Origin of the sequence: Litchfieldia sinesaloumensis (assembly GCF_900156865.1) — a bacterium.
Taxonomy (GTDB): Bacteria; Bacillota; Bacilli; order Bacillales; family Bacillaceae_L; genus Ferdinandcohnia; species Ferdinandcohnia sinesaloumensis.
Map to the genome: position 1 here is coordinate 3,590,143 of NZ_LT732529.1, position 57,486 is coordinate 3,647,628.

Here is a 57,486-nt window from a genome sequence, read left to right on the forward strand (position 1 = left end):
GAAGACCACATGGTCTTCAATTAAAAGGTGGCTTTTAGCTACCACTTACAGATGGACCCGCGGCGCATTAGCTAGTTGGTGAGGTAACGGCTCACCAAGGCGACGATGCGTAGCCGACCTGAGAGGGTGATCGGCCACACTGGGACTGAGACACGGCCCAGACTCCTACGGGAGGCAGCAGTAGGGAATCTTCCGCAATGGACGAAAGTCTGACGGAGCAACGCCGCGTGAGCGAAGAAGGCCTTCGGGTCGTAAAGCTCTGTTGTTAGGGAAGAACAAGTATCGTTCGAATAGGGCGGTACCTTGACGGTACCTAACCAGAAAGCCACGGCTAACTACGTGCCAGCAGCCGCGGTAATACGTAGGTGGCAAGCGTTATCCGGAATTATTGGGCGTAAAGCGCGCGCAGGCGGTCCTTTAAGTCTGATGTGAAAGCCCACGGCTCAACCGTGGAGGGTCATTGGAAACTGGGGGACTTGAGTGCAGAAGAGGAGAGCGGAATTCCACGTGTAGCGGTGAAATGCGTAGAGATGTGGAGGAACACCAGTGGCGAAGGCGGCTCTCTGGTCTGTAACTGACGCTGAGGCGCGAAAGCGTGGGGAGCGAACAGGATTAGATACCCTGGTAGTCCACGCCGTAAACGATGAGTGCTAAGTGTTAGAGGGTTTCCGCCCTTTAGTGCTGCAGCAAACGCATTAAGCACTCCGCCTGGGGAGTACGGTCGCAAGACTGAAACTCAAAGGAATTGACGGGGGCCCGCACAAGCGGTGGAGCATGTGGTTTAATTCGAAGCAACGCGAAGAACCTTACCAGGTCTTGACATCCTTATGCCATCCCTAGAGATAGGGCTTTCCTTTCGGGGACATAAGTGACAGGTGGTGCATGGTTGTCGTCAGCTCGTGTCGTGAGATGTTGGGTTAAGTCCCGCAACGAGCGCAACCCTTGATCTTAGTTGCCAGCATTTAGTTGGGCACTCTAAGGTGACTGCCGGTGACAAACCGGAGGAAGGTGGGGATGACGTCAAATCATCATGCCCCTTATGACCTGGGCTACACACGTGCTACAATGGATGGTACAAAGGGCAGCGAAACCGCGAGGTTAAGCGAATCCCATAAAACCATTCTCAGTTCGGATTGCAGGCTGCAACTCGCCTGCATGAAGCCGGAATCGCTAGTAATCGCGGATCAGCATGCCGCGGTGAATACGTTCCCGGGCCTTGTACACACCGCCCGTCACACCACGAGAGTTTGTAACACCCGAAGTCGGTGGGGTAACCGCAAGGAGCCAGCCGCCTAAGGTGGGACAGATGATTGGGGTGAAGTCGTAACAAGGTAGCCGTATCGGAAGGTGCGGCTGGATCACCTCCTTTCTAAGGAAACTGAAGTTCTACGAACTTCATAAAAAGACGCTTTGTATTATGTTTAGTTTTGAGAGAACTACTTGTTCTCAGTTTTATATGAATGGGCCTATAGCTCAGCTGGTTAGAGCGCACGCCTGATAAGCGTGAGGTCGATGGTTCGAGTCCATTTAGGCCCACCATTCATCTTATATACTGTTTTGGGGCCTTAGCTCAGCTGGGAGAGCGCCTGCCTTGCACGCAGGAGGTCAGCGGTTCGATCCCGCTAGGCTCCACCATAAACCTTACTGATGAAATCTTAATTGATTGAAATCAGTTTTTTGTTCCTTGAAAACTAGATAACGTAACAAAACATTCATTGAAGTAGTAAAAGTTCTTTTAACAACTTTAGGCGCACGAGAAGCAAGGAGTTCAAGAAATCCGCAGCTTATCGAAGCCGAACAGGTTAAGTTAATAAGGGCGCACGGTGGATGCCTTGGCACTAGGAGCCGATGAAGGACGGTACTAACACCGATATGCTTCGGGGAGCTGTAAGTAAGCATTGATCCGAAGATTTCCGAATGGGGAAACCCACTGCCCGTAATGGGGCAGTATCCTTACCTGAATACATAGGGTAAGAGAAGGTAGACCCGGGGAACTGAAACATCTTAGTACCCGGAGGAAGAGAAAGCAAACGCGATTTCCTGAGTAGCGGCGAGCGAAACGGAAGATAGCCCAAACCAAGAGGCTTGCCTCTTGGGGTTGTAGGACACTCTATACGGAGTTACAAAAGAACGGAGTAGACGAAGCGACCTGGAAAGGTCCGTCAGAGAAGGTAACAACCCTGTAGTCGAAACTTCGTTCTCTCTTGAGTGGATCCTGAGTACGGCGGGACACGTGAAATCCCGTCGGAAGCTGGGAGGACCATCTCCCAAGGCTAAATACTCCCTAGTGACCGATAGTGAACCAGTACCGTGAGGGAAAGGTGAAAAGCACCCCGGAAGGGGAGTGAAAGAGAACCTGAAACCGTGTGCCTACAAGTAGTCAAAGCACATTTATGTGTGATGGCGTGCCTTTTGTAGAATGAACCGGCGAGTTACGATCCCGTGCAAGGTTAAGTTGAAGAGACGGAGCCGCAGCGAAAGCGAGTCTGAATAGGGCGAAATAGTACGTGGTCGTAGACCCGAAACCAGGTGATCTACCCATGTCCAGGGTGAAGTTCAGGTAACACTGAATGGAGGCCCGAACCCACGCACGTTGAAAAGTGCGGGGATGAGGTGTGGGTAGCGGAGAAATTCCAATCGAACCTGGAGATAGCTGGTTCTCTCCGAAATAGCTTTAGGGCTAGCCTCGAGTTAGAGTCTTGGAGGTAGAGCACTGATTGGACTAGGGGCCCTCATCGGGTTACCGAATTCAGTCAAACTCCGAATGCCAAAGACTTGATTCTCGGGAGTCAGACTGCGAGTGATAAGATCCGTAGTCAAGAGGGAAACAGCCCAGACCACCAGCTAAGGTCCCAAAGTATACGTTAAGTGGAAAAGGATGTGGAGTTGCTTAGACAACCAGGATGTTGGCTTAGAAGCAGCCACCATTTAAAGAGTGCGTAATAGCTCACTGGTCGAGTGACTCTGCGCCGAAAATGTACCGGGGCTAAACGTATCACCGAAGCTGTGGATTGTTCTTACGAACAATGGTAGGAGAGCGTTCTAAGTGCAGCGAAGTCAGACCGTAAGGACTGGTGGAGCGCTTAGAAGTGAGAATGCCGGTATGAGTAGCGAAAGAGGGGTGAGAATCCCCTCCACCGAATGCCTAAGGTTTCCTGAGGAAGGCTCGTCCGCTCAGGGTTAGTCGGGACCTAAGCCGAGGCTGAAAAGCGTAGGCGATGGACAACAGGTTGATATTCCTGTACCACCTCTTTACCGTTTGAGCAATGGAGGGACGCAGGAGGATAGGGTAAGCGCGCTGTTGGATATGCGCGTCCAAGCAGTTAGACTGGTAAGTAGGCAAATCCGCTTACCATAAGGTTGAGCTGTGATGGCGAGGGAAATATAGTACCGAAGTTCCTGATTCCACACTGCCAAGAAAAGCTTCTAGCGAGGTAAATGGTGCCCGTACCGCAAACCGACACAGGTAGGCGAGGAGAGAATCCTAAGGTGATCGAGAGAACTCTCGTTAAGGAACTCGGCAAAATGACCCCGTAACTTCGGGAGAAGGGGTGCTTTTTAGGGTGAATAGCCCTGAAAAGCCGCAGTGAATAGGCCCAGGCGACTGTTTAGCAAAAACACAGGTCTCTGCGAAGCCGCAAGGCGAAGTATAGGGGCTGACACCTGCCCGGTGCTGGAAGGTTAAGAGGAGGGGTTAGCGCAAGCGAAGCTCTGAATCGAAGCCCCAGTAAACGGCGGCCGTAACTATAACGGTCCTAAGGTAGCGAAATTCCTTGTCAGGTAAGTTCTGACCCGCACGAAAGGTGTAACGATCTGGGCACTGTCTCAACGAGAGACTCGGTGAAATTATAGTACCTGTGAAGATGCAGGTTACCCGCGACAGGACGGAAAGACCCCGTGGAGCTTTACTGCAGCCTGATATTGAATTTTGGTACAGCTTGTACAGGATAGGTAGGAGCCTTGGAAGCCGGAGCGCCAGCTTCGGTGGAGGCATTGGTGGGATACTACCCTGGCTGTATTGAAATTCTAACCCGAAGGCCTTATCGGCCTTGGAGACAGTGTCAGGTGGGCAGTTTGACTGGGGCGGTCGCCTCCTAAAAAGTAACGGAGGCGCCCAAAGGTTCCCTCAGAATGGTTGGAAATCATTCGTAGAGTGTAAAGGCACAAGGGAGCTTGACTGCGAGACCTACAAGTCGAGCAGGGACGAAAGTCGGGCTTAGTGATCCGGTGGTTCCGCATGGAAGGGCCATCGCTCAACGGATAAAAGCTACCCCGGGGATAACAGGCTTATCTCCCCCAAGAGTCCACATCGACGGGGAGGTTTGGCACCTCGATGTCGGCTCATCGCATCCTGGGGCTGTAGTCGGTCCCAAGGGTTGGGCTGTTCGCCCATTAAAGCGGTACGCGAGCTGGGTTCAGAACGTCGTGAGACAGTTCGGTCCCTATCCGTCGTGGGCGTAGGAAATTTGAGAGGAGCTGTCCTTAGTACGAGAGGACCGGGATGGACACACCGCTGGTGTACCAGTTGTCCTGCCAAGGGCATAGCTGGGTAGCTATGTGTGGAAGGGATAAGTGCTGAAAGCATCTAAGCATGAAGCCCCCCTCAAGATGAGATTTCCCATAGTGTTAAACTAGTAAGATCCCTCGAAGATGACGAGGTTGATAGGTCAGAGGTGGAAGCATGGTGACATGTGCAGCTGACTGATACTAATCGATCGAGGACTTAACCAAAAAAGAAAAGCGTAGGCGACTGTACTGCCTCGACAAGCGCTGGAACTTCTGACCGAAAAGTCGATAGACTTTGACAGAAGAAGTGAAGCGACCTCGAGAGGCTAGGAGCCGGAGCTAGACAAATGACTTCATGAATGTGCGTACGTTATCTAGTTTTGAAGGAATGAATCCTTCATAATAGTCTAGTGACGATGGCGAGAAGGTCACACCCGTTCCCATACCGAACACGGAAGTTAAGCTTCTCAGCGCCGATGGTAGTTGGGGCATTGCCCCTGTGAGAGTAGGACGTCGCTAGGCACTGAAAAGATCAACCTTAGGGTTGGTCTTTTTTTTGTTTCGAAAAACCGAAGGTTTTAGAAATCATTAAAATAGGTTTAGAAAGAATTGAAAATACGGTGGGTTTCGAGGAGCAAAGAGTTCAAGGAAGCAAGTGAGCGACAACCGGAATGTACAACGTACATGAGGATTGGAGGGAGTGCAGCTGACGCAGAAATCTGCCGCTCATCGGAAGCCGCCGACCGAACACGGAAGTTAAGCTTCGGCGCCGATGGTAGTTGGGGCATTGCCCCTGTGAGAGTAGGACGTCGCTAGGCAGCGGAAAAGATCAACCGATATGGTTGATCTTTTTTATTTCGGAAAAACTCCTGATTATATAGTAGCAAAGATATTTAATCACACTGCAAAAAGGTGATCTATAAAAAATTTATTCTAAATACCATCAATCTTTTCCTTTAAAAACAAGTATAGTAGAAAGGGTACCTTATCCGCAGATATCGATAAAAACTGTCTAATAAATGGATAATCATTACTGGAGTAAGAGTGAAGTAACTCACTCCACCATTCAGTTTCATATCTTGAGATCATACTTAAATTATATAAAAGTAAATAATGTGTCATGATTTCTGGGAAAAAAGACAGTAATTCCCTCTCCTTTGGGAGATAATATGTATCTTCATATAAATGATACAAAAGCGGGGAACATGTGAGTGGCAACCGTTTGTTTGAAGTATCAATTATTAATGTAATTTTATCAATGTCTTCCCCAGTCATCTCCTCATTAGTAAGAGAAAGTGGAAATGGTAGTATCTTCTCAATAAAATCAAGAAATCGTCGAGATGTCATATGAAAACTGTCTAACGATTCACTTGGAATAGAAAGTATATTTTTATTTGATATGGGTGTTCGAATATATAAGCTTTGTTGGAAATGCAAGGCAAACAAATTTTGTAGTTCTGGAACCCTTTTGAATAGCTGTTCCATGGTGTATTTTTCTCCCTCAATTTGTTTCACATGAAACATACGTTCAGAGAAATGGGAAAATAATCCGTTTTTTTGAACTCTCACCTCATCTAGAAAAAACTCATAGCTCTGCTTTTTTCTTTTCCGTGTAGAAACCCCGTGCGCTAATACTGAGGTTGACTCTGGGTATTGAGGGTCAACGGTTAATAAGCACGCTTTAAGTAATTGAACCATTCCATAAAAGAGCAGGACTGGTTTGATGGATAACGGAGCTTTATCAGATAGTTGATAATAATTCTGTCCATGTTCCAGATAGTAAATAAAGGGATAGCTGTTCTCATAGCTCTTTTTCTCTGCATCAGCTACAGATGCCTTTTCATAACATTTCTGAAGTAAATGTTGTGTCGTATTCGCTGCATGTAGTGCATTAAAAGATTGCCAAATAAATCGATAATCGAACAAAGTAGAAACCTCCAATAGAAAACATAGAAGTGCAAAAGGTGGTTATAAATAAAACATAAAACTCTGAATTATTAAATATATCAATCCTTCCTTGACAGTAGTTTACCCAGTTGATAATCTACTAATAATATTTTGCAATCGAAGGGGGATTTATTACATGTGGGAAACTAAGTTTGCCAAAGAAGGATTAACATTTGATGATGTATTGCTTTTACCTGCTAAATCAGAAGTATTACCTAAGGATGTAAATCTTGGAGTAGCGTTGACAGAAACATTAAAGCTAAATATCCCAATTATTAGCGCCGGTATGGATACTGTTACAGAACATGCAATGGCAATAGCTATGGCTCGCCAAGGTGGATTAGGTATCATTCATAAAAATATGTCGATTGAACAACAAGCTGAACAAGTTGATAAGGTTAAGCGTTCAGAGAGTGGCGTTATTACAAATCCATTTTTCCTAACTCCTAGCCATCAAGTGTTTGATGCTGAACATTTAATGGGAAAATATCGTATTTCAGGTGTCCCAATTGTAAACAATCCGCAAGAGCAAATCTTGGTTGGTATCATCACCAATCGTGACCTTCGTTTTATTCAAGACTATTCCATATTAATTTCAGATGTTATGACTAAGGAAAATTTAGTGACTGCTCCAGTTGGCACGAACCTAGAGCAAGCTGAAAAAATCTTACAAAAGCATAAGATTGAAAAGCTTCCTCTTGTAGATGAAAGTGGAGTATTAAAAGGACTTATAACCATTAAAGATATTGAAAAAGTAATAGAATTTCCAAATTCTGCAAAGGATGCGCAGGGACGTTTATTAGTAGGTGCTGCTGTTGGGGTAACTACAGATACAATGCTCCGTGTTGCTAAGCTTGTTGAAGCTGGTGTTGATGCTATTGTTGTTGATACAGCACATGGTCACTCAGCAGGTGTTCTTGATACTGTAAAAAATATACGTGACACATATCCAAGTTTAAATATTATTGCTGGTAATGTGGCAACAGCTGAGGCAACTCGTGATTTAATAAAAGCAGGTGCTAGTGTTGTAAAAGTAGGTATTGGGCCAGGATCTATATGTACAACACGTGTAGTAGCAGGTGTTGGTGTTCCACAAATAACTGCTGTTTACGATTGTGCTACAGAAGCAAGAAAACATGGTGTTTCAATAATTGCTGACGGTGGTATTAAATATTCAGGTGATATCGTGAAGGCCTTAGCATCTGGGGGGCATGCAGTAATGCTAGGAAGCTTACTTGCAGGTGTCTCTGAAAGCCCAGGAGAAACAGAAATATTCCAAGGTCGTCGCTTTAAGGTGTACCGTGGGATGGGATCAGTTGCAGCGATGGAAAAAGGGAGTAAGGATCGTTACTTCCAAGAGGATGCAAAGAAATTTGTTCCGGAAGGTATTGAAGGACGACTTCCATATAAAGGACCACTTACAGATACAATTTATCAATTATTAGGTGGTATTCGCTCTGGGATGGGCTATTGTGGTACAAAGAATTTAGAAGAATTAAGAGAAAATGCCCAATTTATAAAAATGACGGGTGCAGGGTTACGTGAGAGTCATCCACATGATGTCCAAATTACTAAAGAAGCGCCAAACTACTCAACACTCTAAAATAAAATAAATAACAAACTAATCCATTGGTAGGATTTTTATATTGTGGTAGATAGAGACACGCACTCTATCTATTTTTTTTGAGGCTAATATGTTAAACTATTTTTTGTGTGTATTACGAAAGTGGAGGTTCAAAACGTGAAAAAACAAACACAAAAAAAATTAATAATAAGCTTTTTAGCAGTCTTTTTGCTTTCGCTTTTTGTGGGTCAAGCAACGCCTGCCAAAGCAGCTCCTGCTATAGATATAAATGCAAAAAACGCGATACTAATTGATGCAGATACCGGTAAAATTCTCTATGAGAAAAATGCAGATCAGGCTGCGCCAATTGCAAGTATGTCAAAAATGATGACAGAATATCTTGTGTTGGAGGCGATTGATGAAGGGTCGATTACCTGGGAAACAGAAACACAAATTGATGAGTTTTTACACTCTTTCTCAGCAAATGCGAACTCTTCTGGTGTTGGTCTTCGTTTAAATCATAACTATACGGTAAAAGAACTATATTATGCGATGGCTATTTATTCTGATAATGCAACGACGATGGCATTAGCACGTCTAATCAGTGGTTCTGAAGGCGAATTTGTAAAGAGGATGAATGAAAAGGCCGCTGAACTTGGTCTTCCAGACTATCACTTTGTAAATAGTTCTGGTCTACCTAATAGCATGTTAGGTGAAAACCGTCCTGCGGGTACGGATCTAGACGCAGAAAATATGCTATCTGCAGAATCAGTTGCATTATTAGCCTATTCATTGATTCGAGATTATCCAGAAGTATTAGACGTTTCTAGTATTCCGCAATTTGAGTTTTATGGAGAGAAATTAAACAACTGGAACTGGATGTTGAAACACGATCCTAGTGAATCTCCTTTATATGCAAGTTTTTACTACGAAGGTTTAGATGGTCTAAAAACAGGTACAACAACAGCTGCTGGTTATTGTTTTACAGGAACAGCGGAAAAAAACGGCACGAGGTTGATTTCAGTTGTGATGGGTGCATCCAGTGAGCCAGAACGTTTTAATGAGACTCGGAAGCTCTTAGACCATGGCTTTAATCATTTCGAGCAAATTGAAGTATACCCAGAAGGCTATCAGTTAAAGGGTAATAAAGAATTAAAGGTTGTTAAAGGAAAAGAAAAAGAAGTACAAATTTCCACAAAAGCACCGGTTAAACTTATAGTTGAAAAAGGTGTAGACAAGTCCGCCTTCAAAGCGGAATATGTTTTAGATGAGAAAGTCGTTTCTAAGGACCAGGAAATTACCGCGCCGTTTAAAAAAGGAACAAATGTTGGACATATGGTAATATCCTATGATGGTGAAGACCTAGGGTATGTAACTGGAAATGATGATCAATTACAGGTACCACTTGTAACTGATACAGCTGTAGAAAAGACAAACTGGTTCGTGCTTATGATGAGAGGAATTGGCGGTTTCTTTAGTGACATTTGGTCAAGTGTTGCAAATACAGTAAAAGGCTGGTTTTAATAATAGTTGACCGTGACACGCTTGGGGTATCATAATCCAAGCGTGTTTTTTCATTAGTATTATTTCTTACTCTAGATAAAACACCATTAATGAAGAACAGGAGACCTAATAGGAGTGATAGGGTTAATACTACTCCATTATTGTTAGCTTTAAATATAAGGGCGACACAATCAGTAGCTAATATAATGAGTACAAAAGATAAAATTGATTTTACAATATGCACCTGTTTTGGTTCCGTAGTACCTGTCATTACTTTTATACCTTTTTCATTATCTCAGTTAAGAAATCGATAACAAATTATACCATATCGTACTATTTTAATATAATTACTAGGAAATTGTGAAAATATCAGTTAGAATATTCTTAGTTTATTTTATATTGAGCATTTATTATCTATAAAAATATGATATGATAATGCATAAATCAGAAAAATATTAATACACGTTGGAGGAATCGTCATGGCAAGTACGGGTACAGATCGAGTCAAACGAGGAATGGCTGAAATGCAAAAGGGCGGCGTTATTATGGACGTTGTTAATGCAGAACAGGCAAAAATAGCTGAGGAAGCGGGAGCAGTAGCCGTTATGGCACTAGAACGTGTTCCAGCTGATATAAGAGCAGCGGGTGGAGTTGCTAGAATGGCAGATCCAACAATCGTTGAGCAAGTAATGAACGCTGTTTCTATTCCGGTGATGGCAAAAGCACGTATTGGACATATTGTAGAAGCTAGGGTATTAGAGGCTCTAGGTGTGGACTACATTGATGAAAGTGAAGTATTAACTCCTGCTGATGAGGAGTACCATCTAAATAAACGTGATTTTACAGTACCATTTGTTTGTGGATGTCGTGATTTAGGAGAGGCAACTCGCCGAATTGCTGAAGGTGCATCTATGCTTCGTACAAAGGGTGAGCCTGGTACAGGAAATATTGTGGAAGCAGTTCGTCATATGAGAAAAGTTAATGCACAAATCCGCAAAGTTGTTGGCATGAGTGAAGATGAACTAATGACAGAGGCAAAAAACATTGGAGCACCTTTCGAATTATTACTACAAATTAAACGTGAAGGGCGCCTACCAGTAGTAAACTTTGCTGCGGGTGGTGTTGCTACTCCAGCTGATGCAGCATTAATGATGCAACTTGGTGCAGATGGTGTGTTCGTAGGTTCTGGTATTTTTAAATCGGACAACCCAGCTAAATTCGCACGTGCTATCGTAGAAGCTACTACACATTATCAAGACTACGAATTAATTGCTCAGCTTTCTAAAGGCTTAGGTAATGCTATGAAAGGGATTGAAATTTCATCATTATTACCGGACCAACGCATGCAAGAACGAGGCTGGTAAGTAAGAGGGTGTTCAGAAGTGGTTAAAATCGGAGTATTAGGCCTACAAGGGGCAGTAAGAGAACATATTCGCTCGGTAGAAGCTTCTGGCGCAGAAGCAGTTATCGTAAAAAAAATAGAACAATTAGAAGAGATTGACGGGTTAATTATCCCCGGTGGGGAAAGCACAACAATGCGTCGCTTGATTGATAAATACAGTTTTATGGAGCCTCTTCGTTCGTTTGCAGAACAAGGGAAGCCAATGTTTGGTACATGTGCTGGGTTAATTCTACTTGCAAAGCATCTTGTTGATTATAAGGAATCACATCTCGGACTAATGGATGTAAAAGTTGAGCGAAATTCATTTGGTCGTCAGCGTGAAAGTTTTGAGGCTGAGCTTATGATTCCAGGTATTGCAGAAGATTTTGTTGGTGTCTTCATTCGAGCACCACATATCGTTGAAGCTGGAGAGAATGTCGAAATTCTTGCTAAGCATGATGGTAGAATTGTTGCAGCACGTGAAGGTCAATTTTTAGGTTGTTCCTTTCATCCTGAATTGACGGACGATCATCGTTTTACAAGCTATTTTGTAAAAATGGTGGAAGAAACAAAAGCAAAAAACCTTGTATAAAGTTTTGAAACGTGGTAAAACTTTATATAAATAATTAAATTGTTAAATCTATGATAGGAACTAGTAGCATATCGCCTTTCTTAAGAGAGTCGGTGGTTGGTGTGAACCGATGAAAAAGATATGTGAATCCATCCTTGAGTGAAATACTGAATCTTGATTTATTTTAAGTAGGTATTTTCGGTAAATCCGTTATCTTTTTAAGGAGGAGGATACGTGTATCCTCAACTAGGGTGGTAACGCGGGTTAACTCTCGTCCCTTTTTTTAGGGGACGGGAGTTTTTTATTTTGCCATAATTTCAATTAGGTATGTATTATCCGTTGGCGCTTATAGTTCTTTAGACTAGATTACTGAGCACGCTTTATTCATGGATGGATTACATAGTTGGGCTACTGGCCTACATAGATTATAGGAGGTTTAGTGATGTTAGATATCAAACTTTTACGAAGCCACTTTGAGGTGGTTAAAGAAAGACTACAGTTTCGTGGTGAAGATTTAACAGACCTTGGGCGTTTTGAAAAATTGGATAAAACAAGACGTGAACTTATTGTCCAAACTGAGGAATTGAAAAGCAGAAGAAATGAAGTTTCAGGACAAGTTGCTGTACTAAAAAGAGAAAAGAAAGATGCGGATTCTCTTATTGTAGAGATGCGTGAAGTTGGAGAAAAAATTAAGGAATTAGATACTGAATTACGAGCAGTAGAAGAGCAATTAGAACAGCTGATGTTATCTATTCCGAATATTCCTCATGAAAGTGTACCTGTTGGTGAATCTGAGGATGACAATGTTGAAATCCGTAAATGGGGTGAAATTCCAGCATTTGACTTTGAACCAAAGCCACACTGGGAAATCGCAGATCAACTTGAGATCTTAGATTTTGAACGAGCTAGTAAGGTTACAGGTAGCCGTTTTGTATTTTATAAGGGGCTAGGAGCAAGACTTGAACGAGCATTATATAATTTTATGTTAGACCTTCATGTAGAGGAACATGGCTATGAAGAAGTAATTCCTCCATATATCGTAAATCGAGCAAGTATGACAGGTACAGGTCAACTTCCGAAATTTGAAGAAGATGCTTTTCGTATAGAAAGTGAGGATTATTTCTTAATTCCGACAGCTGAGGTACCGATTACGAATCTTCACCGTGATGAAATATTAGTTGGAGAAGAGTTGCCAATTAAATATGCAGCATTTAGTGCTTGTTTCCGCTCGGAAGCTGGTTCAGCAGGAAGAGACACAAGAGGATTAATTCGCCAGCATCAATTTAATAAAGTTGAGTTAGTGAAATTTGTTAAACCCGAAGACTCATATGCAGAATTGGAAAGCTTAACAGCAAACGCTGAAAAGGTCCTTCAACTATTAGGTCTTCCATATCGTGTTTTAAATATGTGTAGTGCAGATTTAGGATTTACAGCTGCAAAAAAATATGACATTGAAGTATGGATACCAAGTTATGGAACCTACCGGGAGATTTCTTCATGTAGTAATTTTGAGGCGTTCCAAGCTAGACGTGCAAATATACGATTCCGAAGAGATAGAGACTCAAAGCCTGAACATGTTCATACATTAAATGGATCAGGGCTGGCAATCGGTAGAACTGTCGCTGCAATCTTAGAAAATTATCAACAAGCAGACGGTACAGTAATTATTCCTGAAGTACTACGTCCATATATGAGAAATAAGGAAATAATCGGTTAAAAATAAATACAAATAGTGAGGCCAAGATACATTGCTATCCTGGTCTCAAAAAAAAATTAAAGATACTGTTGACATTAAAATTCAATATATGATATATTAATTCTTGTCGATACGGAGGAATACCCAAGTCCGGCTGAAGGGATCGGTCTTGAAAACCGACAGGGGTGTTAAAGCCCGCGGGGGTTCGAATCCCTCTTCCTCCGCCATAATATGACAAATAATACTAGCGCATAAAGTATTGGAGATGAACTCGTTACTTATAGTAACGAGTTTTTTACTATCTACAAAAATTAGGTTAACGAAAAACCCCTTTTGAGAAATTCTCAAGAGGGGTTCATTTTTAGCTTTTTAAAAGTTCTGCTTGTCTAATGAATTGGGATATTTTCTCGATGACAGGTTCAATTGAATTTTCATCTTGTATAATATCATAATCATTAATATTTAATCGAAGTACAGGACACGCATTAAAATTATTAATCCACTTCTCATAACGACCGTGCATCTCTTCCCAATAAGAAATCGGTGTTTGTTGTTCCATTGGTCTACCGCGTTCTTGGATTCGGCTAATTATGTCTTCAAGGCTACCTTCAAGATAAATTAATAAGTTCGGATGAGGAAAATAAGGTGTCATTACCATTGCATCAAAAAGGTTAGTATATGTCTCATAATCATCAGGTGCCATTGTTCCCTTTTCATAATGCATTTTTGCAAAAATGCCTGTATCTTCATATATCGAACGGTCTTGGATAAATCCACCGCCATATTCGAAAATTTTCTTTTGCTCCTTAAAGCGTTCTGCAAGGAAGTAGATTTGTAGGTGGAAACTCCATCGTTCAAAGTCTGCATAAAAGCGATCTAGGTAGGGGTTCGTATCGACCTTCTCAAAAGATGTTCTAAATCCAAGAGCTTGAGCCAGTGCCTTTGTCATTGTAGACTTTCCTACCCCAACTGTACCTGCAACTGTAATTACTGCATTACTAGGGATATCATATTTATTACGCAAATTCATTATGTTGTAACTCCTTTTTCCAGAATGGTGTCTTCTACTTTTGATAGGATAAAGTTTAGGTCCTCTTTACTCTGCACAAAGTCAAGTTTGTCTCCATTAAACCGTATGACGGGTATAGTAGGGTGTGCCTTTTCAAATTTAGCCATTGATTGTTCATAATCAAGACTCAATTGACTTAGATATGCAGGGTCTATACCTTTTTCAATGTCCCTACCTCGCATTTTTATCCGCTCTAGTAAAGTATCAAGTCCTGCATGTAAATAAATGACGACATTCGGCACAGGCATATCTGCTGTTAGAATCTCATAAATCTGTAAATACTTTTGAAACTGCTCGGACTTTAATGTTCGCTCAGCAAAAATCAAATTCTTAAATATATGATAATCCGCAACAACCGGTTGTTTTTTTTGAAGGTAATGTTGATTAATGTCTTCAAGTTGTTTGTATCGGTTGCACAGGAAAAACATCTCTGTTTGAAAACTCCATTCATCGATATTAGTATAGAATTTCCCTAAGAATGGATTTTCATCAACAATCTCTTTTAACAAGGCAAATTCAAAGCGTTCTGAAATAGCCTTAGCGAGTGAGGTTTTTCCAACACCGATTGGACCCTCTACAGTAATAAAAGGAATCCTACTACCCATCTCGTGTCCCCCTTTTTTATATCCATTCAATCAAAAGAGCCTTGGCGTATGTCCACATGGTGGGCAACAAAGAAATGGCCCCATAGTCTATCAAACATAAGCTCGAATTATTTCTAATGAGACACGCTGTCTATGCCGAGGCTGTCATTTCAATTAGACGGAGTTTAACCCTTATTATATATAGTTAAACAGATAAGCCTTATTTTATCACAGGAAGGTTGAATATTGTTAAATACTGTCGAAAAAACAAACTGGGAATTATTGAAGTTCTCAAGGCCTACTCACTTTGTGATAATCCTCTCTTCTTGCTCATATTTAGAAAATAAAAAGGAACTCAGTGGAAGAGTTCCTTGAAGGTTATTAGCGTTTTACAACATTGAAATTTTCCGTAATTAAAAGCCAGTTTTGAGGGAATGGAAGTCCTAGCTTCCAATAACTGATTCCTCTTAAGTTTAATTCCTTAATTAAGTCAAACTTTGCCTGAATACTTCTAGCATCTTCAAACCAAACTTTGTGTTCTTTCCCTTCAGAGTCTGTATAGTCAAAGTGAGGTGCTTGTGCTTTAGTATCATACTGAATGGAGACATTATTTTGTTTAGCGATCTCAATTGCTCGCTGAGGACTAACTGCTTTGGCATATTCTCCACCTGCTACAAATGGCAACGTCCAATCATATCCATACAGGTTTTGCCCCATCATAATTTTTGATGCTGGCATTTCAGTTAGTGCATATTCTAGTACTTCACGAACAGGGCCGATTGGTGATACTGCCATTGGCGGGCCACCACTATATCCCCATTCATACGTCATGATGACAACAAAGTCGACAATCTCTCCATGGGCCCGATAGTCATGAGCCTCATACCAGGCTCCTTTTTGCTCAGCACTTGTTTTAGGCGCGAGCGCAGTTGAAAGGAGCCAACCTTGTTGACTAAAGCGTTCCTTAGCTTTTCGTAAAAAAGCATTATAAGCTTCACGGTCTTCTGGACGTAAAAACTCCATGTCGAAATGAATATCTCGGAATCCGTATTTTTGAGCAGTTGTTACAATGTTATCTAGTAATGTGTTTTGGACATTTTCATCTGTTAGAACAATTCGACCCAATTCATCACTAAATTGACCTTCTTCTAAATTTGCGACAACCATCATTAAAGTTACATTATTTGCTTGTGCGATACTAGGGAAGTTATTCATCAGTGGTTCCTTTAAAGAGCCATCTCGTTGAATTTGAAAGTTAAAAGGGGCTAAGTACGTTAAATAGGGAGCTGCTTGTCGCGTACTTCTTTCAAGAGCGGGACTTACTGAAGTCCCTAAGGGCTCTACATAAGCATTGATTTCGCCATCTCGTTTTGGACGAGCAGGAATATAAAGTCTTAGACCCACGGTTAGAGGGCGATTTGGTGGAATTTGATTAATTTGTGCTAGCTGTTGATAATTAAGTCCGAATTTATTTGCGATTGACCAAAGGCTATCGCCCGGCTGAACCCAATAGAACTGGCCTACAATGGGGATGACTAGCGCTTGCCCAGCTACAAGGTTACCAGGGTCTGGGATTTGATTTGAGCGAACAAGTTCATCCACTGTTGTGCCATATGCATTTGCAATTCCAAATAATGATTGTCCTTGCTCAACAACATGAATTTGCATGTTTGACCTCCTCATTTTACAATTTAGGTACTACACCTTTATTACCCTATGAAAGTATAGGGTAGAAGATGCTTGATCAAATGTGCCCATTTGCCTAGTAAGGAGAATTTAATCGAATGATGTCTGATGAGTATTATATGAAATTAGCGATAGAAGAAGCGAAAAAAGCTACTGATTTAGATGAAGTACCTATCGGTGCTGTTTTGGTTCTAGAAGGTGAAGTGATTGCTAAAGCGCATAATCTAAGAGAAACTCAGCAACGTTCCATTGCACATGCAGAGCTGCTAGCGATTGATAAGGCCTGTAAACGAATTGGTTCCTGGCGGTTAGAAAACACTACCCTATATGTCACTTTAGAACCGTGTGCAATGTGTTCGGGTGCTATCGTATTATCTCGTGTGAGTCGTGTCGTATTCGGAGCTAGAGATCCAAAAGGGGGCTGTGCTGGTACCTTAATGAACCTACTAGAGGAACAAAGGTTTAATCATCAAGCAGAAGTAGTACCGGGAGTCTGTGAGGAAGAGTGTGGACAGCTTTTACGTTCTTTTTTTAAAGAAATTAGAAGGAAAAAGAAAGAAGCGAAAAAAGGTACAAATGGAACTACTTGAAAAAACTTACAGTTGGTATGCATTGATTTTTTCTAAATGAACCTTTATACTAAGAATGTGTCATAAAGACACCTAACAATTTGGTATCAATTTTGCCGTGCTAAGCGGGGAGGTAGCGGTGCCCTGTACTCGCAATCCGCTCTAGCGAGGCCGAATCCCTTCACAGAGGGTAGTTATTGTAGGGTCTGCCTCAAGTAAGTGGTGTTGACGTCTGGGTCCTACGCAATGGGAACCCGCGAACCCTGTCAGGTCCGGAAGGAAGCAGCAGTAAGCGGACTCTCCCATGTGCCGTAGGGTTGCCTGGACCGAGCTAACTGCTTGAGTAACGCCTGGGGTAACTATTCGACGGAAGGTGCACGGCAGTTATACTACATAAATTAACTCACTCATTCGGGTGAGTTTTTTTATTGTCTTGACGTAAGTGTCACCAGTTTTTGTTATATTCATCGCCACGTTGGGTTTTTAAGTGTGACTATTTCCATTTAGTATCGATTGTCTAGTACACTTAGAGTTTTTCCTATTTTTTAATGAATGTTATAATCACTTTGTACAGTATATTCACTTCCTGTATAATAAGAGTTGACGATAAGAAGGAGGGGCAAGATCAATGGCATATCAAGCATTATACCGTGTCTTTCGGCCGCAGGCATTTCAAGATGTGGTGGGACAAGAACATATAACAAAAACTTTGCAGAATGCCCTTCTTCAAGAAAAATTTTCTCACGCCTATCTTTTTTCAGGACCAAGAGGGACAGGTAAAACAAGTGCTGCAAAGATTTTTGCTAAAGCAGTTAACTGTGAACGTTCTCCTGTTGCTGAACCTTGTAATGAATGTGCAGCATGCCGAGGGATTACAGACGGATCTATATCTGATGTGATTGAAATCGATGCTGCATCAAACAACGGTGTTGATGAAATAAGAGATATTCGAGATAAGGTAAAGTACGCGCCAAGTGCTGTAAGATATAAGGTTTATATTATTGATGAAGTACATATGCTTTCCATCGGTGCGTTTAATGCATTGTTAAAAACATTAGAAGAGCCTCCTAGACACGTCATATTTATTTTAGCAACTACAGAACCTCATAAAATTCCTTTGACAATCATTTCAAGATGTCAACGTTTTGACTTTCGTCGCATCACAACCCAAGCAATTGTTGGTCGAATGAAAACTGTTATTGCAGAACAAAACGTAACTGTAGCAGACCCTGCACTATATGTAATAGCAAGAGCTGCTGAAGGTGGAATGAGGGATGCGTTAAGTTTACTAGACCAGGCAATCTCTTTTAGCGATGATGAGGTAAATATTGACGATGTACTCATGATTACAGGTGCTGTGTCTCAAACCTTTTTAACGAATGTCGTTCGAGCAGTTCGAGACCGTGATGTCCGAACAGCCTTAAAGACGTTAGATGAAATGATGGACCACGGAAAAGATCCGATGCGCTTTATTGAAGATTTAATCTTTTATTATCGAGATATGCTTTTATATCAAACGGCCCCTCAGTTAGAAGAGGTTTTGGAGCGGGTTTTAGTTGATGAGGACTTTACGGAATTAGCGAAGAGTATTCAGAACCAAGAAATTTATGAAACCATTGATGTATTAAATCAAGCCCAGCAAGAAATGAAGTGGACGAACCATCCGCGTATATTCCTAGAGGTTGCTATTGTGAAGTTAAGCCAAATGGACCCACATCAGAGTCCTGATTCACTTCCCCAGCTTGAGGGCTTAATGAACAAAATAAATATGTTAGAGTCTGAACTTGCATCAATTAAAGAAAAGGGAATTACGACTCAATCACAAGATTCAAAACCAGCAGAAAAGCGTCCACAAAAGTCAGCAAGAGCTGGCTATAGGACTCCTGTAGGTAGAATTAATGAGGTTTTAAAGACCGCAACAAGGCAAAACCTTGATTTATTAAAAGGAAAATGGGGCGATATGCTCGAACAGCTGCGGAGTCAAAACAAAGTATCTCATGCTGCTCTTTTAATTGAAAGTGAACCAGTTGCGGCTTCTTCGGTAGCCTTTGTGTTGAAATTTAAGTATGAAATTCATTGTAAAATGGCATCAGAAAACGCAGAAGTAAAAGAAAATCTAGAAAATATCCTTTTTACATTAACCGGGAAAAAGTTAGAAATGATTGGTGTACCCGATGATGAATGGGGTAAAATTAGAGAAGAGTTTATCCGTGGGCAACGAACCGATGATGATCAAGGGCCTGAAGAAACAGAGGACCCTCTTATTGCGGAAGCAATGAAAATCGTAGGTGCCGAGCTCATAGAAATAAAAGAATCATAATAGAGTAAATCTAAGGAGGAAATGAACATGATGCGTGGTGGCGGAATGGGAAATATGCAAAAAATGATGAAACAAATGCAGAAAATGCAAAAGGATATGGCAAAAGCACAGGAAGAGCTTGCTGAAAAGGTAGTAGAAGGTACTGCTGGTGGTGGCATGGTTACTGTAAAAGCAAATGGCCAAAAAGAAATTATTGACGTTATTATTAAAGAAGAAGTGGTAGATCCAGAAGATATCGAAATGCTACAAGATCTTGTCTTAGCTGCAACGAATGATGCTCTTAAGAAAATCGAAGACCTAACAAATGAAACAATGGGTCAATTCACAAAAGGAATGAACCTACCGTTCTAATTGTCGGTTGAAAGGACTTAGATAGATATGCATTATCCTGAACCAATATCTAAGCTGATTGATAGCTTTATGAAATTGCCAGGTATCGGCCCGAAAACGGCTGTACGACTGGCTTTTTTTGTATTAAGTATGAAAGAGGATATTGTCCTCGATTTTGCAAAGGCACTTGTTAATGCCAAGCGAAATCTTACATATTGCTCTAATTGTGGGCATATAACAGATAGAGACCCTTGTTATATATGTGAAGATGAGCGTCGTGATAAAACGATTATTTGTGTACTCCAAGATCCCAAAGATGTTATCGCGATGGAAAAGATGAAGGAATACAACGGGTTGTATCACGTTCTCCATGGAGCAATCTCTCCTATGGATGGCATTGGGCCAGAAGATATAAAAATTCCGGAATTGCTAAAGAGGCTTCAGGATGACACTGTCCAGGAAATTATTTTAGCGACTAACCCCAACATTGAAGGGGAAGCTACAGCAATGTATATTTCCCGGTTGTTGAAACCAACAGGAATTAAAATTACGCGAATCGCTCATGGTTTACCTGTGGGTGGAGATCTGGAATACGCAGATGAAGTAACCTTATCAAAGGCGCTAGAAGGACGTCGGGAATTATAGGAGGTTTTTTATGCTTTTTAAAAAGAAGGAAAAACTCCGTAGAGAATTTAATCAAGAGCTCTTTAGTCAGTTAGAGATTGCAAAACAGGAATGGATGAGACAAAAGAGTTTGATTGAAAAAAGTGTGGATCCTTCCGATGAAATAATAAATGAACTTAAAGTAGCTGAAACCAAATACTTCTTTTTATTAAGAGAGGCAAAAAGGCGAAAGGTATTTTTAAAATAAATCCTATCTGGGGAAGTACCTATCCTCGGATAGTTTTTTATAAAAAAGCATTTATTATAGAATAAAAATGGACAAGAGGTTCTTAAAACTCTTCACTCACATAGAATAGTAGTACAAGTTGTGAGAAGGAGTGAGTCTGATTGGAACCGAAGTTAGTTATAGCGATACTTGGAGGATTGATCGTACTTGTGCTTCTAATAGGAGCTCCTCTTAGGCCAATTCGTTTAGTAGGGCAAGTATTTGTCAAAATCCTAATCGGCGCATTGTTTTTGTTTTTTCTAAATGCATTTGGACAATCCTTTAATTTACATGTACCAATAAATTTAGTCACATCAGCTGTGTCTGGTTTACTAGGACTTCCAGGTTTAGCAGCACTCGTAATAATAGACTTATTTATAGTAAATTAAAAAAACAAATGGGCTCTCATTTGTTTTTTTATTATGGCTTAGATCTAGTGAGAAAGAATACAGTAGGTGGATTGAAAAACTTTATTACTATAATTTATTGACTTTTAATTAACACAGGTGTATATTTATATTTCTCACAGGGAATACCTTTTAATAAGAAAAAAACTTATAAAATAGTGTTGACTTATTTTTGTGAGGATGTTATATTAATAAAGTCGCTTCTGAGAGGCGGTTAAAAAAGTTCTTTGAAAACTGAACACAATACAAGCGTCAACGTTTTAATTTTGGTAACAAATTATTGAGCAATCAATACTCTTATTGGAGAGTTTGATCCTGGCTCAGGATGAACGCTGGCGGCGTGCCTAATACATGCAAGTCGAGCGAACTTTTGGGAGCTTGCTCCCAAAAGTTAGCGGCGGACGGGTGAGTAACACGTGGGTAACCTGCCTGTAAGACTGGGATAACTTCGGGAAACCGGAGCTAATACCGGATAACATCGAAGACCACATGGTCTTCAATTAAAAGGTGGCTTTTAGCTACCACTTACAGATGGACCCGCGGCGCATTAGCTAGTTGGTGAGGTAACGGCTCACCAAGGCGACGATGCGTAGCCGACCTGAGAGGGTGATCGGCCACACTGGGACTGAGACACGGCCCAGACTCCTACGGGAGGCAGCAGTAGGGAATCTTCCGCAATGGACGAAAGTCTGACGGAGCAACGCCGCGTGAGCGAAGAAGGCCTTCGGGTCGTAAAGCTCTGTTGTTAGGGAAGAACAAGTATCGTTCGAATAGGGCGGTACCTTGACGGTACCTAACCAGAAAGCCACGGCTAACTACGTGCCAGCAGCCGCGGTAATACGTAGGTGGCAAGCGTTATCCGGAATTATTGGGCGTAAAGCGCGCGCAGGCGGTCCTTTAAGTCTGATGTGAAAGCCCACGGCTCAACCGTGGAGGGTCATTGGAAACTGGGGGACTTGAGTGCAGAAGAGGAGAGCGGAATTCCACGTGTAGCGGTGAAATGCGTAGAGATGTGGAGGAACACCAGTGGCGAAGGCGGCTCTCTGGTCTGTAACTGACGCTGAGGCGCGAAAGCGTGGGGAGCGAACAGGATTAGATACCCTGGTAGTCCACGCCGTAAACGATGAGTGCTAAGTGTTAGAGGGTTTCCGCCCTTTAGTGCTGCAGCAAACGCATTAAGCACTCCGCCTGGGGAGTACGGTCGCAAGACTGAAACTCAAAGGAATTGACGGGGGCCCGCACAAGCGGTGGAGCATGTGGTTTAATTCGAAGCAACGCGAAGAACCTTACCAGGTCTTGACATCCTTATGCCATCCCTAGAGATAGGGCTTTCCCTTCGGGGACATAAGTGACAGGTGGTGCATGGTTGTCGTCAGCTCGTGTCGTGAGATGTTGGGTTAAGTCCCGCAACGAGCGCAACCCTTGATCTTAGTTGCCAGCATTTAGTTGGGCACTCTAAGGTGACTGCCGGTGACAAACCGGAGGAAGGTGGGGATGACGTCAAATCATCATGCCCCTTATGACCTGGGCTACACACGTGCTACAATGGATGGTACAAAGGGCAGCGAAACCGCGAGGTTAAGCGAATCCCATAAAACCATTCTCAGTTCGGATTGCAGGCTGCAACTCGCCTGCATGAAGCCGGAATCGCTAGTAATCGCGGATCAGCATGCCGCGGTGAATACGTTCCCGGGCCTTGTACACACCGCCCGTCACACCACGAGAGTTTGTAACACCCGAAGTCGGTGGGGTAACCGCAAGGAGCCAGCCGCCTAAGGTGGGACAGATGATTGGGGTGAAGTCGTAACAAGGTAGCCGTATCGGAAGGTGCGGCTGGATCACCTCCTTTCTAAGGAAACTGAAGTTCTACGAACTTCATAAAAAGACGCTTTGTATTGTGGTCAGTTTTGAGAGTGCTTTTTCTCTCAAAGTCGTTCCTTGAAAACTAGATAACGTAACAAAACATTCATTGAAGTAGTAAAAGTTCTTTTAACAACTTTAGGCGCACGAGAAGCAAGGAGTTCGAGGAACCGAGTGAGGAAGCACCGGAGCGTACTTAAGGTACGTGAGGATGCTGACGAATGAGGTGACGAAGAAATCCGCCGCTTATCGAAGCCGAACAGGTTAAGTTAATAAGGGCGCACGGTGGATGCCTTGGCACTAGGAGCCGATGAAGGACGGTACTAACACCGATATGCTTCGGGGAGCTGTAAGTAAGCATTGATCCGAAGATTTCCGAATGGGGAAACCCACTGCTCGTAATGGGGCAGTATCCTTACCTGAATACATAGGGTAAGAGAAGGTAGACCCGGGGAACTGAAACATCTTAGTACCCGGAGGAAGAGAAAGCAAACGCGATTTCCTGAGTAGCGGCGAGCGAAACGGAAGATAGCCCAAACCAAGAGGCTTGCCTCTTGGGGTTGTAGGACACTCTATACGGAGTTACAAAGGAACGGAGTAGACGAAGCGACCTGGAAAGGTCCGTCAGAGAAGGTAACAACCCTGTAGTCGAAACTTCGTTCTCTCTTGAGTGGATCCTGAGTACGGCGGGACACGTGAAATCCCGTCGGAAGCTGGGAGGACCATCTCCCAAGGCTAAATACTCCCTAGTGACCGATAGTGAACCAGTACCGTGAGGGAAAGGTGAAAAGCACCCCGGAAGGGGAGTGAAAGAGAACCTGAAACCGTGTGCCTACAAGTAGTCAAAGCACATTTATGTGTGATGGCGTGCCTTTTGTAGAATGAACCGGCGAGTTACGATCCCGTGCAAGGTTAAGTTGAAGAGACGGAGCCGCAGCGAAAGCGAGTCTGAATAGGGCGAAATAGTACGTGGTCGTAGACCCGAAACCAGGTGATCTACCCATGTCCAGGGTGAAGTTCAGGTAACACTGAATGGAGGCCCGAACCCACGCACGTTGAAAAGTGCGGGGATGAGGTGTGGGTAGCGGAGAAATTCCAATCGAACCTGGAGATAGCTGGTTCTCTCCGAAATAGCTTTAGGGCTAGCCTCGAGTTAGAGTCTTGGAGGTAGAGCACTGATTGGACTAGGGGCCCTCATCGGGTTACCGAATTCAGTCAAACTCCGAATGCCAAAGACTTGATTCTCGGGAGTCAGACTGCGAGTGATAAGATCCGTAGTCAAGAGGGAAACAGCCCAGACCACCAGCTAAGGTCCCAAAGTATACGTTAAGTGGAAAAGGATGTGGAGTTGCTTAGACAACCAGGATGTTGGCTTAGAAGCAGCCACCATTTAAAGAGTGCGTAATAGCTCACTGGTCGAGTGACTCTGCGCCGAAAATGTACCGGGGCTAAACGTATCACCGAAGCTGTGGATTGTTCTTACGAACAATGGTAGGAGAGCGTTCTAAGTGCAGCGAAGTCAGACCGTAAGGACTGGTGGAGCGCTTAGAAGTGAGAATGCCGGTATGAGTAGCGAAAGAGGGGTGAGAATCCCCTCCACCGAATGCCTAAGGTTTCCTGAGGAAGGCTCGTCCGCTCAGGGTTAGTCGGGACCTAAGCCGAGGCTGAAAAGCGTAGGCGATGGACAACAGGTTGATATTCCTGTACCACCTCTTTACCGTTTGAGCAATGGAGGGACGCAGGAGGATAGGGTAAGCGCGCTGTTGGATATGCGCGTCCAAGCAGTTAGACTGGTAAGTAGGCAAATCCGCTTACCATAAGGTTGAGCTGTGATGGCGAGGGAAATATAGTACCGAAGTTCCTGATTCCACACTGCCAAGAAAAGCTTCTAGCGAGGTAAATGGTGCCCGTACCGCAAACCGACACAGGTAGGCGAGGAGAGAATCCTAAGGTGATCGAGAGAACTCTCGTTAAGGAACTCGGCAAAATGACCCCGTAACTTCGGGAGAAGGGGTGCTTTTTAGGGTGAATAGCCCTGAAAAGCCGCAGTGAATAGGCCCAGGCGACTGTTTAGCAAAAACACAGGTCTCTGCGAAGCCGCAAGGCGAAGTATAGGGGCTGACACCTGCCCGGTGCTGGAAGGTTAAGAGGAGGGGTTAGCGCAAGCGAAGCTCTGAATCGAAGCCCCAGTAAACGGCGGCCGTAACTATAACGGTCCTAAGGTAGCGAAATTCCTTGTCAGGTAAGTTCTGACCCGCACGAAAGGTGTAACGATCTGGGCACTGTCTCAACGAGAGACTCGGTGAAATTATAGTACCTGTGAAGATGCAGGTTACCCGCGACAGGACGGAAAGACCCCGTGGAGCTTTACTGCAGCCTGATATTGAATTTTGGTACAGCTTGTACAGGATAGGTAGGAGCCTTGGAAGCCGGAGCGCCAGCTTCGGTGGAGGCATTGGTGGGATACTACCCTGGCTGTATTGAAATTCTAACCCGAAGGCCTTATCGGCCTTGGAGACAGTGTCAGGTGGGCAGTTTGACTGGGGCGGTCGCCTCCTAAAAAGTAACGGAGGCGCCCAAAGGTTCCCTCAGAATGGTTGGAAATCATTCGTAGAGTGTAAAGGCACAAGGGAGCTTGACTGCGAGACCTACAAGTCGAGCAGGGACGAAAGTCGGGCTTAGTGATCCGGTGGTTCCGCATGGAAGGGCCATCGCTCAACGGATAAAAGCTACCCCGGGGATAACAGGCTTATCTCCCCCAAGAGTCCACATCGACGGGGAGGTTTGGCACCTCGATGTCGGCTCATCGCATCCTGGGGCTGTAGTCGGTCCCAAGGGTTGGGCTGTTCGCCCATTAAAGCGGTACGCGAGCTGGGTTCAGAACGTCGTGAGACAGTTCGGTCCCTATCCGTCGTGGGCGTAGGAAATTTGAGAGGAGCTGTCCTTAGTACGAGAGGACCGGGATGGACACACCGCTGGTGTACCAGTTGTCCTGCCAAGGGCATAGCTGGGTAGCTATGTGTGGAAGGGATAAGTGCTGAAAGCATCTAAGCATGAAGCCCCCCTCAAGATGAGATTTCCCATAGTGTTAAACTAGTAAGATCCCTCGAAGATGACGAGGTTGATAGGTCAGAGGTGGAAGCATGGTGACATGTGCAGCTGACTGATACTAATCGATCGAGGACTTAACCAAAAAAGAAAAGCGTAGGCGACTGTACTGCCTCGACAAGCGCTGGAACTTCTGACCGAAAAGTCGATAGACTTTGACAGAAGAAGTGAAGCGACCTCGAGAGGCTAGGAGCCGGAGCTAGACAAATGACTTCATGAATGTGCGTACGTTATCTAGTTTTGAAGGAATGAATCCTTCATAATAGTCTAGTGACGATGGCGAGAAGGTCACACCCGTTCCCATACCGAACACGGAAGTTAAGCTTCTCAGCGCCGATGGTAGTTGGGGCATTGCCCCTGTGAGAGTAGGACGTCGCTAGGCACTGAAAAGATCAACCTTAGGGTTGGTCTTTTTTTTGTTTCGAAAAACCGAAGGTTTTAGAAATCATTAAAATAGGTTTAGAAAGAATTGAAAATACGGTGGGTTTCGAGGAGCAAAGAGTTCAAGGAAGCAAGTGAGCGACAACCGGAATGTACAACGTACATGAGGATTGGAGGGAGTGCAGCTGACGCAGAAATCTGCCGCTCATCGGAAGCCGCCGACCGAACACGGAAGTTAAGCTTCGGCGCCGATGGTAGTTGGGGCATTGCCCCTGTGAGAGTAGGACGTCGCTAGGCACGGAAAAGATCAACCTTAGGGTTGGTCTTTTTATATTCAGGAAAACCGAAGGTAGAAAGAAATCAAAATACGGTGGGTTTCGAGGAGCAAAGAGTTCAAGGAAGCAAGTGAGCGACAACCGGAATGTACAACGTACATGAGGATTGGAGGGAGTGCAGCTGACGCAGAAATCTGCCGCTCATCGGAAGCCGCCGACCGAACACGGAAGTTAAGCTTCGGCGCCGATGGTAGTTGGGGCATTGCCCCTGTGAGAGTAGGACGTCGCTAGGCAAGTAAAAGATCAACCTTAGGGTTGGTCTTTTTATATTCAGGAAAACCGAAGGTAGAAAGAAATCAAAATACGGTGGGTTTCGAGGAGCAAAGAGTTCAAGGAAGCAAGTGAGCGACAACCGGAATGTACAACGTACATGAGGATTGGAGGGAGTGCAGCTGACGCAGAAATCTGCCGCTCATCGGAAGCCGCCGACCGAACACGGAAGTTAAGCTTCGGCGCCGATGGTAGTTGGGGCATTGCCCCTGTGAGAGTAGGACGTCGCTAGGCAAGTAAAAGATCAACCTTAGGGTTGGTCTTTTTATATTCAGGAAAACCGAAGGTAGAAAGAAATCAAAATACGGTGGGTTTCGAGGAGCAAAGAGTTCAAGGAAGCAAGTGAGCGACAACCGGAATGTACAACGTACATGAGGATTGGAGGGAGTGCAGCTGACGCAGAAATCTGCCGCTCATCGGAAGCCGCCGACCGAACACGGAAGTTAAGCTTCGGCGCCGATGGTAGTTGGGGCATTGCCCCTGTGAGAGTAGGACGTCGCTAGGCAAGTAAAAGATCAACCTTAGGGTTGGTCTTTTTATATTCAGGAAAACCGAAGGTAGAAAGAAATCAAAATACGGTGGGTTTCGAGGAGCAAAGAGTTCAAGGAAGCAAGTGAGCGACAACCGGAATGTACAACGTACATGAGGATTGGAGGGAGTGCAGCTGACGCAGAAATCTGCCGCTCATCGGAAGCCGCCGACCGAACACGGAAGTTAAGCTTCGGCGCCGATGGTAGTTGGGGCATTGCCCCTGTGAGAGTAGGACGTCGCTAGGCAAGTAAAAGATCAACCTTAGGGTTGGTCTTTTTATATTCAGGAAAACCGAAGGTAGAAAGAAATCAAAATACGGTGGGTTTCGAGGAGCAAAGAGTTCAAGGAAGCAAGTGAGCGACAACCGGAATGTACAACGTACATGAGGATTGGAGGGAGTGCAGCTGACGCAGAAATCTGCCGCTCATCGGAAGCCGCCGACCGAACACGGAAGTTAAGCTTCGGCGCCGATGGTAGTTGGGGCATTGCCCCTGTGAGAGTAGGACGTCGCTAGGCAAGTAAAAGATCAACCTTAGGGTTGGTCTTTTTATATTCAGGAAAACCGAAGGTAGAAAGAAATCAAAATACGGTGGGTTTCGAGGAGCAAAGAGTTCAAGGAAGCAAGTGAGCGACAACCGGAATGTACAACGTACATGAGGATTGGAGGGAGTGCAGCTGACGCAGAAATCTGCCGCTCATCGGAAGCCGCCGACCGAACACGGAAGTTAAGCTTCGGCGCCGATGGTAGTTGGGGCATTGCCCCTGTGAGAGTAGGACGTCGCTAGGCAAGTAAAAGATCAACCTTAGGGTTGGTCTTTTTATATTCAGGAAAACCGAAGGTAGAAAGAAATCAAAATACGGTGGGTTTCGAGGAGCAAAGAGTTCAAGGAAGCAAGTGAGCGACAACCGGAATGTACAACGTACATGAGGATTGGAGGGAGTGCAGCTGACGCAGAAATCTGCCGCTCATCGGAAGCCGCCGACCGAACACGGAAGTTAAGCTTCGGCGCCGATGGTAGTTGGGGCATTGCCCCTGTGAGAGTAGGACGTCGCTAGGCAAGTAAAAGATCAACCTTAGGGTTGGTCTTTTTATATTCAGGAAAACCGAAGGTAGAAAGAAATCAAAATACGGTGGGTTTCGAGGAGCAAAGAGTTCAAGGAAGCAAGTGAGCGACAACCGGAATGTACAACGTACATGAGGATTGGAGGGAGTGCAGCTGACGCAGAAATCTGCCGCTCATCGGAAGCCGCCGACCGAACACGGAAGTTAAGCTTCGGCGCCGATGGTAGTTGGGGCATTGCCCCTGTGAGAGTAGGACGTCGCTAGGCAAGTAAAAGATCAACCTTAGGGTTGGTCTTTTTATATTCAGGAAAACCGAAGGTAGAAAGAAATCAAAATACGGTGGGTTTCGAGGAGCAAAGAGTTCAAGGAAGCAAGTGAGCGACAACCGGAATGTACAACGTACATGAGGATTGGAGGGAGTGCAGCTGACGCAGAAATCTGCCGCTCATCGGAAGCCGCCGACCGAACACGGAAGTTAAGCTTCGGCGCCGATGGTAGTTGGGGCATTGCCCCTGTGAGAGTAGGACGTCGCTAGGCAAGTAAAAGATCAACCTTAGGGTTGGTCTTTTTATATTCAGGAAAACCGAAGGTAGAAAGAAATCAAAATACGGTGGGTTTCGAGGAGCAAAGAGTTCAAGGAAGCAAGTGAGCGACAACCGGAATGTACAACGTACATGAGGATTGGAGGGAGTGCAGCTGACGCAGAAATCTGCCGCTCATCGGAAGCCGCCGACCGAACACGGAAGTTAAGCTTCGGCGCCGATGGTAGTTGGGGCATTGCCCCTGTGAGAGTAGGACGTCGCTAGGCAAGTAAAAGATCAACCTTAGGGTTGGTCTTTTTATATTCAGGAAAACCGAAGGTAGAAAGAAATCAAAATACGGTGGGTTTCGAGGAGCAAAGAGTTCAAGGAAGCAAGTGAGCGACAACCGGAATGTACAACGTACATGAGGATTGGAGGGAGTGCAGCTGACGCAGAAATCTGCCGCTCATCGGAAGCCGCCGACCGAACACGGAAGTTAAGCTTCGGCGCCGATGGTAGTTGGGGCATTGCCCCTGTGAGAGTAGGACGTCGCTAGGCAAGTAAAAGATCAACCTTAGGGTTGGTCTTTTTATATTCAGGAAAACCGAAGGTAGAAAGAAATCAAAATACGGTGGGTTTCGAGGAGCAAAGAGTTCAAGGAAGCAAGTGAGCGACAACCGGAATGTACAACGTACATGAGGATTGGAGGGAGTGCAGCTGACGCAGAAATCTGCCGCTCATCGGAAGCCGCCGACCGAACACGGAAGTTAAGCTTCGGCGCCGATGGTAGTTGGGACTTTGTCCCTGTGAGAGTAGGACGTCGCTAGGCACTGAAAAGATCAACCTTAGGGTTGGTCTTTTTTTTGTGAGAAAATCTGAAGGTTCTGGAGTAACTAAAGCATGAGCACTCGGGAATATAAGAAATACCGGACCAGCAAACCGGACCAGCAAACCGATTATTCGGGTCTGCACATGGAAGAAAATAGGAAGCGTTAGATACTCAAGCACAATAATTTCAACAATATTTTATACTAAGACATACACAAACTAGCTTATTGTCATCATAGATTACTAAATAAACTAAATTAAAATATTTCATTATCTTTATAATTGTGTATACATTTTAGTGAATCCGGACAAAATGATGGTATGGAGGTGGAGGCAGTGAGTTCACTCGCAAATAGAAACCAATATGGGGAAACGTGTATTATATGTGAGCAAGAGAAAAAGAGAGGCATACACCTTTATACAAGATTCATTTGTTTAGATTGTGAGCAGGATATCATTCGTACGGAAACAAATGACCCAAAGTATCAATTTTACTTAGAACGATTAAAGAAGGTATCTACACCAGAGATATATTCATAGTTTTGCTGTATTGTAGTTAATATTGTAGCTTAGTATTGTCTTCGCGTTAGGTACAATTCTAAGTGCTTATTACCGGACCTAGTGGTATAGGTCCCTTTTTTTGTTTTATAATAAGGAAAAGGGTATGGGAAAGGTAAAGTTGATTATGGAGCAAACGCACACACCATTATTTGATGCTTTGGATAAACATGCAAAGATGAGACCACTATCAATGCATGTACCTGGGCATAAATATGGACAAGTTTTTTCAAGTAAGGGATATCCCTATTTTCATAAGTTATTAGAAATAGATGCAACTGAATTAAGTGGATTGGATGATTTGCATCATCCAGAAGGGGCTATTTTAGAAGCCCAAGCTTTATTAGCTGATTTATACGGAGTGGAAAAGAGTTATTTTCTAGTGAATGGTTCAACCGTAGGAAATTTGTCAATGATTCTGGCAGCTTGTTCAGCCAATGATACTGTAATTGTACAACGCAATTCACATAAATCTATTTTAAATGGTGTACGGATGGCTGGCGTCCAGCCTGTTTTTGTTCATCCTACCTATGACCAGGATGTGCAGGTAGCTTCCTTCGTTTCATTTAAAACGATTAGGAGAGCATTTGATACCTATCAGAACATAAAGGCTGTTATTTTAACAAGTCCTAACTATCATGGAATGATGAATAAAATGGAACTATCTAAAATTATTACGTACGCACATGAACATGGTGCAGTGGTTCTAATTGATGAAGCACATGGGGCACACTTTATGTTAGAAGGGTTTCCTTCATCAGCTATAACATTAGGTGCTGATATGGTCGTTCAATCAGCACATAAGACACTCCCAGCTATGACAATGGGTTCTTTTTTACATCTTAATAGTTATTTTGTAAAGCCTGAAGAGGTTGAGTATTATCTCCAGGTTTTACAGTCGAGTAGCCCGTCCTATCCAATAATGGCTTCACTTGATCTTGCAAGGCATTATCTTGCATCTATTGCAAAGAATGGTCCAAATAAAATTCTTGAAAAGATTAAGGGATTTATTCAACAGTTAGATAAGATACCACAAATTAAAGTTGTGAAATCAACGAATCAAGAGGTTCAAACGGACGTATTAAAAGTTACCATTCTATCTCGCTGCGAGTTGAATGGGTACCAACTTCAAACGGTTTTTGAAGAACAAGGCATATATACAGAGATGGCAGATCCAAACAATATCCTTTTTGTTTTGCCATTAACTGATGCTTTTGATGGCGATGGAGTAATTGAAAAAATTAAACAAGGTTTATGGGAATACAAGCCTTTATTGAGGAGCTTTTTAGATTTACATAATGAGGAAGTTGATACAATTACACCCCTCGCTCTTTGCTATAATGAAATTAAAGGGTACAATAAAAAGGTTGTTTCCTTCCGAGAGGCGGTTGGAAACATTTCCGGAGAAATGATTATTCCGTATCCACCTGGAATTCCTGTTCTTATGGAAGGAGAACAGGTAACCGAACGACATATTGAAATACTTAACACCTATATAAATACAGGTGCGCATATTCAAGGTGGAGATATGAGAAAAAAATATATAAAGATTTTATATAAGTAAGGGGCTTGAATAGAAGTGAAAGGTTATTTTATAACATTTGAAGGTCCTGAGGGTGCAGGCAAAACAACCATTTTAAGTATCCTTCACGCTGAGCTTTCAAAAAAAGGATATGATGTTATCTCAACAAGAGAACCAGGCGGAATTGAGATTGCCGAACAGATTCGTTCCGTTATATTGGATAAAAATAATACGAAAATGGATGGCCGAACCGAAGCTCTCTTATATGCTGCTTCACGACGTCAACATTTGGTTGAGAAAGTTATACCAGCTTTAGAAGAAGGAAAAGTTGTATTATGTGACCGGTTTGTTGATAGCTCTTTAGCTTATCAGGGATATGCACGAGAACTTGGAATTGATGAGGTTCTTTCGATAAATGAATTTGCCATTAATGGATTAATGCCATCATTGACTCTATTCTTCGACATTCAGCCAGAAAAGGGTCTAACAAGAATAGGGAAAAATAGTCAAAGAGAAGTGAATCGTCTAGATCTTGAAAATCTTTCTTTTCATCAAAAGGTTTATGAGGGTTACTTAAAGGTAGCGGACCGATTTAAGGAGCGCTTCCATACCATAAATGCGGAACTATCAATCGAAACAGTAACGAAAGAAGCACTTTCAGTTATTGAAAAACACTTGAATAAGGGATAATTAAACAAATTGCCTCAAAAGTCTGATGATTTCTGAGGTTTTTCTTTTCGTTGTGGCTATACTTGTTATAGAATAAAGACAACTATAGACACACACACATAGTTACCAAATTTCGTAATATGAAGGAACACATAAAAGTGATAGAATAAAGGGAGGTAAAATGATGAAGCTAGTCGTTGCAGTCGTACAGGATAAGGATAGCAACCGATTGTCACAAGCATTAGTCGAGCATAATTTCCGAGCTACAAAACTTGCTACAACAGGTGGTTTTCTAAAATCAGGTAATACTACGTTCCTTGTCGGGACGGAGGACATCCGTGTAAATAAATTATTAGACATTATCAAAGATAATTGCAAGCATCGTGAGCAAATGATTGCACCTGTTTCACCAATGGGTGGAAACGCAGATTCTTTTGTCCCATTCCCAGTGAAGGTTGAAGTAGGAGGAGCTACAGTGTTTGTATTACCGATTGATGAGTTCCATCAATTCTAAGTAAAAGGTGTTTTGATTCATGAAAATAAACCAAGATTTTCGTGTGAACATAGATAAGAATCATCCCAACCAGTCCAATAAGGTACCGGGGAATTCTACATTTAGCAAAATTGTCCATCAAGAAGGAAGTAAGCTTCAAATGGAGCAATTGACTAAACTACTGTCCCAAATAGATATGGCGGGAGAACGTCTCTCTCGCTCTCAAACTTTTCAGGATTTAGCTTCTTATAAATCCCTTGTAAAACGCTTTATTCATGAGGCAGTAGAGTACGGGATGGATGTTAAACAGTCCCATAGCTGGAACTTTAATGGGCAAGGGAGAACGCATAAACTTGTTGAAGAGATTGATAAGGAATTACTGGATCTCACACAAGAAATGGTTAACCAAGAACAAGGATCAATTGATATTCTCGGTAAGGTTGGTTTAATAAAAGGTTTATTAATCAATTTGTATACGTGATTTTTTGAAAGAGTGATGTATCGTGGAAAAAACATGGGAACAACTTCAGGAATATCAACCACTCGTAATAAAGACGGTTGAAAATAGTCTCAAGAAGGACAGGGTCGCCCATGCTTACTTATTTGAAGGAAGCCGAGGGACTGGTAAGAAGGAAGTAGGCTTTCTTTTGGCTAAAAGTCTATTCTGTCAGCATCCCAATGGTCATAAACCGTGTAATGAGTGTACGAACTGCCGAAGAATATCATCAGGAAACCATCCTGATGTTCATATTATCGAGCCAGATGGCTTGTCAATAAAAAAGTGGCAGATACAAGCATTGCAAGAGGAGTTCTCAAAAACAGGAGTCGAATCGAATCGTAAAGTTTATTTGATTAATCATGCTGATAAAATGACATCAAATGCAGCTAATAGTTTGTTAAAATTCCTGGAAGAGCCGTCAAGTCAGACAGTGGCGATTTTGCTTACCGAACAAATTCATCGAATGTTGAACACAATTCTATCTCGTTGCCAGGTTCTAACATTTCGGCCACTTGCTCCAAAAGTGATTCATGATCAGCTAGTAGCCGAGGGAATCTCTTCAACTATTGCTTCACTTGTTTCGCATACTACTAATAATATTGAAGAGGCACGCGAATTAAGTGAGGATGCTTGGTTTGGACAGTCCCGTTCAATAGTGATACAATTATATGAAGTAATGGTTACAAGGCCAACGCATGCTTTCTTTTTTGTGCAGGATCAATGGTTGCCTCATTTTAAAGAGAAAGAACAGTTAAGTTTTGGTTTAGATATATTATTACTGATTTATAAAGACTTATTATATATCCAACTTGGTAATGAAGAAAAACTAATTTTTCATGACCAGATTGCTAGTTTTAAACAACATGCACTCCAGACATCTACTAGACGTGTGAGTGATCAAATAGCAGCGGTATTAGAGGCGAAACGTCGTCTATACACCAACATGAACCCACATTTATTAATGGAGCAATTGGTAATAAAGTTACAGGAGGGATTTAAGCTTGTATGATGTAGTTGGTGTACGCTTTAAAAAAGCGGGTAAAATCTATTACTTTGACCCGAACGGCTTTACAATACCTGATGGCGAATATGTCATTGTCGAAACTGTTAGAGGTATAGAGTTTGGCAAAGTTGTAATAAATAAAAAACAGGTTGATGAAAATGACATCGTCCTGCCCCTGAAGAAGGTCATCCGTATAGCGGATTCAAAGGATAAATTAATTGTAGAAGAAAATAAGCAGGCTGCAAAAGAGGCGTATGATGTTTGTCAGGAGAAGGTAGTAGAACATAGTCTTGATATGAAGCTTGTTGATGTAGAATATACATTTGATAGAAATAAAGTAATTTTCTATTTTACTGCAGATGGACGTGTTGATTTTCGTGAGTTAGTTAAGGATCTAGCGGCCATTTTCCGTACGAGGATTGAATTAAGACAAATTGGTGTACGTGATGAAGCTAAGATGCTTGGTGGAATAGGGCCGTGTGGAAGAATGCTTTGTTGCTCGACCTTCCTAGGCGATTTTGAACCGGTTTCCATTAAAATGGCAAAGGATCAGAATCTCTCATTAAACCCTACTAAAATATCGGGTTTATGCGGTCGATTAATGTGTTGTTTAAAATATGAGAATGATGAATATGAAAGTGCAAAGGAACAACTTCCAGACTTGGGTGATGTAATTGAGACTACGAGTGGTGCTGGTAAAGTTGTTGGGCTTAATATTTTAGAGCGAGTACTTCAGTTAGAATTAGTTGGCCATGAACGCGTGGTTGAGTACACGTGGGAGGAACTACTGAAAGAAGGAGCGATTTCGATTCAAGCCACAGAATAATGAGGTGGAATGGGTGGACAAAAAGGATATTTTTGAATCTGTTAGTAGTATGGAAACTCAAATTGGGAATCTGTATAAACAACTAGGAGAATTAAAAGGACATCTAGGGCAATTACTTGAAGAGAATCATAATTTGAAAGTGGAGAACGACCTTTTACGTCGTCGACTGGATCAATCCATTTCAAAGAAAAAAGAAGAAAAGGCTGATAAAGCTCAAGAAATTAGACAAGTTGATATTGGTGAAGGATATGATAACTTAGCAAGACTTTATCAGGAAGGCTTCCATATTTGTAATGTACATTATGGAAGTATCCGATCTGAAGGCGACTGCTTATTCTGTCTCTCCTTTTTAAATAAGAAATAGGTCCTTTCCAAATGGGGAGGCCTTTTTCATTTTATGGGGAAAGATTATAATGAAATGAAAAGATAATCATAGGAAGGAATACTTTGTGATGGTTCAATTACTAGATGATGAAAGACTAGATCATTTGCTGGCAGAGAATTTAAGAATTATCCAATCCCCGTCGGTTTTCGCATTTTCATTGGATACGGTACTATTAGCGAGATTTGTATACGTACCGATACAAAAGGGAAAGATTATCGATTTATGTACAGGCAATGGTGTAATTCCGTTGTTATTAAGTAGAAGATCTAAAGCAGAGATAACCGGTGTTGAAATACAAGAACGTATTTTTGACATGGCAAGAAGAAGTATTGACTATAATGAACTGTCAAATCAACTATCGTTAATCCACGGGGATCTTAAGGATATGCCTAGAAAATTAGGGCACGGAAAATACGATGTTGTAACATGTAATCCACCATATTTTCCAACACCAAAAGCAGATGAAGTTAATAAAAATGAACATCTTGCAATAGCTCGACATGAAATTTATTGTACATTAGAGGATTGTATACGAGTCAGTAGTCAGTTGGTAAGGCAAGGAGGAAAGGTTGCATTTGTTCATCGCCCCGGCCGACTCATGGATATTCTCACCTTAATGAGAAAATACCGAGTTGAGCCAAAGCGATTACAATTTGTTCATCCAAGAATGGGGAAAGAGGCCAATACTATTTTGGTCGAAGGAATGAAAGATGGAAATGCAGATTTAAAAGTTTTACCACCCTTATATGTATATGATGAGAACAAAGAGTACACAAAGGAAATAAGGAAGATACTCTATGGGGACGAATAAGCACTTTTTTTATGTTGTGGAGTGTAAGGATGGTACCTTTTATGCAGGTTATACGAAAGATGTTGAGGAACGTCTGAAAAAACATAATGAAGGAAAAGGGGCAAAATATACAAGAGGAAGAGGCCCAATAAAATTAGTATTTGCTCAAGGATTTGAAACGAAGGAAGAAGCAATGCGTGCAGAATATAGATTTAAACAACTTACGCGACCTGAGAAGGAAAGGTTGCTTGCAATGGAAAGTGAGGAGCGGTATGTGGCAGCAAAAAAGCTTTCAACCAAGTTATGAGTATGGAACGTTATATCTTGTTCCAACTCCCATTGGAAATTTAGAGGATATGACATTTCGGGCGATTAAGATGTTAAAGGAATCTTCTTTTATCGCAGCAGAAGATACAAGACAAACAAAAAAGCTCTGTCATTACTATGAAATCGAAACTCCGATTATTAGTTACCATGAACATAATAAAAAAGTTAGTGGGGAGAAGATCCTTACTTTACTACGTGAGGGTAAAGATGTGGCGCTTGTTAGCGATGCAGGAATGCCGACAATTTCTGACCCAGGTTATGAGTTAGTTGTAGAGGCAGTTCGGGAAAATTTGTATGTTGTTCCGCTCCCAGGAGCAAATGCAGCATTAACGTCACTGATTGCATCTGGATTGGGTACACAGCCTTTTTATTTTTACGGTTTTTTAGACCGCAATAAGAAAGAGAAAAGAAAACAGTTAGAAAGTCTTATAAATATTCAAGCTACGATGCTTTTTTATGAAGCTCCTCACCGATTAAAAGAAACGTTAAAAATCATGAGAGAGATTTTAGGGAATCGACAAATAGTTATTTCACGAGAGTTAACAAAGAAATTTGAAGAATTTATTCGCGGGGACTTGGATGAGATTATTGCATGGACGGATGTAGACACAGTACGTGGTGAATTTTGCCTAGTTGTTGAGGGAGCTAAACAAGTAGAAACTGCGAATGTAGAAGCATGGTGGGAAGACTTAACAGTGGAGCAACATGTACTACATTATGTTAAATCTCAAGCACTGCCAACAAAAGAAGCAATTAAACAAGTAGCCAAGGATCGTGGGCAACAAAAGAGGGAGATTTACCAACAGTATCACGGTTTATCCTAAATAAAAAAAGCTTCGCAACGGAAGCTTTTTTTCTTATTATTTTACAACTGCAATATTATCTTGAAGCTCTTTAAGAATTTGTTCTGCACCTTCACGGCTAAGTACAATCTTACCGTTAGCAAGAGTGAAATTGTCATCAGAAATTTCACCAGTCACTTGGCAAGTCATATTTGGCTTGTATTTCTTTAAGATAATTTTGTCATCGTCAACATAAATTTCTAAAGCATCTTTTTCAGCGATATCTAATGTACGACGAAGCTCGATAGGAATAACAACACGACCTAATTCATCAACTTTACGAACAATACCTGTAGATTTCATATCATTTTTTCTCCTCTCGGTTAATCTTATATTTATCTCTCTATATCGTCAATTTTCGACAAATTGATTTCTAGATAATAATATCAAGATTTCCATTTACCGTCAATCATTTTTAACTACAATTCTTATAAAATATGTATAATAATGGGACTGAATGTCGTATAACAGAGGGGTTCTAAAGGGATACATAGTATATGAATCTACATTTTTTGGGAAAAAATCTGTACCATAATAGAGGATAAACTGGAAAACCAAATCGATAAGGATTAGTAGAGTTTTGTAGAAATTTGTCGAATTTAGTCATATCTATTTGACGGTTCGTAAGGTTTCTATTCTAAATTGCTCGTACTTTAATAAAGATACGATGCAGTATATGTAATTTGTCTCATCCTGGGATGCTTGCGCTTTTCTCGTGCTTTAGGTATATTTTGAAGATATAATAGGAATAGATGAAAAGTAATGTCTTACTCTAGCGAATTCTTAAGAGGAGGTTTAACAATGGCGCAAGAAAATAAAACATTTTATTTAACCACACCCATTTATTATCCAAGTGGGAAATTACATATAGGACACGCATATACAACTGTAGCAGCAGATGCTATGGCTAGATATAAAAGACTACGTGGATATGATGTAATGTTTTTAACAGGAACCGATGAGCACGGTCAAAAAATACAGCGTTCGGCTACGGAAAAAGGTGTTACACCACAAGCTTATGTTGACGAGATTGTGTCAGGTATCCAAGAATTATGGAGCAAACTTGAGATTTCCTATGATGATTTCATTCGTACTACAGAAGATCGCCATAAAAAGGTTGTCGAAAAGATTTTTGACCAATTGGTGAAACAAGGAGATATTTACCTAGATAAATATGAGGGTTGGTATTGTACACCTTGCGAATCCTTCTTCACAGAAAGACAATTAGTAGATGGAAATTGTCCAGACTGTGGTCGTTCTGTAGAAAAGGTTAAAGAAGAATCTTATTTCTTTAAAATGAGCAAGTATGTAGACCGCTTACTTCAGTATTACGAAGAAAACCCGGAATTTATCCAACCGGAATCTAGAAAAAATGAAATGGTTAATAACTTTATTAAGCCTGGCCTTGAGGATTTAGCTGTTTCGAGAACAACTTTTGACTGGGGAATAAAAGTTCCTGGCGATCCAAAGCACGTCATTTATGTATGGATTGATGCGTTATCGAACTATATTACTGCATTAGGTTACGGTACTGATGATGATTCAAAGTATCGAAAATATTGGCCTGCAGATGTACATTTAGTAGGAAAGGAAATCGTTCGTTTCCACACAATCTATTGGCCAATTATGCTAATGGCGTTGGATCTCCCATTACCGAAAAAGGTATTTGCCCACGGTTGGTTATTAATGAAGGATGGGAAAATGTCGAAATCCAAAGGGAATGTCGTTGACCCAGTTACTTTAATTGACCGTTACGGTCTTGATTCTCTACGCTATTATCTATTACGTGAAGTTCCTTTTGGAGCTGATGGTGTCTTTACACCTGAAGGGTTTGTTGAGAGAATCAATTTTGATTTGGCAAATGACTTAGGGAACCTGTTGAACCGGACTGTTGCAATGATTGGAAGATATTTTGATGGTGCAATTCCAGTGTATCAAGGTAATCACTCCGAATTTGATACTCAACTAGCTACTTTTGCTGAAGAAACGGTATCAAGATACGAAGTAGCAATGGAGAAAATGGAATTTTCCGTCGCTCTTACAGCGTTATGGCAATTTATTAGCCGTACTAACAAATATATTGATGAAACTCAGCCTTGGGTTGTTGCAAAAGATGAAGCTAGAAAGGATGAGTTAGGCTCTATTATGAGTCACTTAGCAGAATCACTTCGATTCTCAGCAATTATGCTTGAACCATTCTTAATCAAAACACCAGGAGAGATTTTTACACAACTCGGAATTAAAGATGAGGGATTAAAAACCTGGGAAAGTCTAGCTGAGTTTGGATTGAAACAAGAAGGCATACAAGTTACAAAAGGCGAACCTATTTTCCCACGTTTAGAAATTGCCGATGAAGTGGAATATATTAAACAAAAGATGCAAGGTAGTGTGAAAAAAGAAGAGCCTGTCCAAGAAGTAGAAGAAGCAGATGAAATTACGATCGATGACTTTATGAAGGTTGAACTTCGTGTTGCAGAGGTTCTTCAGGTAGAACCGGTGAAAAAGGCCGACAAACTATTAAAGCTTCAATTGGACTTAGGTGACGAGAAACGCCAGGTTGTTTCTGGTATTGCCCAATATTACACTCCTGAAGAACTAGTGGGTAGGAAGGTTATTTGTGTAACAAACCTGAAACCAGTAAAACTGCGTGGTGAGCTATCCCAAGGTATGATATTAGCGGGATCTGTAGATGGAAAACTCGCAGTCGCAACAATTGATCAAAGCCTACCAAATGGAGCGAAAGTAAAGTAACAAAAAGAGCGTATGGTACCAGGAACTAGACATGAAGAAGGAAGGACAGATATATTCTGTCCTTTTTACATATTAGATTATAAATTAAGGAGTATTTTACATGTTAATCGATACACATGCACATTTAAACGCAATTCAGTATCAAGATGATTTAGAAGAAGTAATTGGAAGAGCGCAAAGTGAGGGTGTAACAACCATAGTTGTTGTAGGTTTTGACAGAGAGACGATTACAAGAGCTATTGAATTGGCAGAACGCTATGAGTTTATCTATGCAACAGTGGGTTGGCACCCGGTTGATGCAATAGACATGACTGATGAAGATCTCAAATGGATTGAGGAACTCTGTGCACACCCTAAGGTAGTAGCACTAGGAGAGATGGGGCTTGATTACTATTGGGACAAGTCTCCAAAGGATATTCAAAAGAAAGTCTTTCGTAAGCAAATCGCTTTAGCAAAGAAAGTAAAGCTACCAATCATTATCCACAATCGTGAGGCTACAGCTGATATTGTTGAAATTCTTCAAGAAGAGAATGCAAGTGAAGTCGGTGGAATTATGCACTGCTTTACAGGTAGTGTAGAAGTTGCAAGACAATGCATGGATATGAACTTTTACATCTCATTTGGTGGTCCAGTGACCTTTAAAAACGCTAAAAAACCAAAAGAAGTGGCAGCAGAAATTCCACTAGACCGTCTCTTAATCGAAACAGATTGCCCTTATTTAACGCCACATCCATTTAGAGGAAAACGAAACGAGCCAAGTTATGTGAAATATGTAGCAGAGCAAATTGCGGAGCTAAAAGGAGTCTCTTTTGAGGAAATTGCTCAAAAAACATCCGACAATGCGAGGCGATTTTTCGGCATAAAGTGATAGCAATTTTTGTCAAAAAATGAGGTAGCTTGTCCAACAATAAGTTAAATAGAAAAAGTTCTACATGTCTCCATTCTCTCATATATATCTTTGTCGACAACTAATTCTTTCTTTTTAAATATTCTTCTTGCATAATATTCTACAACGGAGAGCTGAGAAGGGGTGGGGTTGACAGAATATAATATACTTTATATAATCCACTGAGAGAAGGAGGCGTTTTTCATTTGCTTAAAAACATGAAAAAACTGTTTTCCGAGTCAAAACACAAAAAGAGATTTATAGTCTTGATAAGTAGTTTTATAGTCTTAGTAGCAGCGGGTACTGGATATGCTACATATGAAACCACGAAGGATACAGTTACACTATCATTAAATGGTAATGAGCAAGTTATAAGGACGCACGCAAACACGGTTGCTGAAGTACTACAAGATTTAAAGATTGATGTTTCAAAACATGATGAGCTTTCACCGTCAATAGATACGGTAATCAAAGACAATATGAAAGTGACATGGTTAGAGGCCATTCCTGTTGAACTTGTAGTAGATAACCAGCCGAAAGAGGTCTGGACAACAGTTAATACCGTGGAAGATCTTTTCAAAGAAGAGAAGGTAGAAGTTTCAGAGCACGATAAGGTCAGTCCTAATTTAGATACAGAGTTAAAAAAAGATATGAAAGTTGAAGTTGAAAAAGCATTTCAGCTTACTTTAAATGACGGCGGTAACGAAAAGCAAATTTGGTCCACTTCGACTACTGTCGCTGACTTTTTAAAAGGTCAAAATGTTACACTAAATGAATTGGATCGCGTAGAACCAGGGATGGAAGAACAGATTACAGCAGATAGTGTTGTCAATGTTGTACGAGTAGAAAAAGTCACCGATGTAGTGGAAGAATCAATTGCCTTTGCAGTTGTGAAGAAAAAAGACAACAGTATTGATAAAGGTAAAGAAAAAGTTGTAACTTCTGGGCAAGAAGGTAAACTTGCAAAGCACTATGAAGTCGTTCTTGAGAATGGAAAAGAAGTCTCAAGAGACCTTATTAAAACAGAAACCCTTAAAGATAGTAAAGACAAAGTTGTAGCAGTGGGTACTCGTGAAATTGTTCAACAGGTTTCCCGTGGTACAGGTAATGTAGCAAAGGAATTCTATGTTTCTTCTACGGCTTATACTGCCTATTGTAGCGGGTGTTCAGGTATTACTGCGACTGGAATTAATCTTCGTGCAAATCCGAATGCGAAGGTTATTGCAGTAGATCCTAGTATAATACCACTAGGCACAAAAGTGTATGTGGAAGGCTATGGATATGCAGTTGCTGCGGATAAAGGCACGAATATTAAAGGTCACAAAATCGATGTCTTTTTCTCAGAGAAATCTCAAGCCTATCGTTGGGGCCAACGAAAGGTCAAAATCCAAATTTTAAATTAACTACTGTATAACCACAGAGGATTTATTCCTCTGTTTTTTTATGTCTAGCTTCAGCACTTCTTTTTATGTCTATGTCTTTTTTGTTATAATTATGTAATATTTGTATCTATATTGTTAGACGAAATACATTGAGAAAGGTTTCAAAAAAAATGAAAATAAAAGAAATAATTGTTGTGGAAGGTAAAGATGATACCGTAGCGATAAAAAGAGCAGTTGATGCCGATACAATTGAAACGAACGGATCTGCTGTTAATAAAGAGGTTATAGAAAGAATTAAACATGCTTATGAAGTAAGAGGGGTCATCGTATTCACTGATCCGGATTATCCAGGTGATCGCATCCGCAAAATTGTCTCGAATGCTGTACCAGGCTGTAAACATGCTTTTCTTCCAAAAAGTGAGGCACTTGCTAAGTCTGGAAAAAAGGTAGGTGTTGAGCATGCTACTCCAGAAGCGATTCGCAAAGCGTTAGCAGATGTTAAAAAAGAACAGGAAGCCTTTCACTCTGAGATCGAATTTGACGAGCTAGTAGACGCAGGATTGATTGGAGGGAGTATGGCGAAAGAACGAAGAGAAAAGCTGGGCGTCCTTCTGAAAATTGGTTATACTAACGGGAAACAACTTTATAAGCGTCTACAAATGTTCCAAATCACAAGAGAGGCATTTGACCAGGCAATTGAAAAAGTGCTACAGGGGGAAAAGCAAAGTGATTAAAGATATAGCCACACCAATAAGAACAAGAGCAATTTTAGAAAAGCATGGTTTTTCATTTAAGAAAAGCCTTGGACAGAATTTTTTAATTGATACTAATATACTACATCGTATTGTTGACCACGCTGAGATTACCGAGGAATCAGCAGCAATTGAAATTGGACCAGGAATCGGGGCGCTAACTGAACAGCTAGCTAAGCGAGCTAAAAAGGTTGTTGCATTTGAAATTGATGGGCGGCTTTTACCAATCTTAGCCGATACTTTATCTCCTTATCCTAATGTGGAGATTATCCATGAGGATGTTTTAAAGGCAGATGTGCAAACTGTCATACATGAACAAATGCAGGGCATCAAAGATATTATGGTTGTGGCCAATCTCCCTTACTATGTAACAACGCCAATAATTATGAAACTGTTAACAGAAAACCTCCCATTAAGAGGTATTGTGGTTATGCTTCAAAAGGAGGTTGCAGACCGAATTTCTGCAGCACCAGGAACAAAGGATTATGGCTCATTATCAATTGCTATCCAGTACTATACAACAGCTGAAACTGTCATGATAGTGCCTAAGACCGTATTTGTTCCACAACCGAATGTCGACTCAGCTGTGATTCGACTATTAAAAAGAGAAGAGCCCGCTGTAAAGGTAGAAAATGAACCTTTCTTCTTTGAAGTTGTTCGTGCCGCTTTTGGACAACGGAGGAAGACAATTTTAAATAATTTAACGACGAACCTTCCGAGTGGAAAGGTCTTGAAGGAAGTCATAGAAGGCTGTTTAGCAGATGCCAATATCGACCCAAAACGTCGTGGTGAAACCTTATCAATTGAAGAATTTGGACGTTTAAGTGATGTACTATTTAATGCACTACACAAAGGACCTACAGAATCGTAGGTCTTTTTTTCTACTTTTAGAACAGAGTGGCAATTCAATTACTTCATTTCTCACCACTTAATACTGTTTTGCATAGGCTAACAAGTAGGTAACTTAACATGCACTTAAAGAGAAATTACCTCGAAGTTGGAGTGGATGAGGATGGATATAAGGGTTGGCGATATTGTCGCACGTAAATCCTATAAATTTGATTTATTGTTTAAAGTAACTGAAATCACACAAGATCAGATAGTTTATCTATACGGTGAGGATGTAAGGCTAGTTGCAGATGCCCCGTATGATGATTTAGTTGTCGTAAATGAGAACGAAAGATTGAAAAGGCAGCGAATGGATCGAGAAAAGGTAGACCATTCCTATCGGTTATTCCGCCAGGATTATCAGTTGACTAGGGAAAAAAGTGAATACAATGCAACAGGGGGATACTCAAATGATGCCGAATTTTTTCAGATGCCAGGAAGAGTTTTGCATATAGATGGTGATCCAAATTACTTAAAAAAGTGCCTCGATTTGTATGAAAAAATAGGTGTACCTGTATATGGAGTTCATTGTCATGAAAAAGAGATGCCAGATAAAATTGATGGATTACTTGATAAATATAGGCCGGATATCCTTGTTATAACAGGACATGATGCCTTTTCGAAATCAAAAGGGAAGGTTACGGAACTAAAGGCTTATCGACACTCTCGTCATTTTGCTCAAACGGTACGGCAAGCAAGAAAAAGAGTCCCGCATTTAGATCAACTTGTCATCTTTGCAGGTGCTTGTCAGTCCCATTTTGAGTCTTTAATAAGAGCTGGAGCAAATTATGCAAGTTCACCGTTAAGGGTCAATATACACGCTCTAGACCCTGTTTACATTGTTGCAAAGATTAGCTTTACCCCATTTGATGAAAGAATTAATGTATGGGATGTACTTCGCAATACATTAACCGGTGAAAAGGGTCTTGGTGGAATTGAAACAAAGGGCGTATTACGAACTGGAATGCCATATCAGAGGCTGGTTGATGATGAAGATAAAGGGGATCTCTAACGTTAATACGCTAGGGACCCCCTGGAATTTTATTACATATAAATGTAGTTAAGAAATTTGTCGATGAAAGAAATCTTGATTTTATACATATTGACAATACTTTTGTACATACTATCGGTTGTGCACTGAGAAATTTGTAGTAAAAAATTCGTTGACAAGTATTTTGTATCATTGTTATAATTTTAGTTTTATTTGACGTTTGGTAATATTTTTGGTATACTAAGAATAGTGAGGTGGAGTGAAATGGGAAAAACTTTGCTTGATATTAAACGGTCTTTAGATACTAATTTAGGTAAGCGACTTACTTTAAAGGCAAATGGTGGTCGTAGAAAAACAATAGAGCGCTCAGGAGTGCTCGCTGAAACGTACCCCTCTGTATTCGTAATTGAATTAGATCAGGATGAAAATTCCTTTGAGCGGGTTTCATACAGTTATGCTGATATCCTTACAGAAACCGTACAATTAACTTTCTTTGATGAGACATCTGGGAATATAGCGATAAGTGGGCAGTAGACACCTTTGTTTGCTGCTTTTTTATTTTTATTAAACGTGATACTCTTCCGTTAGAGTATCACGTTTTTTTATTTCATTTGTTTAGTCACTAAATTGAAGAAAATAGTATATTAATTAAAATGGTTGTTAATAATGAATAAAATAACAACTGGAAATATCCGATTTATTAGTGGGAACTCTGTGTGAGCACAGCTCACTCACTTTGGAATGATGCTTTTATAATGGCTAAATCGGTGATATGTGTTGTGTTGGCCCAAAATTTGTTACTATAACTAACCCTTCTTCATCAAATACTAAGGTTGTCGTAGATGGAAAGAAAGGGGTTGTATTTATTGGGTAGACGTAGAGGGATTATGTCGGAAGCCTTTAAAGAAGAGCTAGCGAAGGAACTTGGTTTTTACGATACAGTTAAAAATGAAGGTTGGGGTGCAATTCGATCTCGTGATGCTGGAAATATGGTAAAACGAGCAATTGAAATTGGCCAACAGCAGCTTGCCAATAAAGGGAAACACCAATAAAAGTATTTCTTTGAACTACGACGCCGAAGCAGCTTTGCTTCGGCTATTTTTATATAGGAAAAAGGTCATAATGTACAAATTACATAAAAAACAGTGTGGACACTATGACATGTTGTTTTTGCGGTGTTTACTTTGTGGTACAATGTCAATATTGAATTTACGTTTAAAGCAGGTGTTTTCATGAAATTATTAGTTAAGGCCCCAGCAAAGATAAATTTGGCTCTTGATGTCTTAAACAAGCGCCAAGATGGTTATCATGAGGTGCGGATGATAATGACGACCATTGATCTTTCGGACAGGCTTGAATTATCGGATTATGATGGAGATGAAATAAAGGTTATCTCTCATAATCGTTTCGTACCAGATGACAGCCGCAACTTAGCATACCAAGCTGCAAACTTATTGAAACAACGTTACGGTGTGAAAAAGGGCGTAATCATTTCGATTACAAAATCAATTCCGGTAGCAGCAGGACTTGCTGGTGGGAGCAGTGATGCAGCTGCGACTCTAAGAGGTTTGAATAAATTTTGGGACCTCGGTCTTAGTTTGGATGAACTAGCCTCTTTAGGTGCGGAAATTGGTTCAGATGTCTCTTTTTGTGTGTATGGTGGAACGGCTCTTGCAACTGGTAGAGGAGAGATTATTACTGAATTACCCTCACCACCACATTTTTGGGTCATACTAGCTAAGCCAACAATCGGTGTATCGACGGCAGATGTATATCGAAATCTATCTATTGACCAAATTAATCACCCTGATGTGGATGGGATGATTAAAGCAATTGAGACGAAAGATTTTGCTGGGATTTGTGATCGAGTCGGGAATGTATTAGAGGACGTAACCTTGAAGATGCACCCGGAAGTAGCCCATATTAAAGATCAAATGAAACGGTTCGGTGCAGATGCAGTACTAATGAGTGGTAGTGGTCCTACTGTCTTTGGACTTGTCCAAAGAGAATCAAGGATGCATCGAATATACAATGGATTACGTGGTTTTTGTGATCAGGTTTATGCGGTTAGGTTACTCGGTGAACGAAATAAAATGTAACCCTTTCTTGGGCAGAGAGTATAACCCTGACAGAAATAAATGAACTAAGACGAAGAACGTCAAGTCCTGTGAAACGTCAGTGTTACAAAACATCGTGTTTGCCTTCAGCTTCCGGCGGATGCTGAAGGTTTATTTGATTAAGGCGTACATTAATGATATATTATCATTAAAACATTCGGATTTTGGAGGAGAACTATGAAATTTAGACGGAGTAGTAGACTTGTTGATATGACAAATCACTTGCTTTTACACCCACAGCACCTTGTATCTCTTTCCTATTTTGCGCTAAAATATGACTCAGCTAAATCCTCTATTAGTGAGGATTTAGCGATTATTAAGCAAACCTTTGAGCAACAGGGAATTGGAACATTAATAACGGTAGCAGGGGCAGCGGGTGGTGTTAAGTTTATTCCAATGGTCGCGGAAGAAGACGCACGTACAGTAGTTGGAGAATTATGTGAGGTAATTGCAAACCCAGAGAGGCTTCTTCCAGGTGGATATCTATACTTAACGGATATACTAGGTGACCCAAGAATTGTAAATAAAATCGGGAAAATTTTCGCCTCAATCTATTCTAACCATGAGATTGATGTTGTCATGACTGTGGCAACCAAGGGAATCCCCTTAGCATACGCTGTTGCGTCATATTTGGACGTACCGGTAGTGATAGTAAGGCATGATAATCGAGTCACGGAAGGTTCTACCGTGAGTATAAATTATGTGTCTGGATCAACAAAGCGTATTCAGACCATGGTACTGGCGAAACGAAGCTTGAAGGAAGGTTCTAATGTCTTAATCATTGATGACTTTATGAAGGCTGGCGGTACTGTTCAAGGAATGGTGAGTATTCTAGAAGAGTTTAACGCAAATGTAAAAGGAATTGGTGTTCTAGTTGAGTCTGAAGGAGTCGAAGAAAGACTTGTTGATGAGTACATATCCTTAGTAAAGTTAACAGATGTTAATGTAAAAGAAAAACAGATTAAAGTAGCTGTAGGTAACTACGAATCTTATTTACAACAAGTAGAAATTGAAGATGAGGTGGGGGAAGAATGAAACAAGTTCAAACAAATCAAGCACCAGCTGCTATTGGACCTTATTCACAAGGAATCGTTGTAAACAATATGTTTTTTAGTTCAGGGCAAATACCTTTAACACCCGCTGGAGAGCTAGTAAGTGGTGGAATCAAAGAACAGACCCAGCAGGTCTTTAAAAACCTTCAAGCGGTTCTTACAGAGGCAGGGGCATCTTTGGACACAGTTGTAAAAGCCACTGTATTTATTAAAAATATGGATGACTTTGCAGACTTAAATGAAGTCTACGGAGAGTATTTCGTAGGACATAAACCTGCTCGTTCTACGGTAGAAGTTGCACGACTTCCGAAGGATGTTTTAGTAGAGATTGAAGTCATTGCACTCGTAAAATAACACCGTTTTTTACAAATATTCTGTTCATTCACAAAAAAGTATGAATCTTTTTAAAAAATTATTTAATATTTAGCAGGAGATTTCGTTTTTCCGTTGAATATGAATAACTAAGTTTTTATATAGTCAAAAAGGTGGTGAACAGAATGGAAGTAACAGACGTTAGATTACGCCGCGTTAATACGGAAGGTAGAATGAGAGCGATTGCATCAATTACGTTGGACCATGAATTTGTTGTTCATGACATTCGTGTAATTGATGGCAACAATGGTTTATTTGTTGCTATGCCAAGCAAACGCACTCCAGATGGAGAGTTTCGTGACATTGCTCATCCAATTAACTCAGGTACGCGTGGAAAGATTCAAGATGCGGTACTAGCTGAGTATCACCGTTTAGGTGAAGTTGAAGTTGAGTTTGAAGAAGCGGGAGCATCATAAAAATAAATTGTACGTTAAGAGCCTACTTGTATTATAGGCTCTTTTTCTATGCCTAAATAATCTCTTAATAATACTTTCCAATTAAAAAAATGAGGTACTTTAGTTAGTCTTCTTGAAAATGGTCTCTTTTTAAGATATATTCGAAATGGATAAAAAGGTTTAGTTTCAATTTTTTGAGGCGTGAACCTCAGTCAGACAAAGTAGAAACCTCTGGTTTTTGCCTCAAAGCTTTACTTAAAGACGTTTGAGCAAACTATACGCCGAGGTGATTTTAATATGGAGGCCTGGACATGACAAACAGATATGGCGTAATTTTGGCCGCAGGGCAAGGGACACGTATGAAATCTAAGCTTTATAAGGTCCTACACCCTGTTTGTGGTAAGCCAATGGTGGAGCATGTAGTGGATCAACTATCAAAAGTATCCCTAGAAAAGCTTGTGACAATCGTTGGACATGGAGCGGAAAAAGTTAAAGCACAAATTGGAGATAAAAGTGAGTATGCCCTTCAAGAAAAACAGTTAGGGACTGCACATGCCGTGATGCAGGCAGCTAGCCACCTTGCAAATGAAAAGGGAGTAACTTTAGTTGTGTGTGGTGATACGCCACTTATTACAGCAGAAACGATGCAATCCCTACTTGAACAGCATGAACAAGCAGGAGCTAAGGCAACAATCCTGACAGCTGTGGCTACAGAGCCAACTGGGTATGGAAGAATTGTTCGTAATGCACAAGGCCATGTTGAACGTATTGTTGAACATAAAGATGCAACAGATGAAGAACGTAAAATCACTGAAATCAATACAGGTACATATTGCTTTGATAACGAATCATTATTTGAAGCGCTTTCAAATGTTTCTAATAACAATGTGCAGGGAGAGTACTATTTACCTGATGTTATAGAAATATTGAAAACAAAGGGTGAAATCGTTTCTGCCTTCCAGACAGCTTCGTTTGAAGAAACGCTTGGAGTGAATGACCGGTATGCATTATCACAAGCGGAAAAACTAATGAAACAAAGAATTAATAAGCAACACATGATGAATGGTGTAACAATTATTGATGCAGATAATACGTACATTTCTGCAGATGCAAAAATTGGTTCAGACACTGTTTTACATCCTGGAACTGTTATAATAGGGGATGTAGAAATAGGAAATGACTGTGAGATTGGTCCCAATTCTGAAATAAAGAATTGTAAAATTGGAGAAAGGACAGTAATCCGCCATTCAATTGCGCATGATAGTAGTATTGGAAATGATGTAGCAATTGGACCTTTTGCACATATCCGTCCTGCCTCACAAATTAGTGATAAGGTGAAAGTTGGAAACTTTGTTGAATTGAAAAAAGCTATATTTGGTGAGGGAAGTAAAGCATCTCATCTAAGCTATATTGGGGATGCAGAAGTTGGTACAAATGTAAATATAGGTTGTGGTTCTATTACTGTAAACTACGATGGTAAAAATAAATTTTTAACTAGAATTGAGGACGATGCGTTTATTGGATGCAATTCAAATCTAGTAGCTCCAGTTACAGTTGGAAAAGGGGCTTATGTTGCAGCAGGATCAACGATCACTAGCGAAGTTCCAAGTAATGCACTTTCAATTGCAAGAGCACGCCAAGTGAATAAAGAGGATTATGTAGAGCGCCTGAATCAAAAGAAAAATTCCTAATGGAGGTTGGGGAAGATCATGCCTAATCAATACCGTGACTCAAGTTTAAAAGTGTTTTCGTTAAATTCGAATGCACCTTTGGCAGAGGAAATCGCAAATTCCATTGGTGTCGAGCTTGGAAAATGCTCTGTTACACGTTTTAGCGATGGAGAAGTTCAAATTAACATTGAAGAAAGCATTCGTGGTTGTGACGTGTTTGTCATTCAATCAACAAGTGCACCAGTGAATGAACATATCATGGAAGTCCTAATCATGATCGATGCACTTAGACGTGCTTCCGCAAAAACCATTAATATTGTTATGCCGTATTATGGATATGCGAGACAAGACCGCAAGGCACGTGCACGTGAGCCTATTACAGCAAAGCTTATCGCAAATCTGTTAGAAACTGCAGGGGCAGATCGTGTGATCACGTTAGATCTTCATGCACCACAGATTCAAGGCTTTTTCGATATTTTAATCGACCACCTAATGGGTGTACCGATTCTAGCGGAGTACTTTAAAACTAAGAACCTGCAAGACATTGTCATTGTATCTCCAGATCATGGTGGGGTTACACGTACACGTAAAATGGCAGATCGCCTAAAGGCCCCAATCGCAATAATCGATAAACGTCGCCCTAGACCAAATGTAGCTGAAGTTATGAATATTGTCGGGAATATTGAAGGGAAAACAGCAATATTAATAGATGATATCATTGATACAGCAGGAACAATAACGTTAGCGGCGAATGCATTAGTTGAAAATGGTGCTGCAGAGGTATATGCCTGCTGTACACATCCGGTATTGTCAGGGCCAGCAATTGAACGTATTCAAAATTCAAAAATCAAAGAACTGGTAGTAACCAACACTATTCTTTTACCTGAAGAGAAAAAGATAGATAAAATTAAGGAACTATCAGTTGCTTCGCTGATTGGTGAAGCTATCATTCGTGTCCATGAGCAACAATCTGTCAGCACACTTTTTGATTAATTTATAAATAGGCAGATGGGTGCCTTTTGGCGTAAACCAAAGGCGAGCACTAACGGAAGGTGTTCTTTACCTTGCAAAGTGATTAGGTTAGGCCAGAGAGATAATGACATATGAAAAACTAGACATCTGTCTATCTTTTTTAAAAAGAGGTTTAGTTCGCCGTCTTTAGGGGAATTTTAGTAATATGACTAAATCTTCCAAGGATGGTGTATAATATGTCTGCAATTTTAGAAGCGACAGAACGAATCAAAGATAAAAATTCAACATTAACAAAAATTAGACAAGCAGGAAATATCCCGGCTATTTTAAATGGACCTAATCAAAGTCAACCCATTTACGTAAATAGTGCGGACTTCTTGAAAACAATTCGTACTACTGGCCGTAATGGGATTATTAAGCTTGCAATTAATAATAATCAACATTCCGTCATGCTGAACGACTTTCAAACAGATCCACTTAAGAGTGAGGTTATTCATGCGGACTTTCAAATTGTAAATATGTCATCAGAGGTTACAGTTGATGTAAACATTAATTTAGTTGGAGAAGCAAAAGGGGTGAAAGATGGTGGGGTGCTTCAGCAGTCCATTCATCAAATCTCTATCTCAGCTCTTCCATCTGATATACCACAGACAATTGATGTTGATGTTTCTCATATAGAGGTTGGGGATGTTGTAAAGCTAGAAGATATTGATACTAAAGGCAAATTTACAATTAACCATGATACCTCGCAGGTAGTAGCATCCGTACTTGCTCCAAGACAGGAAGAAGAGATTAGTACTGGAGAGGAACAAGAACCTGGCGAACCTGATAATCTTGAAGGTAGGGAAACAAACGAATCTGATGAAGGGTAAAGAAAAAGGTTGGACGTAACCAAAACGGTTACGTCCTTTTGCCATAACAAAGGTGGGGGAAATATGAAGCTGATTGTTGGGTTAGGAAATCCCGGTAGGCAGTATGAGGAAACAAGGCACAACGTCGGGTTTAAGGTTATTGATGAACTCTCAGATAAACTAAACATCGCGCTAGACAAGGCTAAGTTTAATGGAGTATTTGGTCAAGGTTTAGTAAATGGAGAGAAAGTTCTACTTTTAAAGCCATTAACATATATGAATTTATCGGGAGAAAGTATCAGGCCACTCATGGATTATTATGATATCCTAGTAGATGATATCCTTGTTGTTTATGATGAGTTGGACATACCGGTGGGGAAAATTAGACTTCGTGAGAAAGGAAGTGCTGGTGGACATAATGGAATGAAGTCCATCATCAACCATTTAGGTACCCAAGAGTTTAAACGAATACGAATTGGGATTAATCGTCCGGCGAATGGAATGAAAATATCTGATTACGTGTTAGGTCGTTTTCATGCTGATGAGGCTCAAGATATCAAGGATGCTATCCAAAAGTCAGCAGAAGCGGCAGAAAAATGGGTGTCAACACCATTTTTACAAGTTATGAATGAATTTAATGCGAAGTAATACATATGAATTACTATAGTTGAGGATCCAATCCTTATCGAATAGTTATTCTCTCAGTGATTTGATACATATGGTAGTGAATAAAGAATTCCTTTGCGGTTTATACTAGAAAGTGTAAACTATGGTACGTAACTCAGATGAGGAGGATTCTTATGTCACTACACTACCATTGTCGACATTGTGGTGTGAAGGTTGGAAGTATTGATAACCTATCTTTACATAGTGAAAGTCTTGGGTTTCATCAATTGACAGACCAAGAGCGACAAGAGATGATTTCATATCAATCCAATGGAGACATTCATGTTAAGACAATCTGTGAGGATTGTCAGGAAGCGTTAAATCGTAATCCGGATTTACATCAATACAATTCATTTATTCAATAAGAAGAAAAGCTTTGGCCTATGCAACCAAAGCGTTTTTCTATTTACGATAAAGCGAAATGATTACTTTAAATATGAGTTGAGTTTACTTTTACATAAATCGATTAATTGATAGGGGTTATATACTTGCCAATTACTTCGAGAGGGGGTTACCTGTTTGCTAAAGGGAATACAAGAATATGTTGGAAATAATGACGAGTTAAAGTCAATTATAGATGGAATAGACGGAGGATTACGAGAGCAGTTAATAGCTGGTTTATCAGGATCTGCTCGTACTGTGCTTGCGGCTGCGCTATATAGACAAACAAATCGACCTATATTGGTGGTCACTCATAATTTGTTCCAAGCACAGAAAATTTATGAGGATTTAAACGGACTCTTAAAAGAAGACGAAGTATTTCTCTATCCTGTTAACGAATTAATTGCTTCGGAAATAGGAATTGCAAGTCCAGAATTAAAAGGGCAGCGAATTGAAGCGTTGAACTATTGGAGTCATCAATCCAGAGGTGTTATTGTTGCACCAATTGCAGGTTTAAAACGACTTTTGCCACCTAAGAAACTATGGAATGAAAGTCAGTTGTCATTTACGGTCGGTAACGACATTGAAGTGACAGATACATTAGAAAAGCTATTTGCGATGGGTTATGAACGGGTGTCAATGGTATCTGCACCAGGAGAATACAGCGTAAGAGGGGGGATTCTCGATATTTATCCCTTAACAGAGGAAAATCCAGTACGTATCGAGTTATTTGATACAGAAGTGGACTCTATCCGTACATTCTCACTGGAAGATCAACGTTCACAGGGGAAAATTAACTCAATCGTGATCGGACCCGCTACTGAGATTTTACTAACGCCTACACATTTAGAAAGAGGCGTAGATGCATTAGAAGCAGGGCTGGCTAAAAGTTTAAAAAAGGTAAAGGACGAGAAAGCGAAGGAGCAGCTGTTAGAAAATATATCTTATGAGCTGGAGCAACTAAAGAATGGCCAAACTATACAGCAAATGTTCAAATACTTATCCCTTGTTTACGATAAGCCTGCTAGTTTACTAGACTATTTACCAGAAAATGGATTAGTCCTACTGGATGAAATTAGTAGAATTCAGGAAATGGCAGATAGTCTTGATAAAGAAGAGGCTGAGTGGGTAACGAGTCTTTTATCACAAGGTGAGATTATTCATAACATTACTTTGTCACATCAATTTGCAAAGCTACTTCAAGGATCTACAAATCCTTTGGTTTATCTATCCTTATTCTTACGGCATGTACCACATACAAGCCCGCAGAACATTTTAAATATGTCTTGTAAACAGATGCAGAATTTCCACGGCCAAATGCATGTCCTTAAAGCGGAGCTTGAACGATGGCAGAAAGGGAGTTATTCTGTAGTTTTTCTAGGTTCAAATGAGGAGCGGGTAAAAAAGCTCGAGCAAGTCCTGTCAGACTATGAAATCGAAGCTATTCCTAGAAAGAAAAGTGATGAAGCTATTTTACTAGGAAAAGTACAAATCATGATTGGTGATCTTCAGGATGGCTTTGAATTACCGTTACAACGCATTGCGGTCATAACTGAGGAAGAGCTCTTTAAGAAAAAAATGCAAAAAACAAAACGAAAGCAAAAACTTTCAAATGCAGAACGGATTAAGAGTTACTCCGAGTTGCAAGTAGGGGACCATGTTGTTCACGTGAACCATGGAATTGGAAAGTATTTAGGAATTGAGACATTAGAAATAAACGGAATTCATAAGGATTATTTACACATCCGTTATCAAGGCAGTGATAAGCTCTATGTACCAGTAGACCAAATTGAGCAAGTACAAAAGTATGTTGCTTCTGAGGGCAAAGAGCCAAAGATATACAAATTAGGCGGAACAGATTGGAAGCGTGTTAAGAAAAAGGTTGAATCATCCGTCCAAGATATAGCAGATGATCTTATTAAGCTATATGCGGAGCGTGAGGCAAGCAAAGGATTTGCCTTTTCTCCTGATGGAGAGATGCAACGAGAATTTGAGGCGTCCTTTCAATATCAAGAAACCGAAGATCAGTTAAGGTCAATACAGGAGATAAAAAAGGATATGGAACGTGAACGTCCTATGGATCGCTTGCTCTGTGGAGATGTGGGGTATGGAAAAACAGAGGTTGCAATTCGTGCAGCATTTAAGGCGATTATGGATGGGAAACAGGTAGCATTATTAGTTCCGACAACAATTTTAGCACAACAACACTATGAAACCATTCGTGAAAGGTTCCAGGACTTCCCGATATCAATCGGTTTGTTAAATCGTTTCCGTTCAAGAAAACAACAAACGGAAGTTACAAAAGGGTTAAAAAATGGAACAGTTGATATCGTCGTCGGTACACATCGTTTATTGTCTAAGGATATTACGTATAAGGATTTAGGATTATTGATTATTGATGAGGAACAACGCTTCGGTGTTACCCATAAGGAAAAAATCAAACAACTAAAAGCAAATATTGATGTTCTTACGTTAACGGCAACACCAATTCCACGGACATTGCACATGTCCATGCTTGGTGTTCGTGATTTATCCGTAATTGAAACACCGCCTGAAAATCGTTTCCCTGTTCAAACATACGTTGTTGAATATAATGGTGAATTAATAAGAGAAGCAATTGAACGGGAAATGGCTAGAGATGGTCAAGTATACTTTTTATATAACCGTGTTGAAGATATCGAGCGGAAGGCAGAAGAAATTTCGATGCTTGTACCAGATGCTAGAATTGCGTTTGCTCATGGAAGAATGACAGAAAATGAACTTGAATCTGTTATTCTGAATTTCCTTGATGGCCAATACGATGTCCTTGTTACAACGACCATTATTGAAACAGGTGTAGATATTCCTAACGTGAATACACTAATTGTTCAGGATGCAGATCGGATGGGGCTTTCACAACTTTATCAGTTAAGAGGTCGTGTAGGTCGTTCAAATCGTGTTGCCTATGCGTATTTTACCTACCGTAAGGATAAGGTACTGAATGAAGTTGCTGAGAAGCGCCTTCAAGCTATTAAGGAGTTTACTGAGCTTGGATCAGGCTTCAAAATTGCCATGCGTGATTTATCAATTCGAGGAGCAGGAAATATACTAGGAGCACAACAGCATGGATATATAGATTCTGTTGGATTTGATCTCTATTCACAAATGCTAAAAGAGGCAATCGAAGAACGCCAAGGTGATAAAACAGCAGTAAAACAAGTCAATGTGGAAATTGATGTCGAGGTAGATGCATATATTCCAGATGCATATATTTCTGATGGACGCCAAAAGATCGATATGTATAAGAGGTTTAGAGGTATAACGACATTAGAAGATATTGAAGAGTTGCAAGAGGAAATGGTTGACCGCTTTGGGGAATATCCGATTGAGGTTGATTACTTATTTAAAATCGCAAAAATTAAAGTTTATGCACTTGCTGAACAGGTCATCTCCATCAAACAAGCGAAACAGGAAATCACAATTCTTCTATCTGAGGACGTAAGTAGTCAAATTGATGGCCAAAAAATCTTTAAATTAGGTAATTCATT

General features: G+C 41.0%; 59 protein-coding genes, 3 tRNA genes, 5 rRNA genes, 1 other RNA gene and 4 other annotated features (1 of these 72 only partly in view). Of the genes, 63 read left to right on the top strand and 5 right to left on the bottom strand.

Going from position 1 to position 57,486, the window contains the following annotated elements; genetic code table 11:
* Positions 1-22 precede the first annotated feature (22 nt).
* Positions 23-174: a sequence feature (16S ribosomal RNA rRNA prediction is too short), on the top strand.
* A 53-nt stretch (positions 175-227) separates the two neighbouring features.
* Positions 228-370 (top strand) — a sequence feature (16S ribosomal RNA rRNA prediction is too short).
* A gap of 11 nt (positions 371-381) precedes the next feature.
* Positions 382-1,356, top strand: a sequence feature (most likely nonfunctional fraction of RNA operon).
* A gap of 106 nt (positions 1,357-1,462) precedes the next feature.
* From CZ490_RS17550 to CZ490_RS22950, 5 genes are all read left to right on the top strand, one after another.
* A tRNA-Ile gene (locus CZ490_RS17550) sits at positions 1,463-1,539 on the top strand.
* 20 nt (positions 1,540-1,559) lie between these two features.
* A tRNA-Ala gene (locus tag CZ490_RS17555) sits at positions 1,560-1,635 on the top strand.
* Between the two features lie 165 nt (positions 1,636-1,800).
* A 23S ribosomal RNA gene (locus CZ490_RS17560) occupies positions 1,801-4,731 on the top strand.
* Between the two features lie 181 nt (positions 4,732-4,912).
* Positions 4,913-5,028, top strand: a 5S ribosomal RNA gene (rrf, locus tag CZ490_RS17565).
* A 162-nt stretch (positions 5,029-5,190) separates the two neighbouring features.
* Complete coding sequence (locus CZ490_RS22950) at positions 5,191-5,322, top strand: hypothetical protein (RefSeq protein ID WP_268762158.1); 132 nt, start codon at positions 5,191-5,193, stop codon at positions 5,320-5,322.
* A gap of 117 nt (positions 5,323-5,439) precedes the next feature.
* Here CZ490_RS22950 and CZ490_RS17570 read toward each other — a convergent pair whose 3' ends face one another.
* Complete coding sequence (locus CZ490_RS17570) at positions 5,440-6,432, bottom strand: YaaC family protein (protein ID WP_077620122.1); 993 nt, start codon at positions 6,430-6,432, stop codon at positions 5,440-5,442.
* Between the two features lie 157 nt (positions 6,433-6,589).
* Here CZ490_RS17570 and guaB point away from each other — a divergent pair, with 157 nt between their 5' ends.
* The 6 genes from guaB (at position 6,590) to CZ490_RS17600 (ending at position 13,395) form a co-directional block, all read left to right on the top strand.
* Entirely contained in the window at positions 6,590-8,056 is a 1,467-nt protein-coding gene (gene guaB, locus CZ490_RS17575; RefSeq protein WP_077620123.1) for an IMP dehydrogenase, read from the top strand.
* 138 nt (positions 8,057-8,194) lie between these two features.
* On the top strand, positions 8,195-9,541 hold the full coding sequence (locus CZ490_RS17580; RefSeq protein WP_077620124.1) for a D-alanyl-D-alanine carboxypeptidase family protein: 1,347 nt from the start codon (positions 8,195-8,197) through the stop codon (positions 9,539-9,541).
* A 458-nt stretch (positions 9,542-9,999) separates the two neighbouring features.
* Positions 10,000-10,884, top strand: a complete 885-nt coding sequence (gene pdxS, locus CZ490_RS17585) for a pyridoxal 5'-phosphate synthase lyase subunit PdxS (RefSeq protein ID WP_077620125.1) — start codon at positions 10,000-10,002, stop codon at positions 10,882-10,884.
* An 18-nt stretch (positions 10,885-10,902) separates the two neighbouring features.
* On the top strand, positions 10,903-11,493 hold the full coding sequence (gene pdxT / locus CZ490_RS17590; protein WP_077620126.1) for a pyridoxal 5'-phosphate synthase glutaminase subunit PdxT: 591 nt from the start codon (positions 10,903-10,905) through the stop codon (positions 11,491-11,493).
* Between the two features lie 41 nt (positions 11,494-11,534).
* Positions 11,535-11,754 (top strand) — a binding site (T-box leader).
* 160 nt (positions 11,755-11,914) lie between these two features.
* Positions 11,915-13,189: a serine--tRNA ligase gene (serS, locus tag CZ490_RS17595; protein WP_077620127.1), complete on the top strand. Its 1,275-nt coding sequence runs from the start codon at positions 11,915-11,917 to the stop codon at positions 13,187-13,189.
* Positions 13,190-13,302: 113 nt separating this feature from the next.
* Positions 13,303-13,395, top strand: a tRNA-Ser gene (locus CZ490_RS17600).
* A gap of 134 nt (positions 13,396-13,529) precedes the next feature.
* On the opposite strand, the gene CZ490_RS17605 is transcribed toward CZ490_RS17600, so the two are convergent.
* From CZ490_RS17605 to CZ490_RS17615, 3 genes are all read right to left on the bottom strand, one after another.
* A complete protein-coding gene (locus tag CZ490_RS17605; protein ID WP_077620128.1) occupies positions 13,530-14,198 on the bottom strand; it encodes a deoxynucleoside kinase in 669 nt (222 codons plus the stop codon).
* Positions 14,198-14,842: a deoxynucleoside kinase gene (locus CZ490_RS17610; RefSeq protein ID WP_077620129.1), complete on the bottom strand. Its 645-nt coding sequence runs from the start codon at positions 14,840-14,842 to the stop codon at positions 14,198-14,200. Before CZ490_RS17610 ends, CZ490_RS17605 begins: the two co-directional genes overlap by 1 nt.
* 360 nt (positions 14,843-15,202) lie before the next feature.
* Positions 15,203-16,489 carry a glycoside hydrolase family 18 protein gene (locus tag CZ490_RS17615; protein WP_077620130.1) on the bottom strand — a complete coding sequence of 429 codons (1,287 nt, stop codon included), beginning with the start codon at positions 16,487-16,489 and terminating at the stop codon, positions 15,203-15,205.
* Positions 16,490-16,605: 116 nt separating this feature from the next.
* Between CZ490_RS17615 and tadA the strand changes: the two genes are divergently transcribed.
* From tadA to rsmI, 34 genes are all read left to right on the top strand, one after another.
* Entirely contained in the window at positions 16,606-17,097 is a 492-nt protein-coding gene (gene tadA, locus CZ490_RS17620; protein ID WP_077620131.1) for a tRNA adenosine(34) deaminase TadA, read from the top strand.
* Between the two features lie 95 nt (positions 17,098-17,192).
* Positions 17,193-17,457: signal recognition particle sRNA large type (ffs, locus tag CZ490_RS17625), an RNA gene on the top strand.
* A 247-nt stretch (positions 17,458-17,704) separates the two neighbouring features.
* Complete coding sequence (dnaX, locus tag CZ490_RS17630) at positions 17,705-19,396, top strand: DNA polymerase III subunit gamma/tau (protein WP_077616976.1); 1,692 nt, start codon at positions 17,705-17,707, stop codon at positions 19,394-19,396.
* Positions 19,397-19,426: 30 nt separating this feature from the next.
* Positions 19,427-19,747 (top strand): YbaB/EbfC family nucleoid-associated protein, encoded by a 321-nt coding sequence (locus CZ490_RS17635; RefSeq protein WP_010285585.1) that lies wholly within the window; start codon positions 19,427-19,429, stop codon positions 19,745-19,747.
* Positions 19,748-19,774: 27 nt separating this feature from the next.
* Positions 19,775-20,371, top strand: a complete 597-nt coding sequence (recR, locus tag CZ490_RS17640) for a recombination mediator RecR (protein ID WP_077616975.1) — start codon at positions 19,775-19,777, stop codon at positions 20,369-20,371.
* A gap of 10 nt (positions 20,372-20,381) precedes the next feature.
* Entirely contained in the window at positions 20,382-20,597 is a 216-nt protein-coding gene (locus CZ490_RS17645; protein WP_077616974.1) for a YaaL family protein, read from the top strand.
* A 140-nt stretch (positions 20,598-20,737) separates the two neighbouring features.
* The gene (locus CZ490_RS17650) at positions 20,738-21,004 is read left to right on the top strand and encodes a pro-sigmaK processing inhibitor BofA family protein (RefSeq protein WP_077616973.1); all 267 of its coding nucleotides are present in this window, start codon (positions 20,738-20,740) and stop codon (positions 21,002-21,004) included.
* 315 nt (positions 21,005-21,319) lie between these two features.
* Positions 21,320-22,871 (top strand): 16S ribosomal RNA (locus tag CZ490_RS17655).
* Between the two features lie 273 nt (positions 22,872-23,144).
* Positions 23,145-26,075, top strand: a 23S ribosomal RNA gene (locus CZ490_RS17660).
* Positions 26,076-26,256: 181 nt separating this feature from the next.
* Positions 26,257-26,372 (top strand): 5S ribosomal RNA (rrf, locus tag CZ490_RS17665).
* Together the 16S, 23S and 5S rRNA genes form the textbook arrangement of a ribosomal RNA operon.
* 162 nt (positions 26,373-26,534) lie before the next feature.
* Complete coding sequence (locus CZ490_RS22955) at positions 26,535-26,666, top strand: hypothetical protein (protein ID WP_268762158.1); 132 nt, start codon at positions 26,535-26,537, stop codon at positions 26,664-26,666.
* 139 nt (positions 26,667-26,805) lie between these two features.
* Positions 26,806-26,937 carry a hypothetical protein gene (locus CZ490_RS22960; RefSeq protein WP_268762158.1) on the top strand — a complete coding sequence of 44 codons (132 nt, stop codon included), beginning with the start codon at positions 26,806-26,808 and terminating at the stop codon, positions 26,935-26,937.
* A gap of 139 nt (positions 26,938-27,076) precedes the next feature.
* Complete coding sequence (locus CZ490_RS22965) at positions 27,077-27,208, top strand: hypothetical protein (protein ID WP_268762158.1); 132 nt, start codon at positions 27,077-27,079, stop codon at positions 27,206-27,208.
* Between the two features lie 139 nt (positions 27,209-27,347).
* The gene (locus CZ490_RS22970) at positions 27,348-27,479 is read left to right on the top strand and encodes a hypothetical protein (RefSeq protein ID WP_268762158.1); all 132 of its coding nucleotides are present in this window, start codon (positions 27,348-27,350) and stop codon (positions 27,477-27,479) included.
* 139 nt (positions 27,480-27,618) lie between these two features.
* Complete coding sequence (locus CZ490_RS22975; protein ID WP_268762158.1) at positions 27,619-27,750, top strand: hypothetical protein; 132 nt, start codon at positions 27,619-27,621, stop codon at positions 27,748-27,750.
* Positions 27,751-27,889: 139 nt separating this feature from the next.
* The gene (locus CZ490_RS22980; RefSeq protein WP_268762158.1) at positions 27,890-28,021 is read left to right on the top strand and encodes a hypothetical protein; all 132 of its coding nucleotides are present in this window, start codon (positions 27,890-27,892) and stop codon (positions 28,019-28,021) included.
* Positions 28,022-28,160: 139 nt separating this feature from the next.
* The gene (locus CZ490_RS22985; RefSeq protein ID WP_268762158.1) at positions 28,161-28,292 is read left to right on the top strand and encodes a hypothetical protein; all 132 of its coding nucleotides are present in this window, start codon (positions 28,161-28,163) and stop codon (positions 28,290-28,292) included.
* A 139-nt stretch (positions 28,293-28,431) separates the two neighbouring features.
* Positions 28,432-28,563, top strand: a complete 132-nt coding sequence (locus CZ490_RS22990; RefSeq protein WP_268762158.1) for a hypothetical protein — start codon at positions 28,432-28,434, stop codon at positions 28,561-28,563.
* A gap of 139 nt (positions 28,564-28,702) precedes the next feature.
* On the top strand, positions 28,703-28,834 hold the full coding sequence (locus tag CZ490_RS22995; RefSeq protein WP_268762158.1) for a hypothetical protein: 132 nt from the start codon (positions 28,703-28,705) through the stop codon (positions 28,832-28,834).
* Positions 28,835-28,973: 139 nt separating this feature from the next.
* Complete coding sequence (locus tag CZ490_RS23000; protein WP_268762158.1) at positions 28,974-29,105, top strand: hypothetical protein; 132 nt, start codon at positions 28,974-28,976, stop codon at positions 29,103-29,105.
* A gap of 139 nt (positions 29,106-29,244) precedes the next feature.
* Complete coding sequence (locus tag CZ490_RS23005) at positions 29,245-29,376, top strand: hypothetical protein (protein ID WP_268762158.1); 132 nt, start codon at positions 29,245-29,247, stop codon at positions 29,374-29,376.
* 139 nt (positions 29,377-29,515) lie between these two features.
* Positions 29,516-29,647, top strand: a complete 132-nt coding sequence (locus CZ490_RS23010; protein WP_268762158.1) for a hypothetical protein — start codon at positions 29,516-29,518, stop codon at positions 29,645-29,647.
* 139 nt (positions 29,648-29,786) lie between these two features.
* Positions 29,787-29,918 carry a hypothetical protein gene (locus CZ490_RS23015; protein WP_268762159.1) on the top strand — a complete coding sequence of 44 codons (132 nt, stop codon included), beginning with the start codon at positions 29,787-29,789 and terminating at the stop codon, positions 29,916-29,918.
* Positions 29,919-30,240: 322 nt separating this feature from the next.
* Positions 30,241-30,459 (top strand): sigma factor G inhibitor Gin, encoded by a 219-nt coding sequence (locus CZ490_RS17670; protein WP_159440012.1) that lies wholly within the window; start codon positions 30,241-30,243, stop codon positions 30,457-30,459.
* A 145-nt stretch (positions 30,460-30,604) separates the two neighbouring features.
* On the top strand, positions 30,605-32,041 hold the full coding sequence (locus CZ490_RS17675) for an aminotransferase class I/II-fold pyridoxal phosphate-dependent enzyme (protein ID WP_077621106.1): 1,437 nt from the start codon (positions 30,605-30,607) through the stop codon (positions 32,039-32,041).
* 15 nt (positions 32,042-32,056) lie between these two features.
* On the top strand, positions 32,057-32,689 hold the full coding sequence (tmk, locus tag CZ490_RS17680; RefSeq protein ID WP_077620133.1) for a dTMP kinase: 633 nt from the start codon (positions 32,057-32,059) through the stop codon (positions 32,687-32,689).
* Between the two features lie 163 nt (positions 32,690-32,852).
* The gene (locus tag CZ490_RS17685; protein ID WP_077620134.1) at positions 32,853-33,182 is read left to right on the top strand and encodes a cyclic-di-AMP receptor; all 330 of its coding nucleotides are present in this window, start codon (positions 32,853-32,855) and stop codon (positions 33,180-33,182) included.
* A 19-nt stretch (positions 33,183-33,201) separates the two neighbouring features.
* Positions 33,202-33,642, top strand: a complete 441-nt coding sequence (locus CZ490_RS17690; RefSeq protein WP_077620135.1) for a YaaR family protein — start codon at positions 33,202-33,204, stop codon at positions 33,640-33,642.
* 22 nt (positions 33,643-33,664) lie between these two features.
* Complete coding sequence (gene holB, locus CZ490_RS17695; RefSeq protein ID WP_077620136.1) at positions 33,665-34,669, top strand: DNA polymerase III subunit delta'; 1,005 nt, start codon at positions 33,665-33,667, stop codon at positions 34,667-34,669.
* The gene (gene ricT, locus CZ490_RS17700; RefSeq protein ID WP_077620137.1) at positions 34,662-35,489 is read left to right on the top strand and encodes a competence/sporulation regulator complex protein RicT; all 828 of its coding nucleotides are present in this window, start codon (positions 34,662-34,664) and stop codon (positions 35,487-35,489) included. Before holB ends, ricT begins: the two co-directional genes overlap by 8 nt.
* A 13-nt stretch (positions 35,490-35,502) precedes the next feature.
* The gene (yabA, locus tag CZ490_RS17705) at positions 35,503-35,853 is read left to right on the top strand and encodes a DNA replication initiation control protein YabA (protein WP_077620138.1); all 351 of its coding nucleotides are present in this window, start codon (positions 35,503-35,505) and stop codon (positions 35,851-35,853) included.
* Between the two features lie 88 nt (positions 35,854-35,941).
* Positions 35,942-36,685 (top strand): tRNA1(Val) (adenine(37)-N6)-methyltransferase, encoded by a 744-nt coding sequence (locus tag CZ490_RS17710; RefSeq protein WP_077621107.1) that lies wholly within the window; start codon positions 35,942-35,944, stop codon positions 36,683-36,685.
* Entirely contained in the window at positions 36,672-36,971 is a 300-nt protein-coding gene (locus tag CZ490_RS17715; RefSeq protein WP_077620139.1) for a GIY-YIG nuclease family protein, read from the top strand. Before CZ490_RS17710 ends, CZ490_RS17715 begins: the two co-directional genes overlap by 14 nt.
* On the top strand, positions 36,937-37,815 hold the full coding sequence (gene rsmI, locus CZ490_RS17720; protein ID WP_077620140.1) for a 16S rRNA (cytidine(1402)-2'-O)-methyltransferase: 879 nt from the start codon (positions 36,937-36,939) through the stop codon (positions 37,813-37,815). The genes CZ490_RS17715 and rsmI overlap by 35 nt, the downstream gene beginning before the upstream one ends.
* 36 nt (positions 37,816-37,851) lie before the next feature.
* On the opposite strand, the gene CZ490_RS17725 is transcribed toward rsmI, so the two are convergent.
* Positions 37,852-38,136 (bottom strand): AbrB/MazE/SpoVT family DNA-binding domain-containing protein, encoded by a 285-nt coding sequence (locus CZ490_RS17725; RefSeq protein ID WP_077620141.1) that lies wholly within the window; start codon positions 38,134-38,136, stop codon positions 37,852-37,854.
* Between the two features lie 498 nt (positions 38,137-38,634).
* Between CZ490_RS17725 and metG the strand changes: the two genes are divergently transcribed.
* The 18 genes from metG to mfd form a co-directional block, all read left to right on the top strand.
* Positions 38,635-40,584, top strand: coding sequence for a methionine--tRNA ligase (metG, locus tag CZ490_RS17730; RefSeq protein ID WP_077620142.1), 1,950 nt, complete (start codon positions 38,635-38,637; stop codon positions 40,582-40,584).
* A gap of 100 nt (positions 40,585-40,684) precedes the next feature.
* Positions 40,685-41,452 (top strand): TatD family hydrolase, encoded by a 768-nt coding sequence (locus CZ490_RS17735; RefSeq protein ID WP_077620143.1) that lies wholly within the window; start codon positions 40,685-40,687, stop codon positions 41,450-41,452.
* Between the two features lie 224 nt (positions 41,453-41,676).
* Positions 41,677-42,873 carry a ubiquitin-like domain-containing protein gene (locus CZ490_RS17740; RefSeq protein WP_077620144.1) on the top strand — a complete coding sequence of 399 codons (1,197 nt, stop codon included), beginning with the start codon at positions 41,677-41,679 and terminating at the stop codon, positions 42,871-42,873.
* Positions 42,874-43,022: 149 nt separating this feature from the next.
* Entirely contained in the window at positions 43,023-43,586 is a 564-nt protein-coding gene (gene rnmV, locus CZ490_RS17745; protein WP_077621108.1) for a ribonuclease M5, read from the top strand.
* Positions 43,579-44,475 (top strand): 16S rRNA (adenine(1518)-N(6)/adenine(1519)-N(6))-dimethyltransferase RsmA, encoded by an 897-nt coding sequence (rsmA, locus tag CZ490_RS17750; protein ID WP_077620145.1) that lies wholly within the window; start codon positions 43,579-43,581, stop codon positions 44,473-44,475. The genes rnmV and rsmA overlap by 8 nt, the downstream gene beginning before the upstream one ends.
* Positions 44,476-44,616: 141 nt before the next feature.
* Positions 44,617-45,504: a sporulation peptidase YabG gene (gene yabG / locus CZ490_RS17755; RefSeq protein ID WP_077620146.1), complete on the top strand. Its 888-nt coding sequence runs from the start codon at positions 44,617-44,619 to the stop codon at positions 45,502-45,504.
* A 243-nt stretch (positions 45,505-45,747) separates the two neighbouring features.
* Positions 45,748-46,017 carry a biofilm formation stimulator Veg gene (gene veg / locus CZ490_RS17760; protein WP_077620147.1) on the top strand — a complete coding sequence of 90 codons (270 nt, stop codon included), beginning with the start codon at positions 45,748-45,750 and terminating at the stop codon, positions 46,015-46,017.
* 332 nt (positions 46,018-46,349) lie between these two features.
* Positions 46,350-46,535, top strand: coding sequence for a small, acid-soluble spore protein, alpha/beta type (locus CZ490_RS17765; RefSeq protein ID WP_077620148.1), 186 nt, complete (start codon positions 46,350-46,352; stop codon positions 46,533-46,535).
* Between the two features lie 180 nt (positions 46,536-46,715).
* On the top strand, positions 46,716-47,582 hold the full coding sequence (gene ispE, locus CZ490_RS17770; RefSeq protein WP_077620149.1) for a 4-(cytidine 5'-diphospho)-2-C-methyl-D-erythritol kinase: 867 nt from the start codon (positions 46,716-46,718) through the stop codon (positions 47,580-47,582).
* 195 nt (positions 47,583-47,777) lie between these two features.
* Positions 47,778-48,635, top strand: a complete 858-nt coding sequence (gene purR, locus CZ490_RS17775; RefSeq protein ID WP_077620150.1) for a pur operon repressor — start codon at positions 47,778-47,780, stop codon at positions 48,633-48,635.
* Entirely contained in the window at positions 48,632-49,006 is a 375-nt protein-coding gene (locus tag CZ490_RS17780) for a RidA family protein (protein WP_077620151.1), read from the top strand. Before purR ends, CZ490_RS17780 begins: the two co-directional genes overlap by 4 nt.
* 143 nt (positions 49,007-49,149) lie before the next feature.
* Positions 49,150-49,440: a septation regulator SpoVG gene (spoVG, locus tag CZ490_RS17785; protein WP_077620152.1), complete on the top strand. Its 291-nt coding sequence runs from the start codon at positions 49,150-49,152 to the stop codon at positions 49,438-49,440.
* A gap of 290 nt (positions 49,441-49,730) precedes the next feature.
* A complete protein-coding gene (gene glmU / locus CZ490_RS17790) occupies positions 49,731-51,110 on the top strand; it encodes a bifunctional UDP-N-acetylglucosamine diphosphorylase/glucosamine-1-phosphate N-acetyltransferase GlmU (RefSeq protein WP_077620153.1) in 1,380 nt (459 codons plus the stop codon).
* Positions 51,111-51,128: 18 nt separating this feature from the next.
* Positions 51,129-52,082 carry a ribose-phosphate diphosphokinase gene (locus CZ490_RS17795; protein WP_077620154.1) on the top strand — a complete coding sequence of 318 codons (954 nt, stop codon included), beginning with the start codon at positions 51,129-51,131 and terminating at the stop codon, positions 52,080-52,082.
* A 215-nt stretch (positions 52,083-52,297) separates the two neighbouring features.
* Positions 52,298-52,933 carry a 50S ribosomal protein L25/general stress protein Ctc gene (locus CZ490_RS17800; RefSeq protein ID WP_077620155.1) on the top strand — a complete coding sequence of 212 codons (636 nt, stop codon included), beginning with the start codon at positions 52,298-52,300 and terminating at the stop codon, positions 52,931-52,933.
* 63 nt (positions 52,934-52,996) lie between these two features.
* Positions 52,997-53,560, top strand: a complete 564-nt coding sequence (pth, locus tag CZ490_RS17805; RefSeq protein ID WP_077620156.1) for an aminoacyl-tRNA hydrolase — start codon at positions 52,997-52,999, stop codon at positions 53,558-53,560.
* Positions 53,561-53,712: 152 nt separating this feature from the next.
* Positions 53,713-53,943 carry an anti-sigma-F factor Fin gene (locus CZ490_RS17810; protein ID WP_077620157.1) on the top strand — a complete coding sequence of 77 codons (231 nt, stop codon included), beginning with the start codon at positions 53,713-53,715 and terminating at the stop codon, positions 53,941-53,943.
* 154 nt (positions 53,944-54,097) lie between these two features.
* A protein-coding gene (gene mfd, locus CZ490_RS17815; protein ID WP_077620158.1) for a transcription-repair coupling factor crosses the window boundary here: on the top strand, positions 54,098-57,486 show its 5' portion. The gene runs 151 nt beyond the window's last position; only the first 3,389 of its 3,540 coding nucleotides appear in the window; the start codon lies at positions 54,098-54,100; the stop codon falls past the right edge of the window.

Excerpts from the sequence above, each read along its gene's own strand:
- CZ490_RS22950 (WP_268762158.1), top strand. The coding sequence starts at position 5,191 with ATGAGGATTGGAGGGAGTGCAGCTGACGCAGAAATCTGCCGCTCATCG.
- guaB (WP_077620123.1), top strand. The coding sequence starts at position 6,590 with ATGTGGGAAACTAAGTTTGCCAAAGAAGGATTAACATTTGATGATGTA.
- pdxS (WP_077620125.1), top strand. The coding sequence starts at position 10,000 with ATGGCAAGTACGGGTACAGATCGAGTCAAACGAGGAATGGCTGAAATG.
- serS (WP_077620127.1), top strand. The coding sequence starts at position 11,915 with ATGTTAGATATCAAACTTTTACGAAGCCACTTTGAGGTGGTTAAAGAA.
- CZ490_RS17605 (WP_077620128.1), bottom strand. The coding sequence starts at position 14,198 with ATGAATTTGCGTAATAAATATGATATCCCTAGTAATGCAGTAATTACA.
- CZ490_RS17610 (WP_077620129.1), bottom strand. The coding sequence starts at position 14,842 with ATGGGTAGTAGGATTCCTTTTATTACTGTAGAGGGTCCAATCGGTGTT.
- CZ490_RS17615 (WP_077620130.1), bottom strand. The coding sequence starts at position 16,489 with ATGCAAATTCATGTTGTTGAGCAAGGACAATCATTATTTGGAATTGCA.
- tadA (WP_077620131.1), top strand. The coding sequence starts at position 16,606 with ATGATGTCTGATGAGTATTATATGAAATTAGCGATAGAAGAAGCGAAA.
- dnaX (WP_077616976.1), top strand. The coding sequence starts at position 17,705 with ATGGCATATCAAGCATTATACCGTGTCTTTCGGCCGCAGGCATTTCAA.
- CZ490_RS17635 (WP_010285585.1), top strand. The coding sequence starts at position 19,427 with ATGCGTGGTGGCGGAATGGGAAATATGCAAAAAATGATGAAACAAATG.
- recR (WP_077616975.1), top strand. The coding sequence starts at position 19,775 with ATGCATTATCCTGAACCAATATCTAAGCTGATTGATAGCTTTATGAAA.
- CZ490_RS17645 (WP_077616974.1), top strand. The coding sequence starts at position 20,382 with ATGCTTTTTAAAAAGAAGGAAAAACTCCGTAGAGAATTTAATCAAGAG.
- CZ490_RS22955 (WP_268762158.1), top strand. The coding sequence starts at position 26,535 with ATGAGGATTGGAGGGAGTGCAGCTGACGCAGAAATCTGCCGCTCATCG.
- CZ490_RS22960 (WP_268762158.1), top strand. The coding sequence starts at position 26,806 with ATGAGGATTGGAGGGAGTGCAGCTGACGCAGAAATCTGCCGCTCATCG.
- CZ490_RS22965 (WP_268762158.1), top strand. The coding sequence starts at position 27,077 with ATGAGGATTGGAGGGAGTGCAGCTGACGCAGAAATCTGCCGCTCATCG.
- CZ490_RS22970 (WP_268762158.1), top strand. The coding sequence starts at position 27,348 with ATGAGGATTGGAGGGAGTGCAGCTGACGCAGAAATCTGCCGCTCATCG.
- CZ490_RS22975 (WP_268762158.1), top strand. The coding sequence starts at position 27,619 with ATGAGGATTGGAGGGAGTGCAGCTGACGCAGAAATCTGCCGCTCATCG.
- CZ490_RS22980 (WP_268762158.1), top strand. The coding sequence starts at position 27,890 with ATGAGGATTGGAGGGAGTGCAGCTGACGCAGAAATCTGCCGCTCATCG.
- CZ490_RS22985 (WP_268762158.1), top strand. The coding sequence starts at position 28,161 with ATGAGGATTGGAGGGAGTGCAGCTGACGCAGAAATCTGCCGCTCATCG.
- CZ490_RS22990 (WP_268762158.1), top strand. The coding sequence starts at position 28,432 with ATGAGGATTGGAGGGAGTGCAGCTGACGCAGAAATCTGCCGCTCATCG.
- CZ490_RS22995 (WP_268762158.1), top strand. The coding sequence starts at position 28,703 with ATGAGGATTGGAGGGAGTGCAGCTGACGCAGAAATCTGCCGCTCATCG.
- CZ490_RS23000 (WP_268762158.1), top strand. The coding sequence starts at position 28,974 with ATGAGGATTGGAGGGAGTGCAGCTGACGCAGAAATCTGCCGCTCATCG.
- CZ490_RS23005 (WP_268762158.1), top strand. The coding sequence starts at position 29,245 with ATGAGGATTGGAGGGAGTGCAGCTGACGCAGAAATCTGCCGCTCATCG.
- CZ490_RS23010 (WP_268762158.1), top strand. The coding sequence starts at position 29,516 with ATGAGGATTGGAGGGAGTGCAGCTGACGCAGAAATCTGCCGCTCATCG.
- CZ490_RS23015 (WP_268762159.1), top strand. The coding sequence starts at position 29,787 with ATGAGGATTGGAGGGAGTGCAGCTGACGCAGAAATCTGCCGCTCATCG.
- CZ490_RS17670 (WP_159440012.1), top strand. The coding sequence starts at position 30,241 with ATGGAGGTGGAGGCAGTGAGTTCACTCGCAAATAGAAACCAATATGGG.
- CZ490_RS17675 (WP_077621106.1), top strand. The coding sequence starts at position 30,605 with ATGGAGCAAACGCACACACCATTATTTGATGCTTTGGATAAACATGCA.
- CZ490_RS17685 (WP_077620134.1), top strand. The coding sequence starts at position 32,853 with ATGAAGCTAGTCGTTGCAGTCGTACAGGATAAGGATAGCAACCGATTG.
- CZ490_RS17690 (WP_077620135.1), top strand. The coding sequence starts at position 33,202 with ATGAAAATAAACCAAGATTTTCGTGTGAACATAGATAAGAATCATCCC.
- CZ490_RS17710 (WP_077621107.1), top strand. The coding sequence starts at position 35,942 with ATGGTTCAATTACTAGATGATGAAAGACTAGATCATTTGCTGGCAGAG.
- CZ490_RS17715 (WP_077620139.1), top strand. The coding sequence starts at position 36,672 with ATGGGGACGAATAAGCACTTTTTTTATGTTGTGGAGTGTAAGGATGGT.
- rsmI (WP_077620140.1), top strand. The coding sequence starts at position 36,937 with ATGTGGCAGCAAAAAAGCTTTCAACCAAGTTATGAGTATGGAACGTTA.
- CZ490_RS17725 (WP_077620141.1), bottom strand. The coding sequence starts at position 38,136 with ATGAAATCTACAGGTATTGTTCGTAAAGTTGATGAATTAGGTCGTGTT.
- metG (WP_077620142.1), top strand. The coding sequence starts at position 38,635 with ATGGCGCAAGAAAATAAAACATTTTATTTAACCACACCCATTTATTAT.
- CZ490_RS17735 (WP_077620143.1), top strand. The coding sequence starts at position 40,685 with ATGTTAATCGATACACATGCACATTTAAACGCAATTCAGTATCAAGAT.
- rnmV (WP_077621108.1), top strand. The coding sequence starts at position 43,023 with ATGAAAATAAAAGAAATAATTGTTGTGGAAGGTAAAGATGATACCGTA.
- yabG (WP_077620146.1), top strand. The coding sequence starts at position 44,617 with ATGGATATAAGGGTTGGCGATATTGTCGCACGTAAATCCTATAAATTT.
- veg (WP_077620147.1), top strand. The coding sequence starts at position 45,748 with ATGGGAAAAACTTTGCTTGATATTAAACGGTCTTTAGATACTAATTTA.
- ispE (WP_077620149.1), top strand. The coding sequence starts at position 46,716 with ATGAAATTATTAGTTAAGGCCCCAGCAAAGATAAATTTGGCTCTTGAT.
- purR (WP_077620150.1), top strand. The coding sequence starts at position 47,778 with ATGAAATTTAGACGGAGTAGTAGACTTGTTGATATGACAAATCACTTG.
- CZ490_RS17780 (WP_077620151.1), top strand. The coding sequence starts at position 48,632 with ATGAAACAAGTTCAAACAAATCAAGCACCAGCTGCTATTGGACCTTAT.
- spoVG (WP_077620152.1), top strand. The coding sequence starts at position 49,150 with ATGGAAGTAACAGACGTTAGATTACGCCGCGTTAATACGGAAGGTAGA.
- glmU (WP_077620153.1), top strand. The coding sequence starts at position 49,731 with ATGACAAACAGATATGGCGTAATTTTGGCCGCAGGGCAAGGGACACGT.
- CZ490_RS17795 (WP_077620154.1), top strand. The coding sequence starts at position 51,129 with ATGCCTAATCAATACCGTGACTCAAGTTTAAAAGTGTTTTCGTTAAAT.
- CZ490_RS17800 (WP_077620155.1), top strand. The coding sequence starts at position 52,298 with ATGTCTGCAATTTTAGAAGCGACAGAACGAATCAAAGATAAAAATTCA.
- pth (WP_077620156.1), top strand. The coding sequence starts at position 52,997 with ATGAAGCTGATTGTTGGGTTAGGAAATCCCGGTAGGCAGTATGAGGAA.
- CZ490_RS17810 (WP_077620157.1), top strand. The coding sequence starts at position 53,713 with ATGTCACTACACTACCATTGTCGACATTGTGGTGTGAAGGTTGGAAGT.